The following is a 57671-nucleotide window of genomic DNA, read 5'->3' as shown; positions in this document are numbered from 1 at the left end:
TCCCATGACTGAAAACTTATACACACCTGCCTATGAAGATTCAAGGTGCAGGCCCGGGGCGGGACACGGCGAGCCCACAGCACCCGCGGGGGATCCGCTACCGATCCGTTACGGCGAAGTAAATGACACCGATGGCCAAATAGGTCACACTCGGAGAAACACCACTCTCGGACAACGGCGTTCCGGAGCGGAAAAGGGTCGGGGTGGGCGCCCAGCGGCACCCACCCCGACTCTTCGAACACCGGCTCTTCGCACCCCGGCTTTTCGCACACCACCGCGCAGCGCACCATCCGACGCACGGCGCGTGGTCTGCCACGCAGTCGCGATCAGCTGCGCGTCGCGATCAGCTGCGCAGTACGGCCCCCGTGCGGCGGGCGGCCTCGGCCACGGCCGCGTCGCGGACGTCGTTCGCCTCCCCCGCCGTCAGGGTGCGGTCCGCGGCCCGCAGCCGCAGGCCGAAGGCGAGCGAGCGGCGCCCGGCGCCGACCTGGTCGCCCTCGTACACGTCGAACAGGGACAGCGACTCCAGCAGGTCCCCGGCGCCGGCCCGCAGCGCCTCGGTCACCGCCGCCACGGGGACCTCGGCCCCGGTCACCAGCGCGACATCCCGGTCGGCCGGTGGGAAGGTGGAGATCGCGGGCGCGGCAACCGCCGGCCGTTCAAGCGCCACGGCGGTCAGCGCGTCGAGGTCGAGCTCCAGCGCGCACGACCGCGGCGGCAGCCCGGCGGCGCCGAGCACCCTCGGGTGCAGCTCCCCCGCGTGCCCGACGACCCGGCCGTCCACCGACAGCTCGGCGCAGCGGCCGGGATGCCAGGGCATCGCGTCCCCGGCGGTGACGGCGAGCTCCACCCCGACCGCGGCGGCGACACTGTGCGCGCCGGCCACCGCGTCGCCCCAGTCGGCGGCCCGCCCCGGGCCCCACCAGCCGGCGGGCTCCCACCGGCCGGTCAGGATGGCGGCCACGTGCCGGGGCTGCGCGGGCAGGGCCGCGTCGAGCGCCAGCACCTCCGCCTCGCTGGGCCGCCGGTCGACCGGCGGCGTGACCACGCCGACGGGTCCCCGCGCCGACTCCCGGAAGACCAGGCCGCTCTCGAACAGCGCGAGATCCACCTGGCCACGGCCGATGTTGCGGCGGGCGGCCTCGATCAGGCCGGACAGCAGCGTCGTACGCAGGTAGGAGGCATCCTGGGCGATCGGGTTCGCCACCCGCACGGCCGCCCGGCGCTCGTCCCCCTCGGGCAGGTTCAGCACGTCGCCGGCGTCCTCCGCGACGAACGGCAGCGTGAGGACCTCGACGAACCCGTCGGCGGCCAGTGCCCGCCCGACCGCGCGCCGCATCCGCTGCGCGGCGGTGAGGCCCCGCCCGGCCGGCAGCAGCGGCAGGGTCACCGGGATGGTGTCGTACCCCTCCAGGCGCACGACCTCCTCGACGAGATCCGCGGGCCGGGCGAGGTCGGGCCGCCAGGACGGGACCGTCACCTCGACCGCCGCCGGCACGGCGGAGTCGGCGGAGTCGGCGGAGTCGGCGGGGTCGGTGACCGTGGCCCCGATGTCGGCCAGCCGCCGCCTGATCACGTCCACCGGATACGCACGGCCGGCCAGCCGCTCGGCCTCACCCAGCGGGAACGTGATCGTCACCGGGGCCGGCCGGTGGTCGATGTCGGTGATCCCCGGCTCGGCGACGGCCCGCGCGAACTCACCCAGCAGGTCGACCGCCCGCTGCGCGGCGACCGGCGCGAGCGCCGGGTCCACGCCCCGCTCGAACCGCCGCGAGGCCTCCGAGCCCAGTCGGTGCCGACGGGCGGTCCGGGCGACCGTGACCGGGTCGAAGTGCGCCGACTCCAGCACGATGTCCGTGGTCGAGGCGGAGATCTCCGTCGCCGCCCCGCCCATCACGCCGGCGAGCGCGATCGGGCCCGAGTCGTCGGCGATCACCAGGTCCTCGNGGTCAAGCGCGCGGTCGACCCCGTCGAGGGTGACCAGGCGCTCCCCCGCCCGTGCCCGGCGGACGACGATCGATCCGGACAGTTTCGCCCGGTCGAAGGCGTGCAGCGGCTGGCCGAGCCCCACCATCACGATGTTGGTGACGTCCACCGGGGCCGAGATCGGCCGCATCCCCGCCAGCGACAGGCGCCGAGCCCAGCTGAGCGGGGTGCGGGCGGTGACGTCGACACCGCTGACGGTCCGCGCGACATACCGGTCGCAGGCAGCGGTGTCCTCAACCCGAACCGGGTACCCGGGCACCCCGGCATCACCGGGGAGCGGACCGGTACCGGGGGCGATGCCCGCCCACTCGCCGGGGTCGTCGAAGGGAAGCCCGAACGCCGTCGCCGCCTCCCGGGCGATGCCCCGCACCGACAGGCCGTAGCCCCGGTCCGGTGTCACGGCGATGTCGAGCACCTCGTCGCCGAGGTCAAGGAGTTCCGCCACGTCCGAACCGATCGGCGTTTCCGGCGGCAGCACCAGGATTCCGCTGTGGTCGTCACCGAGCCCCAGCTCCCGGGCCGAGCAGATCATCCCCTCGCTGACGTGCCCGTACGTCTTGCGGGCGCTGATCTCGAAGCCGCCGGGCAGGACGGCGCCGGGCAGCGCCACCGGAACCCGGTCCCCGACCTCGAAGTTGAACGCGCCGCAGACGATGCCGCGCACGCCCGGCGCCGCCGTGGGTTCCGCGGCGCCGGCGCCGTCCGCCGGTGCGAGGACGGTGCCGCCCTGCCCGGCCGGCGCCTCACCGGCCGGGAGCGCGCCCAGCTCGGCGACCCGGACCTGGCACCAGCGGACGTCCTTCTTCTTCGTCTTCACGACCTCGATCGAGACGATCTCGCCGACCACCACGCCGGCCAGGTCGGAGCCGACGGTCTCCAGTCCCTCCACCTCGAACCCGGCACGGATCAGCGCCTCGGCGACAGCCTTCGCCGGCGGCAGCGGGCCGACGGCCGCACGCAGCCACGACATAACGATTCTCATCGGGTCAGCCCTCGATTCCGAACGGCAGGCCGAACCGGACGTCGCCGTCGACGAAGTCCCGGATCTCCCGGACGTCATGCCTGGTCATCGCGGCCCGCTCGAGGCCCATCCCGAAGGCGAAGCCGCTGTAGCGGGCCGGGTCGACCCCACAGGCCCGCAGTACGTTCGGGTCGACCATGCCGCAGCCGCCGGCCTCGATCCAGCCCTCGTCGGAGCAGACCCGGCAGGGCTGGCGGCCCGCGTCGCCACGGCAGGCGAAGCACTGCACGTCCAGCTCCGCGGACGGCTCGGTGAACGGGAAGAACGACGGCCGCAGCCGGGTGGACAGNCCCGAACCGAACAGCGCCTGGGCGAACACCTCCAGGGTGCCGCGCAGGTCGGCCATGGTGATGCCCTCGTCCACCGCGAGGCACTCCAGCTGCCCGAAGACCGGGGAGTGCGTCGCGTCGATCGTGTCGTTGCGGTAGGTGCGGCCCGGGCAGACCACGTACACCGGCAGCGGCCGGGACAGCAGCGACCGGATCTGGACCGGCGAAGTGTGCGTGCGCAGCAGCCGGCCGGAGGCGGCGGGCTCGACGTAGAGGGTGTCGTGCTCGCTGCGCGCCGGATGGTCGGGCGCCATGTTGAGCGCCTCGAAGTTGAACCAGTCGTGCTCGACCTCCGGGCCCTCGGCGACCTCGTAGCCCATGGCGACGAAGACGTCGGTGAGCCGGTCGGAGAGCAGGCTCAGTGGATGACGCGCGCCGCGGCGGCGGCGGTCGACGGGCAGGGTCACGTCGACCCGCTCGCCGATCAGGATCTCGGCGTCGCGGCGGGCGGTCAGCTCGGCCAGCCGGGCCTCGTAGGCGGCCCGGACCGCCGCGGTCGCCGTGTTGTGCGCCCGGCCGGCCTGCGCGCGGTACTCGCGCGGCAGGGAGCCGAGCTCACGACGAGCCAACGCGAGCGGTGCGGACTGGCCGTCGAGATGCGCGGTGCGCACGGCTGACAGCGCGTCCAGCCCGTCCGCTCCGGCGATCGCGGCGAGCGCCGCGGTGACGTCGCGGTCCAGCCGGTCGGGGTCCAGGGCTCCGAGATCCACGGGATCGGCGGTCTCGTTGGGGGCGGGCACGATGATCATCCTCATCGGTGGATGGGCGGGCCGGCGCGGCCCGCCGAACGAATGGGTCGGTTCTCCCGGGGCGCCCGCCGGTGGTGCGTCGCGCGGCCTCAGCCGAACACGGGCCCACCAGCGGGCACGGAAAATCGGAACTCCGCCCCGCCGCCCGGCGCCGTGCCGACCGAGATCGTCCCGCCATGCGCGTCGATCAGCGCCTTGGCGATGTAAAGCCCGAGACCGGTGCCGTTACCACGGCTCGCGCCGCGCCAGAACTTGGCGAACACCCGACTGGCGTTGGCCTCCGGCACGCCCTCACCCTCGTCGGCGACAGTCACCTCGACACCGGTCCGCGTTCCGCTGAGCACGACGGTCACAGTACCCGCGCCATGGCGCAAAGCGTTGTCGACGAGATTGTGAAGAACCTGATCGATCTTGTCCGGATCGACCCACATCTCGGGCAGATCGTCGGAGATCCGGACGTCGAACCGCTCCGCCGGGGCGGAGCCGGCGGCGACCTTGCCCGCGATGACCCGCCGGACCGCCGCACGCATGTCGACGATCTGCTTGCGGATCTGCACCNGCCCGGCATCGATGCGGGAGACGTCCAGCAGCTCGGTCAGCANCCGGGTGACCCGGTCGGCGTCGGTGTTGACGGTGTTGAGCATGAGCTTCTTCTGCTCGTCGGTGAACCGGTCCCACCGGGCGAGCAGGGTCGCGGTGAATCCCTTCACGCTCGTCAGCGGCGAGCGCAGCTCGTGCGCGACAGTCGCGATGAGGTCGGCGCGGTTGCGCTCGATCCGTTCCCGGCTGACGGTGTCGCGCAGGCAGAGGGCCACCCGGACGAGAACGCCCTCGGCCCGGGTGAAGCGGGCGGTGACGTTGAAGTCATGGTCGGCGACCGGCCCGGCGTAGGTCAGCCGGCGCTCCGGCTGCCCGGTGACGCGCGGCAGGTCGCGGCTGGCCTGCGAGCACTCCCACCAGTCGTTGCCACGCTCGTCGAGCAGCGGCAGGACCTCGGAGACGTGCCGCCCCACCGCATTGCGCGCGGACAGGCCGGTCACCTTGGACGCGGCGGCGTTGAACAGCTCCACGGTGCCGGTGGCGTCGGTGACGACGACCGGGTCGGGCAGCAGGTCGAGGGTCGCCGGAGAAAGCACGTCCACCGACTCCTCCGCGGTCTCGGGCTCGGACTCGTCGGCCCCGCGCGCCGCGCCGCCATCCTGGACACCATCCGCGGGAAGCCCGCTGATGTCGGTGCCGCCGCCTGAGCCGCCGGGAGCGTCGGTGAGGACGCCGTCCGGGACGACGCCGGCAGAGGCGCCGCCGGTGACATTGTGCCCGGAAAGCCCACCCCCGGGCACACCGGGCCCTGGAGTGGACGCGACGATGCGGGTCACCGCGCCCCACCTCCCCTGGCACCGGACGTAGCGGACCCCACCGCTCTCTGCGCCCGCGCCGACGCATAAAGGCACAGCGCCGACGCAACCGCAAGATTCAGTGACTCGGCCTGACCGTACACCGGGACCCGCACGGCCGTGTCCGCGGACGCCGCCGTCGCGGCGGCCAGACCCCGGGCCTCGTTACCGAAGACCCAGGCCGTCGGACCGGCGAGGGATCCCACCGCGGCGAGGTCGTCGAGGTCCTGGGCCGCGCGGCCGGACGTCGCGAGGATCTGGCATCCGGCCGCGCGCAGCTGGGCCACCACCTCGACGGCCGCCGAGGCCACCACGACCGGCAGGTGGAACAGACTGCCCGCGGACGAGCGGACGCACTTGCCGCCGAAGGGGTCGACGCTGTCACCCGCGAACACGACCGCGTCGGCACCGGCGGCGTCCGCCGAGCGGATCACGGTGCCGGCGTTGCCCGGGTCGCTCGCGCCCTCACAGATCGCGACCAGACGCGGCCGGCCCAGATCCGCCAGCCGGTGCCCGGGGAGCTCGGCCACGCCGACCAGCCCCTGCGGGGTGACGGTCTCCGACAGGGCCGACGCGGCCGCGTCGGTCACCCGGCGGACCGGCACATCCACCCCGGCCACCAGATCACCGTGCCGCGCCAGCGCGGACTCGCCGACGAACAGCTCGACCAGCGCACCGGCACTCAGCGCGGCGGTGACCGCCTGCACGCCCTCGACGAGGAACAGGCCCTCCTCGCGGCGCGCCGCCGCCCGCCGCAGTCGCCGAGCGGCTGCGACCCGGGCGGAACGGACCCCGTCGAGTGGGTCGGCGGCCCGGGCATCGCCGCTCCCCCGCCGGACGGCGGGAGATGTCGGCCGGCCCGGGGAACGGCCCAGCGGGCGGCGAGAGGACACCGGCGGGAGGCGGTGGGCTCTCAGGCCGCCGGGGCCTCGGCCACCGCGGGCAGCGCGGCACGGGCGACCTCGACGAGCGCCGCGAAGGCGGCCGCGTCGTTGACGGCGAGATCCGCGAGGATCTTGCGGTCGACCTCGACACCGGCCAGCCGCAGCCCCTGGATGAAGCGGTTGTAGGTGAGACCGTTCGCCCGGGCCGCGGCGTTGATACGGGTGATCCACAGCTGCCGGAAGTCACCCTTGCGCGCGCGACGGTCCCGGTAGGAGTAGGTCATCGAGTGGAGCATCTGCTCCTTGGCCTTGCGGTAGAGCCGCGACCGCTGGCCCCGGTATCCGCTGGCGGCCTCGAGGACCTCGCGGCGCTTCTTCTGGGCGTTTACCGCCCGCTTCACGCGTGCCATGAGGGCACCTGTCTCCTTCGTTCGTTCGCCTCCGGCCCGCCTGCCGCCCTGGACGGCTGTGGGGCCGGAGCTGTCAGCGAGCCAGCAGGCGCTTGATGCGACGGTCGTCCGCGCTGCTCACCACGACCTCGTCGAAGAGCCGTCNGGTGCGGCGGCTCGACTTGTGCTCAAGCAGGTGGTTGCGGTTGGCGCGCCTGCGCATCACCTTGCCGCTCCCGGTGACGCGGAACCGCTTGCCGGTCCCGGTGTGGCTCTTCATCTTGGGCATGATCGCATCCCTGTGGTGGATTCTCGGATGCGCGCCTGAGCGCGCCTGTGCCAGGTACCGCACGAGTGCGCACCGCTGTCGGCACGCACGTCGTCTCGGCTCCGCCCGGTCGTGACCTACACCTGGGTGGCGGTCTCACGCTGGGGCTTGGCGCTCTTGTGCGGCGCCATGACCATCGTCATGTTCCGCCCGTCCTGCTTGGGCTGGGCCTCGACGTAGCCGAGGTCGGCCACGTCGGTGGACAGCCGCTGCAGCAGGCGGATCCCGAGCTCGGGACGCGACTGCTCACGCCCCCGGAACATGATGGTGATCTTGACCTTGTCGCCGGCCTTGAGGAAACGCACGACGTGACCCTTCTTGGTCTCGTAGTCATGCGGATCGATCTTCGGTCGGAGCTTCATCTCCTTGATGACCGTCTGGACCTGGTTCTTACGAGCCTCGCGACGCTTCTGGTCCGACTCGTACTTGAACTTGCCATAGTCCATCAGCTTGCAGACCGGTGGACGGGCGGTCGGTGCCACCTCGACGAGGTCGAGATCGGCCTCCTGCGCCAGGCGCATGGCCTCCCCGATGGAAACGATGCCGATCTGCTCGCCCTCCGCGCCGACGAGGCGAACCTCCGGGACGCGGATCCGGTCGTTGATACGTGACTCTGTGCTGATGTGCTTTCCTCCGTGGCTCGACGCGCGGGCACGACCTCACCGCAGCGGAGCACCAAGCCCGGGACAACCCAGGCTCCCGGCCGACATGCCGTGGGAACGGCTCGGCCGACCGGCGACCCGGCCACCGCGCCAGCCGGTACGGCTGACGACCGGCCGGATCAGCTCCGACGGCGGCGACGGGTGGAGGGCGAACCCCCGCTTTGACCTGGCGACTGGTCCGGACGGCGTGTCTCCCGCCCGGATACCTCCGGAGCGACAGGCCGCTCCGACGGCACCCATGCACGAGCACGACGTATGGACTCGCCACCAGGTGGTCTGCAGCCCAGCGTAGCAGAGCGCCCCACGGATGCCGATCAACCATCTCCGGTGGATCAACCGCCGCCGACCGGCGAGGGCCGAACCACAGCGGGCCAGCCACCGCCCGCCGACCGGGTACCGGCCCCGCCGTCAGGTCCGGGCGCGCGCGAGCCGGCTGGCGAAACGTCCCGGAGGGCGTACTCCCCGACCGAGATGCGCCCGCACCGCCGGCACTTCGGTGGGGTCGACGACGAGCACCGCGGTCTCCGTCTCGTCGGCCTCCGCGGTACCCGCGGCCGAAGTACCGGTGTCCAGGGCGGTCGCCTCCGCAGCGGCGGCGCCCGCGGTGCTCGGGTCCGCGGTGCTCGGGTCCGCGGTGGTGGCGGCCCGCGACGACGGCGAGTCGATCACCGATCGCAACCGGCGAACGATCTCAGCGGTCATCTCGTCCACCCCGGACCGCGCGGCTCCGCGTCCCGCGCCGGCCTGGCCGCCCAGGGCGACAGCGAGGACCGGGCGCGCCGGCCGTCCCCGTTCCATCGGCTGCGCGAGCTCCGCCGGCCACACCTCCGTACCCGCCGGCAGGCCCGCCAGCACCGCGCGGATCCTGCGCCGCCCCCGGGCTCCCAGCGGCACTGGCCGCGGCCGGAGCAGACCCCCGACATCGTCGGTGACGATCACTTCGTCGGCACTGTCCCGACCCCGCTCACCCACACCGGGCCCGCCACCTCGCGGGCGGGCCGGCTCGGCCACCGGCGCCCCGGAGGAGATCCACATGGCCTCGCCGCCCTCGAACGGCCGCGGACCCCGCCACGCGTCGCCGGTCGAACCGCCGCCGGCCGCGGGGCGCACATCCAGCGTGACCGGCGCCGGGCCGCCCAGATCGATCACCACCGCGGCCAGACCCATGCGGACCGCCTCGGCACATGCGTCCGGCAGCGTCACCGGCACCGGCCGCACGGACGGCCGCCAGGATGCCATGACATCCACCGCGCTGAAGACCGGCAGCGCACCGGAGCCGGACGGGGTGCGGAGCGTGACCAGCACCATGTCGCTCTGTTTGTCCGCGCCGGTCACCGCGTCCGTTGCCAGTGCCCGGGCCTCCACACCGACGAACACCCTGGCCCCGGGCAACACGGCCGCCAGCGCCGCCCTGTCACCGGAACGCAGAGCAGCCAGCAACCCGGCGTCGGCGCGCCCGTCATCACCCTGGCCGGGTGGCGTCAGCAGGTCAGTTGACACCACACCGACTGTAGTGCCTGGTGGCACGGCCCCGGCCGGGCGGCTGCCACCCATCGGCGGGCCGGACGTCATCTCCCGGCGGGGGCCACCGCTGCCGCCAGTTCCTCGAAGGCAGCCCGGGTTCGCCGGCGCAGACGCTCCCAGGCGACGGGCCGGCAGTCGGTGAGCGCCGGGTCGAACGGGACCGTCACCGTGCGGCGGACCCGCCCGGTCAGCTCGTCAAGCCGCTGGCGGGCGGGACGGGTGAGCCGAGTCGGATAGGTCTCCACCACCGCCAGCAGGGCCGACGGCTGCAGATCCGCTCGCCCGGCCGCGGCCAGGGTGGTGAGGGCGTCATCGGCGGCCGCCAGCTCGGCGTCGCCGGCACGGCACACGACGATCAGCTGGTCACTGTGGGCCAACAGCGTCGCGGGCACCGGCTGGCTCCAGCCCGCCGGCCCATCCGCGATCACCACCGGGAACCAGTGGGCGAGCAGGTCGAGGGCCGCGGCGACCTCCTCTTCGGCCAGACCGGGCGCCGTCAGGTCATGCACGCCCGGGAGCACCTCGAGCCCGCCCGGGCCGTCAACGCTCAGGTAGCGCCGCAGCTCCGTGAGCGACTCCACCGGCGGCCAGGCGCTGACCAGCTCCCGCACACCGGTCCGCCCCGGCCGCAGACCCGCCCGGCGGGCGAGCATGCCGTGCTGGTCCGGGCAGGCGTCGACGGCGACGATCCGAGCGCCGCCGCGGGCGGCGAGGGCCATCCCGAGCCCGGTCGCCACCGTTGTCCGGCCGACACCGCCGCCGAAGCCACCGACCAGGATCCGGCGCGCCCGGCTGGCGGGATGCCGAGGGGAGGCGGAAACAACCGCCGCCGAAGGCACTGGCGCCCGCACGGCCGCCAGCTGGTGCGAGGGCGCCGGAGCCACCTCGCCCCCCACCGGCAGCGCAGCCGCGGCGGGCGCGGCGGGCGCGGCGGGAACCTCGGGCCTCACCGGGAACGCGGGCGGGGGCACAGCCGGGGGCGCGGGCCCAGCCGCGTACGCCGGGTCGGGCCACGCCCCCGGACCCGCGGGTGTCACCGGGACCGAATACGCCGCCGGGCCTGCGTACGCCGCCGGAGCTCCGGGTGCTGCCGGAGGTGCGGGAGCCGCCGGGGGTGCGGACGGCACCCGCCCCGTGGCCGCCGAGGGCAGTGTGGGCAGTGAGCCGAAGGAACCGCCTGGCTCCAGCGGGCGGGCCGGCGCCGCGGCACCGGCCGCCGAGGGCGGTGGCGGTGGCAGCGGTGGTGGCGTGACCTGGGGAACCCAGCCGCCCTCGGCGGCCGACTCCTCAACGTCCCTGGTCTCCGGCCGGATCGGCGAGTCCGCCGAATCGGGAGTGGTGGGCGGCAACGGTCCGGAGTCAGGCCGGACCGCCGGTGGAGGCACCGTGGGGGCGGGCGGGCGCACCGGAGGTGCGGGTGACAGCGCGGGCGGTGCGGGCGGGCCGCCACCCACCGGTCCTCGCCGCTCCGGCTCGGGCCTCGGCGGTCGGGAGCGGCGGCCCTGCCGGCGGCCGACGGTGGCCAGGCCCGGCTGCGACTCCTGCACCATCCGCATGCCCAGCAGGGAGACCGGGCGGGCATCGCCCTCGGCGTCACCCGCCTCGGCGGGGTCGCCTCCCTCATCCGGCGCCAGCTGGCCGGGCTGGGGATCGACGCCGCGATGATCCCAGGCCGCCTCACCGGGCCCGGACGAACCGGAACCGGAACCGGAGCCGGAACCGCGCGGGGGCGTCTCGCCGCCTCCGTCACGTGCCGATCCGTGGCCCGTCACCTGCATGCACCCACCCCATGTGTGTCGACCGTCCGAGAGATCGGCACCGGTGGTGGATCCCCCCGTCCACCACCGGGCCGGCCTGTCGCAACCGGAACCCGCATGAGGTGACGCGTGCGCGGCGGGCCCCCCTCGAACCAGCCACCGCGACCACCTGCGGTCACGGTACGCCCCGGCGGCAGCCCTTCCGCACCGGACCCGGGACCCGCGCGGTCACCGATACGGTTCGAAACCACACTCTCGCGGAAAGTACGACGTCACAAGCCTGACGGGCCGACGCGGAGACGACGCGAGAGTCACAATCGGCAACCGGCCCACCACCGGCCCACATCCGGGCCGCCGAACCCCGGTCAGGCGAGAGCGGCGAGACCTCGCAGGACGACGGCCGTGTCCAGCGCGGCCAGGGTTGCCTCGCGGCCCTTGTCCTCCGCGGAACCGGGCAGCCCCGCACGATCCCTGGCCTGCTCCACGGTGTCGCAGGTCAGCAGGCCGAAGCCGACCGGAACCCCGGAGTCGAGAGTGACCCGGGCGAGACCGTCCGTCACGAACCTGCAGACGTAGTCGAAATGCGGGGTACCGCCGCGGATCACCGCGCCCAGCGCCACCACCGCGTCATGCCGGGCGGCCAGTGCCGCGGCCACCACCGGCAGCTCGACCGCCCCGGACACCCGGACAACGGTGGGGCTGACCGTCACCCCGGTGTCCTTGGCGGCCCGCAGCGCGCCGCCGAGCAGCGCGTCCGTGATCTCCGCGTGCCATCTGGTGGCGACGATCGCCAGCCGCACTCCGCTGCCGTCGGGCAGTTCCTCCGCCGGCGCACCCGCTCCGCTCATCGGGCCTCCTCACAGGCTCGGTCCGCCCAGTCAACGCCCGGCCCGGACCCCGTTACCGACCAGTGGTGCGCCTCGTGTGCCGGACGCACAGCCTCATCCCCGCCGACGGCCAGCGGCAGACCGGGCAGATCGTGGCCCATCCGGTCCCGCTTCGTCGTCAGGTACCGCAGGTTCTCCGGCGTGTGGACGACCGGCAGCCCGATCAGCTCCACGACGCGCAGTCCGTGTAGTTCCAGGCCGACCCGCTTGGTCGGGTTGTTCGACAGCAGCCGCAGCCCCCGCACGCCCAGGTCCAGCAGCATCTGCGCCCCGGTGCCGTACTCCCTGGCATCGGCGGGCAGGCCCAGCGCGAGGTTGGCGTCGACGGTGTCGTGACCGGCGTCCTGGAGCTGGTAGGCCCGCAGCTTGTGCAGCAGGCCGATGCCGCGCCCCTCGTGCCCCCGCACGTACAGCACCACCCCGCGGCCTTCCGCCGCGACCGCCTGCAGAGCGGCGTCGAGCTGGTTGCCGCAGTCGCAGCGCCGGGAGCCGAAGACATCCCCGGTCAGGCACTCACTGTGCACCCTGACCAGGACGTCCTCCCCGTCGCCGATCTCGCCGAGGACCAGGGCGATGTGCTCGACCCCGTCCAGGATGTCCCGATAGCCCACCGCGCGGAAGGCGCCGTAGCGGGTCGGGATCTGGGCTTCNGCCATCCGCTCGACCTGCATCTCCGTCCGGCGGCGGTAGGTGATGAGGTCCGCGATCGAGATGAGCGCCAGGTTGTGCTCACGGGCGAAGACGACCAGCTCCGGCAGGCGGGCCATGGTGCCGTCGTCGTTGACGATCTCGCAGATGGTGCCCGCCGGGCGCAGGCCGGCCAGCCGGGCGAGGTCGACGGCGGCCTCGGTGTGGCCGGGGCGGCGCAGCACTCCGCCCTCCCGTGCGCGCAGCGGGAAGATGTGCCCGGGCCGGGTGAGGTCGCCGGGTGAGGTCGCCGGGTCCGCGAGCAGCCGGATGGTCCGGGCGCGGTCGGCGGCGGAGATGCCGGTGCTGACGCCGGTGCGGGCGTCCACCGAGACGGTGAACGCGGTGCGCATCCGGTCGGTGTTCTGCGGCACCATCTGGTCGAGCTCAAGCCGGTCGACCTCGGCCGGGTCGAGGGGGACGCAGACCACCCCGGCGGTATGACGGATCATGAACGCGAGCAGCTCGGGGGTGGCGGCTTCCGCCGCGAAGATCAGGTCACCCTCGTTCTCGCGGTCCTCGTCGTCGACGACGACAACCGGGCGGCCGGCCGCGATCTCGGCGATGGCCGCCTCGATCGTCGCGAAGGGTGACCGCTCCTCGGCCTCGGCCCCAGCCTCCGGTCGGGCGACGGCATCCCGCGGTCCACTGGCCCGCGGCGCGGGAGCGGCCGGCGTGCCGGGGCCCGCGCCCGTGCCGGTACCTGTGCCCGCCGGGCGGGAGCCGGCCGGTTGAGGGGTGGCCGCGGAGTCGCCGGCCAGGTATGTGGTCATCAATGTGATCCGTTCAGATCCGGGTGAAGCTTCTCGACGTACTTGGCCAGGACGTCGACTTCGATGTTGACCTTGGCCCCTACCCCGCNGGCACCGAGTGTGGTGAGGGCGAGGGTGGTNGGGATGAGGCTGACGGTGAAGCTCGCGGGTTCGCCGTCGGTGGCCGGACGGACGTCCACCACGGTCAGGCTGACCCCGTCGACGGTCACCGAGCCCTTCTCGACGAGGTAACGGTCCAGCCGCGGCGGCAGCGCGATGCGGACGATCTCCCAGTGCTCGGCGGGAGTCCGTTCCAGCACGACACCGACCCCGTCGACGTGGCCCTGCACGAGGTGGCCACCGAGCCGGTCGGAGAGACGGACGGGGCGCTCGAGGTTCACCCGGTCACCCACGGACAACTCGCCGAGCGACGATCTGTTGAGCGTCTCCAGCATCACGTCGGCGGTGAAGGCACCCGCCGGCCCGTCCGGCGGGCGGGCGTAGGAGGTCACCGTCAGGCAGACGCCGTTGACGGCGACGGAAGCGCCGTGCGCCACATCGTCGAGAACATCCCGACACCCGACGGTCAACGACGCGGCGTCCTGCCGCGAGTCGATCGCGGTCACCACGCCGAGTTCTTCGACGATGCCGGTGAACATCCGATCCCGCACCTTCCGGTCCCGGCACCACGTCCAGGACACAGAGGGATCACGCGGGTCAGGGCCGGCGCGGCGGCGCCAACCCACGCCGCGACGACCACGCAACACGCAGTCGGCACGGCGGTGCCCCGCGCGCGTCCTCCCATCCGGACTTTCACCGTCGGTCCTGGAATTCCACCAGGTCAACCGGCCATCACAGGATGGACGGGTCGCGGACTATCACCGCCGGCTCGGATTTCCACCGACCCCGGAGCGCGCGTGCTGTTGTCAGTACGCGGTTAAGTCTGACATACGGACGTGCCGGACGCTCGGGCCGGCGAACGTAATCCCCGTCATCTCACACCCGCCGACAGGCGGGTCAGGGAGCGGTGAGTCGCGGGGCCGCCGCCAGCGCGAGCGACCGCAGCGACTCGATCGCGGCCGCGGGGTCGTCCAGGCCGAACACGGCCGTGCCCGCGACGAAGACGTCCACACCGGCCTCGGCGGACCGTTCGATGGTCTCCCGGTTGACCCCGCCGTCGATCTGGAGCCAGAGGTCCAGGCCCCGCTCGTCGATCAGCCGGCGGGCAGCGGCGATCTTCGGCAGCACCTCGTCCATGAACTTCTGGCCGCCGAAGCCCGGCTCGATGGTCATCAGCAGCAGCAGGTCGAACCGGTGCAGGTCGTCGAGGTAGTGCTCCACCGGGGTCGCCGGCTTGACCGCCAGCCCGGTGCGGGCTCCGGCGGCCCGGATCGCGTCGGTGGTGCGGGCGATGTCGTTCACCGCCTCGGCGTGGATGGTCACGTTCGACGCGCCCCGCTCGGCAAACCCGGGTGCCCAGCGGTCCGGGTCGTCGATCATCAGGTGACAGTCCAGTGGAGTGTCCGTCACCTTGCGCAGGGCTTCCACCGTGTCCGGCGAGAAGGCCAGGTTGGGGACGAAGTGGTAGTCCATGACATCGACGTGCAGCCAGTCCGCGTGCCCGGCCACGGCGAGCGCCGAGTCGGCGATCCGCCCGAAGTCGGCGGCGAGCATGCTGGGATAGATCTGCGCGAGTGCCACGCCCGCGAGCGTATCGAGCGGTTCCGGCAGTCGTGCCGGCGCTGTGAGGAGCACCCCGTTCCACCGTCCGCCGCGTGCACCGCCGGCGTCCGCCGCGTGCGCCCGCCGGCCGGCCCCGGTCAGTCGCCCCCGCGCCGCAGCAACGCGAGGAACATCGCGTCGGTGCCGTGCAGGTGCGGCCAGAGCTGGACGAACGGGCCCGCCCCGAGGCCGTCGGCGGCGCCGAGGCCCTCAGCGCCGAGAGTCCCGGCGCCGAGGTCGGCGAGCGCCGGGGAACGGCGCGCGTCCAGGACGGAGATGTCCGCGCGCTGCCTCGCGACGGCGTTGACCACCTCGGAGGTCTCCTCCGGGTGCGGCGAGCAGGTCACATAGGCGACCACGCCGCCGGGCCGCACCAGGTCCAGTGCGGCGACCAGCAGCTGCCGCTGCAGCGGCACCAGGGTCGTCACGTCTGCCGGGGTACGCCGCCAGCGCGCCTCGGGGCGCCGGCGCAGGGCACCGAGACCTGAGCAGGGGACGTCCACCAGGACCCGGTCGGCCGCTCCCGGCCGCAGCGGTGGGAACCGGCCGTCCGCGCGAACGGTGCCGGCGGCCCGAAAGCCCGCCAGTGACGCGGCCACCAGGCCGGCGCGGGCCGCCCGAGGCTCCATGGCGAGCAGCCTGCCCACGGCCGGGCGCTGTTCACCGGCCGGCCGGCCGCCAGGCCCCCCGCCGCCGCCCGGCACCGGTTCGGTGGCCAGCAGCGCGGCGAGCAGGGCGGCCTTCCCGCCGGGGCCGGCGCACAGGTCCACCGTCAGTCCGCTGTCCCGCCCGGACGTCGGGACGGCCGCCAGCGCGAGGGTGACGAGCTGGCTGCCCTCGTCCTGCACGGCGGCGTCGCCCGAGATGACCGCGGGCAGGATCCCCGGGTCACCGCCATCCAGGTGGACGGCGTGCGGTGACCAGGGCCCGCGGTGTGCTCGCAGGCCCACCTCGGCGGCCTGCGCGACCAGTTCGTCAGCGCTGATCCGCCCCGGCCGGGCGACCAGGTGGACGCCTGGCCGGGTGTCGTTGGCGGCCAGCGCCGCCCGGGCACCCGCCACGTCGCCGCCGAGCGCCTCCAGCACGACCTCCACGATCCAACGCGGGTGCGCGGAGACCGCCGCGAGATGCCCGGCCGGGTCGAGGTCGACGTCCGGGGCGGACAGGAGCAGCGCGAGGTCACCGGCGGTCTCCTCGATCCGCGCGGCGACCCGCCGCAGCACCGCGTTCGCGAACCGCACGGGGCGCTCCCCGCAGGTGGCCCGGACCAGGTCGACCGTGGACGCCACCGCCGCGCGGGCGGGCACCCTCGTCGACAGCAGCTGGTAGGCGCCGAGGCGCAGCGCGTCTCGCACCGGCGGGTCCACCGTGTCCACGGGACGGCTCGTGACGGTGCCGAGCACCCCGTCCAGCATGCCCTGGGCCCGCAGCGAACCGTAGGTCAGTTCGGTGGCCAGCCCTCGGTCACGGGAGGAGAGCCGGCGCCCGGCCATCAGTGCCGGCAACATGAGGTTCGCGTAGGCGCCCCGCTCGTCGACCGCGCGCAGCACCTCCCAGGCGAGCAGGCGCGCCGGGTCCGCGCCGCGCCGTGGCGCCGACGTGCTCACGCGAACGCCTCGCCCGCACCCGGGCGCAGGCCACGGATCCAGTCGGCGGCCGGCATGGCGCCCCGGCCCTCGGGCCGGACCTCGCCGAGAACGACCGGCACGGTTCCCGTACCGACAAGCACGCTTCCGGGCTCGGGCACCGCGATTCGGCCAGGCGGCAGCGGGTCGGCCGGGGAGGCCGATCCGAGCCGCACCGGGCCGAGCTTCACCCGCCGGCCGCGCAGGGTCGTCCAGGCGCCCGGAGCCGGGGTGGCCGCCCGCACGAGCCGGTCGACCGCCGGCGCGGGCACCGACCAGTCGACGCGAACGTCGTCGACCGTGAGCTTCGGGGCGAACGAGACGCCGTCGGCCGGCTGCGGACGGGCCTCGACCGTGCCGTCCTCGATGCCGTCCAGCACCGCCACGAGCAGCCGGGCCCCGGCGGTCGCCAGCCGGTCGAGCAGGTCACCGGAGGTGTCGGTGGGACGGATGCGCTCGGTGAGCACGCCGTATACCGGGCCGGAGTCCATCGCCAGCTCGATCTGGAACACACTGGCACCGGTGACGTCGTCCCCGGCGAGGACCGACCGCTGCACGGGCGCTGCCCCCCGGTAGGCGGGCAGCAGCGAGAAGTGCAGGTTGACCCAGCCATGCTTGGGGATGTCCAGCGCGGGCGCGGGCAGCAGCGCACCGAAGGCGACGACCGGGCAGCAGTCCGGGGCGATCTCGGCCAGCCGCTCCAGGAAGTCGGGATCACCCGCCCTGACCGGCGTCAGCACCTCGATGCCATGCCCGCCCGCCAGTTCCCGCACCGGCGACGGGCGAACCTGCCGGCCCCGGCCGGCGGGTCGGTCGGGCCGGGTCACCACGCCCACCACCTCGTGCCGCGGTGAGTCCAGAAGCGCGCGCAGGCTTGGCAGCGCGACCTCCGGAGTACCGGCGAAGACAAGACGCATGACCGCAACAGCTCCTCAGCGCCGGTCCCGGGCCGGATCCGCGGCCGCCGATCCGATCGTCCCGACTATCATCACGATCATCGATGTCGCCGCGGACCCGATCGTGGTACCCACCGCGGTGCCGACCACCGAGCCGCCCGCCATCGCGCCGACGACGGCCACGACGACGATCTTTCCTCGCAGGCTCAGCGCCCTCGGCCGAACAGCGGGTGCGGCGAGACCTTCACCGTGGGTTTCGGCTCGTTGGCCCACTCCGCCTCGCGGATCGCCTTCATCGCCGCACGCTTCGTCTCCTTGTCGAGGCGGTCGATGAAGAGGATCCCGTCCAGGTGATCGGTCTCGTGTTGCAGGCACCGGGACAGGATGCCACTGCCNTCGATCGTCACCGGGTCACCGTGGACGTTCTGCCCCACCGCCAGGACGCGCTCGGGACGGCGCAGGTCGAACGCCAACCCGGGAAGGGACAGACATCCCTCCTCGCCGTCCATCATCTCCTCGCTGAACGGCCCGAGCACCGGATTGATCAGGTGACCGACCTCGTCGGAGTCGTCCAGATAGGTGAAGACACGCAGGGAAACCCCGAGCTGGGGGGCGGCGAGCCCGACGCCGCCGGCCTCGCGCATCGTGTCGGCGAGGTCGTCGACCAGACGGCGCAGCTCCCGGTCGAAGGTCGCGACCGGGTCCGCGACCGTGCGCAGCACCGGATCCCCCAACAGGCGGATGTCACGGACGGACACAGCCACTCCAAGAAATGTCGTCACCCGACCGGCAGCGGTCCGATGAGCTAAGCCTCTGGCCCATGCTACGGGGTCACCCGGATAGCTATCCGCTCAGCCGATCATCAGCGGATCAAGCTGGACACGCACCCGGCCGGCGCGGCGGGCGTCGAGCGTGCCGCGGGCGGCCCGCAGCGCACGCGCCAGATCGGCGCCCTGCTCCCGCCGAACCCGGATGATCAGCCGTTCGGGTTCCTCTCCCAGCTCGTGCTCCCCGCCCACGGCGGGTTCCTCGGGTGCCGCCCGGGCGCCGCCGCCCGACCGCCGTGCCCCGCCGCCGGCGGCCCGGCCCGTCACCGGTGCCGGTACCGGGCCGAGCACCTCGGACCCTGCCGGCAGGCTGGCGGCGGCCAACAGGTCGTTCAGCGCTCCCGGGGTGCCGTCGACGGCAGCGATCCGGCTCGCCGGCGGGAAGCCGAGCGCGGCGCGCTCCTCCGCCTCGCGCCCGACGAAGAGCGCCGGGTCCCAGCGCACGAGGGCCTGGACGGGACCGAGGCCGAGGTCGGCCGCCACCACCACGAGCCCGCCGGCCGCCGCCGGCCGGGCGAGCGCGGCCGCCGCCAGCCACCTACGCAGGGTCTCCTCCCCCGCCCGCAGATCGGGCCGGCCGAGCAGCGCCCAGCCGTCCAGCAGGAGCACCGCGCCGTAGCCGCCGGACGCGACCGGCTCGGCGCCCGGTGTCGCGATGACGAGAGCCGGCTCGGCCGGAACCGTCGCCAGCACCGCGTCCCGCCCCGACGTGCGCACGGGCACGCCGGGAAAGGCCCGCCCCAGCTCCTCCGCCGTCCGACGGTCGCCGGTCACCGCGGCCCTCAGCTCGCCACCGCCGCAGTTGCGGCACCGCCAGCCACTCCCGGGACGTCCCCCGGGACGTCCCGGGGCGGCCCCGGGTCCGTCCGGACGCGGGACCGGCCGGCCGCACCACCGGCATGCCAGCGCCGCCGTCGCGGAGACCCGCCCGAGCGGGCCGGAGCAGCTCCGGCACCGCGCTGGACGGCGGCACCGCGCGCAGGAGATCGACGGGTGGTAGCCGCGCCGGGGCACCTGGACGAGAACCGGGCTGCCGGCGCCGAGGGCGGCCCGCGCGGACCGCACCGCGAGCGAGGGCAGCCGGGCGGCCCGGGCCGCGGGGTCGATCGACGCCTCGAAGTCCGAGCCGACCGGCTCGACCCGTGGTGCCAGCCGGCGCACGGCCTCGCGGGTGGCGGCGAGCCGGCCGGCCCAGCCGACCCGGACCAGCGCCTCGGCCTCCACCGACGGGGAGTGACCACCGATCAGTACCGCGCAGCGCTCCTGCTGAGCCCGCAACACCGCGACGTCCCGGGTGTGCGGGTAGGGGGCACGCGGCTCGGCGTGCAGGTCGTCACCGTCGTCCCACACCACCAGCAGCCCGAGGTCCGCGACGGGCGCGAAGACCGCCGCCCGGGTGCCCACCACCACCCTGGCCTCGCCGCGCCGCACGGCGAGGAAACGCCGGTACCGCTCCTGCGGCCCGAGATCGGCGCGCAGTACCAGCGGTACCGGCGCCACCGGCGCCACCGGCTCCTGCTGCGGCTGCGGAGGCAGCGGCGCGGACGATCCGGAGGGCATTCCGGGCATTCCGGGCGCCGCGGGCACCACGGCCTCCAGCGCCGCGGCGACTCGGTCGGCATCCCGGTGGTCGGGAACGACGACGAGTGCCCCGCGGCCCGCGGCGACCGTCGCCGCGACCGCCGAGGCGATCATCCCAGGCCAGGCGGGTCCGGGGGGTGCCCACCAGATCGCCCGCGGCGACGCGCCACCCGCGAGCGCGGCCAGGAAGGCCGGACCATCCGCGCAGGTCGACCAGGTGTCGTCGCCCGGGATCGGTTCACCCGGGCCGCCGGAGCCGGGAGCCGTGGTCACGGCCGGCTGCACCGGCGCCTTCTCCGCGCGGGCATGCCGGGGCGGGATCGCCAGCCGCAGCACGTCGGCCATGGTGCCCGCATAGCGATCGGCGACGGCCCGGGCCAGCCGGGCGATCGCCGGCGAGAGCACCGGCTCCGGGGAGACCGACCTGGCCAGCGGGGCGAGCCGCCCCTCATGGTCGGACCGCGCGCACCGCTCCAGCACGATTCCGTCCACGAGGCGCCCCGCGAAGCGGACCCGCACCCGCGAGCCCGCGACGACGTCGGCCGCCAGGGCGGCCGGGACGAGGTAGTCGAACGGGCGGTCGAGATGGACGAGCGGCGTGTCGACCACGACCCGGGCCACGGGCAGCTCGTCGGCGGCCACCACCGCACCCGGATCCCGCGCGGCCGCCGGGCGTGCGCGGCGGGCCCCGGCCGGGCCCGCGGGCCTCCCGCGGGACCCCGGGCCGGCGGCGGACCTGGCCGCCTGGCGGGGCCGGACCCGCGACGGCCGGGGTGAGCCGCCCGCGCCGTCGCCACCGTCGCCATCGCCGACACCATCGCCGCCGTCGAGGCCCGGGATCACCGCGCTCGGGTCGTCCATGCCGCATTCGTACCAGCCGAGTGGGCGCGGATCGGACCGCGGGCGGCTCTGGCCCGGTGGCGGATCACCGGACGGTCACGGAACATCAGACAGCACGGAACATCAGACAGCGCGGAACCATCAGACAGCGCGGAACCATCAGACAGCGCGGAACATCGGACGTCCGGCGGACGGCGGACGTCCGACCCGCGGCCGGAAACGGCGACAGCCGCGGCGCCGGGCGGGAGGCAGCTCGTGCTGCGTCCCAGCCGATGCCGCGGCTGTCCGCGGATGGCTGCCCAGGGGGGCTCAGCAGGCCTGCCTGCCCGTCCTGGAGGCATCCGGAGTCAGAACCCCCTCGGATCAGCCCTTGACCGCGGCCGCGAGGGCCTCGGCGCGGGAGGTGGACTCCCAGGTGAAGTCGAGCTCGGGGCGGCCGAAGTGGCCGTAGGCAGCCGTCTGCGCGTAGATCGGGCGCAGCAGGTCGAGGTCGCGGACGATGGCGGCCGGCCGCAGGTCGAAGACCTCGGTGACCGCGTCCTGGATCTGGGCGTCCGGCACGGTGCCCGTCCCGAAGGTCTCGACGAACAGGCCGACCGGGTGAGCCTTGCCGATCGCGTAGGCGACCTGCACCTCGCAGCGGCTGGCCAGGCCGGCGGCCACCACGTTCTTGGCGACCCAGCGCATCGCGTAGGCGGCCGACCGGTCGACCTTGGACGGGTCCTTGCCCGAGAAGGCGCCACCGCCGTGGCGGGCGTAGCCACCGTAGGTGTCGACAATGATCTTGCGGCCGGTGAGGCCGGCGTCGCCCATCGGGCCGCCGATCTCGAAACGCCCGGTCGGGTTCACCAGCAGGCGGCGACCCTCGGTGGCGATCTCCAGCAGCGCCAGCTCGGGCTCGACCACGTACTCGGCGATGTCGGGCGCGAGCAGGGTGTCGAGGTCGATGTCGGCAGCGTGCTGCGAGGAGACGACCACCGTGTCGAGCCGGACGGGCTTGCCGTCCTCGTACTCGATGGTCACCTGGGTCTTGCCGTCCGGCCGCAGGTAGCCCACCTGGCCGTCCTTGCGGACCGCGGAGAGCCGACGGGCGAGGCGGTGGGCCAGCGCGATCGGCAGCGGCATCAGCTCGGGGGTCTCGTCGCAGGCGAAGCCGAACATCAGGCCCTGGTCGCCGGCGCCCTGACGGTCGAGGTCGTCCTCGGTGCCCTCGACCCGTGCCTCGTGCGCCGTGTCGACGCCCTGGGCGATGTCCGGCGACTGCGCGCCGATGGACACGCTCACACCGCAGGACGCGCCGTCGAAGCCCTTCTTGGAGGAGTCGTAGCCGATCTCCAGGATCCGCTCACGGACCACCGAGGCGATGTCAACGTAGGTCTTGGTGGTCACCTCACCGGCGACGTGCACCTGGCCGGTCGTGATCAGTGTTTCCACCGCGACCCGGGACTTCGGGTCGTCCTTGAGCATCGCATCGAGAATAGAGTCGCTGATCTGGTCAGCGATCTTGTCCGGGTGCCCTTCCGTGACGGACTCGGACGTGAAAAGGCGCGTCGCCACTGGACTACCCCCTGGGGAGATCAGGACTGATACCAGCGCAGTTTACCGAGCCTCGCTCAGCGATACCCGCACTGCCCGGATCGCACTCATCCGAGCAGAGCGGTCACCCGATCAAGTATGCGGTGGGCGAGCAGGTCCTTGCTCATCAGCGGGATCTCGACGGCCCCGCCGGCCTGGTCGAGCAGCACAGCGCTGTTCTGCTCCACCTCGAACCCGAGCCCGGCCCCCACCTGGTTCACCACCAGCAGGTCCACCGGCTTGCGGGCCAGCTTCGCCCGGGCGAGGTCCAGCACCCCCGCGTCTGGGGCTCCCGTCTCGGCCGCGAAGCCGACCAGCACCTGCCCGGGGCGCCGGTCGCCGACGAGCTCCGCGAGCACGTCGGGATTACGGGCCAGGGCGATGCTCTCGGGCGCCCCGGCCTCCTTCTTGATCTTGTACTGATGCTCCGTCGCGGGCCGGAAGTCGGCGACGGCGGCGGCCATGATGACCACCTCGGCCGCCGCGGCGTGCCCGTGCACGGCGGCCCGGAGCTCGGCGGCCGACCCCACCCGCAGGGTGGTCGCCCCGGCGACGTCCGGCAGCGCGACGTTGGCCGCGACCATGGTGACCGCGGCGCCCCGAGCCACCGCGGCGCGGGCCAGCGCGTAGCCCTGCCGGCCGCTGGAGGCGTTCCCGAGGAACCGCACCGGGTCGAGGTACTCCCGGGTGCCACCGGCGGTGACGAGCAGGTGCCGGCCGGCCAGGTCCGGCCGCAGCGCGGCCCCGCGGGCAAGCACAGCCCTGGCGACCGCGGCGATCTCGACCGGGTCCGGCAGCCGGCCGGGACCCGAGTCGGCACCGGTCAGCCGGCCGACGGCCGGTTCCAGGACGACGGCACCGCGCTCCCGCAGGAGTGCCACGTTCGCCCGGGTCGCCGCGTGCTGCCACATCTCGGTGTGCATCGCCGGCGCGAAGACCACCGGGCAGGTGGCGGTGAGCAGGGTGCCGGTGAGCAGGTCGTCCGCCCGCCCGGCGGCGGCCCGCGCCATCAGGTCCGCGGTGGCCGGCACGACCAGCACGAGGTCGGCCGCGCGCCCCACCCGGACGTNGGCGACATCCTCGGCGTCGGAGAACAGGTCGGTGGAGACCGGCTGGCCGGACAGCGCCGCCCAGGTGACCTCGCCGACGAACCGCAGCGCCGCGGCCGTCGGCACGACCCGCACCTCGTGCCCGGTCTCGGTCAGCTGGCGCAGGACCTCGACCGCCTTGTACGAGGCGATGCCGCCGGACACCCCGAGGACCACCCTGGGCCGCCTGCCGGCCTCGGCCGGCGCCGGTGGCGGCGTGGATGCTGCGGCGAGGTCACCCACGGCCCACCGCCAGACCGCGCGCGTGGGCCCGTGTCACCCGGGACACCCGAGAGCCAACCGGCTCAGGAGACGGGGGGCAGCGGGTCGGTGATCGTCTCGTGGGTCAGCAGGCCCGAGTTGATCTCGCGGAGCGCGATCGACAACGGCTTCTCCTGGGCGCTGGTCGTCTCGACCAGCGGGCCGACGTACTCCAGGAGGCCCTCACCGAGCTGGGAGTAGTAGGCGTTGATCTGCCGGGCACGCTTCGCCGCGTAGATGACGAGGCTGTACTTGGAGTCGGTAGCCTCGAGCAGCTCGTCGATCGGCGGGTTGGTGATGCCCTCAGGCTGGGCGACGGTACCGGACACGGTGTCCTTCCGGTTGGGCGGTGGGGCGGCGCGAGGCCGCGCCGTGGATGGCGCGTGCCCGGCCCTTCTGCCGGCCTCACCGGAGTGAGGAGGCTGCCGGTCACACTTCCGCGGTCACACTAGTGTGACGAGCTGGTCATCAACCTTACCAACCGCTCCGCGGCGGTCGTGACCTCGTCGTTGACGATGACCTCGTCGAACTCGGTCTCGGCGGCCAGTTCGATGCGGGCCCGGTCGAGGCGCCGCCTGATCACGTCGCCGTCCTCGGTCCCCCGCCCGGTGAGACGCCGCACCAGCTCGTCCCAGGTGGGCGGGGCGAGGAAGACGAATCGCGCGTCCGGCAGCGCGGACCGCACCTGCCGGGCGCCCTGGAGCTCGATCTCCAGCAGGCAGGGCGCGCCGGCCGCGATCCGCTCCTCCAGGGGCCTCCGGGGCGTGCCGTAGGCGTGCCCGGCGAACATCGCGTGCTCGACGAACTCGCCGACCTTGACCATGTGAGCGAACTCCTCGGCGTCGACGAAATGGTATTCGACGCCATCGGTCTCACCGGGGCGCGGCGCCCGCGTCGTCACACTGACGGACACCCAGATCTCAGGGTGCAGCCGGCGGACGGCGGCGACGATCGTGCCCTTGCCCACTCCGGACGGCCCCGACAGCACGGTCAGTCCCATTCCGACACCTTAGAGCGCGGCGGCTGGGAGGCGCAGGTCCGGCTGCGGCACGTGAGCCGCCGGCCGCGGCCGGTCCTGAGCACTCCGGCATCAGCACGGCGTCCTGCCGCCAGCCGACGTCCAGCCAACGTCAGCCAACGGAGGATCGTCAGCAACATGCCATCAAAGTATGGGTTCCCGCACTCACCTCGGTGGTATGCGGGAGCCCATTGGAACCCGGCCGGGTAGTCGGACGGATGACACCCGACCGGCGCGCCAATCAGACGCGGTTCGTGCTGTCACCGCGCCTGGGACGACAGCTGCTCCCAGGCTTTCGACGAGAACACACCCCGCCTCCAGCCGGCGATTGAGCGACCCAGCGATTTCGCGACGCAATGAACGACCACCGCGCCGGAACGTGTCGAGCCACCTGACCTCAACACCTTCGGGCGATGCCCGTCACGGGCCGTTACCACTCATCGATGGGAACGGCGTCACGTCACGTCACGCTCATCGCTCACGCGCCGGCGCCGAACTCCTCCAGGAGTGCGGCACGCTGCTTGGCCCCGAGCCCGCGCAGTCTGCGGGTCGGGCTGATACCGAGTCGCTCCCGGATCTTCTGGGCCCGAACTCGGCCCACTCCCGGAAGCGACTCCAGAACCGCGGAAACCTTCATCTTGCCGACGACCTCATCGCCATCCGCCAGCTCCAGAACGGCGGCAAGACTGATCTCCCCCTTCTTCAACCGCTCCTTGAGTTCGGCGCGCTGCTTACGAGCCAGCGCGGCTTTCTCGAGGGCGGCGGCCCTCTGCTCGGGCGTCAGGGGCGGCAGGGTCACGGGTACGCCTCCTCAATGTGGTGATCGCGCCGCGCAAACTAGCGAGGAAGAGGCTCCTCGGTCCAGCCGAGCTGCATCACGCCAGTCACTTGGCATTGTCCCAACATGACAGCGCCTTTGACCGGGGGAATGACCTGCATCGCCTGCGCCGGACGCATTCGGTCCTTGGCGGCCCCACCGTACCGGCCGCTGGACACAGGGCGTGCCCCGGACCTGCACCTAGGGACGTTTCCGCAGGTCAACGGCCTACCGAAGAGGAGTAACCCTGGCAGCGAGAGTGGCGGCGGCCACAGCACGATCGGCCGCGGAGGNGATCGGACGGCCGATGACCAGAAGGNCCGAACCGTCGGAGAGCGCCCGTTCCGGGGTGGCCACCCGGGCCTGGTCTGCCCGTTCTGCACCCTCTGGGCGGACTCCAGGTGTGACGAGAGTCACAGTTTCGCCGACCTCCGCGCGGACCAAGGAGACCTCTTTCGGGCTGCAGACAAGCGCCCTCGCCCCGGCCTCCACAGCCAGCGCCGCGAGCCTGCGAACGGCGTCCGAAGGCGGCCCTGACAGCCCGATGGCGGCGAGCGCCCCGTGGTCCAGAGAGGTCAGAACCGTGACCGCGGTTACGTGGACCTCGGGGGCCGCCTCGACCGCGGCGCGCACCATGGCCGACCCGCCGGCCGCGTGCACCGTCAGGAAACGGGGTGCCAGGACGGCCAGCGAACGCACCCCGCCGGCCACCGTGGCCGGAATGTCGTGGAGCTTCAGATCGAGGAAGAGCTCCGGCGCGGCGTCGGCCGCGCCGCCGAATCGATCATCTTCCGCCACGGATCCCGCCATCCCGCCCGCTCCGGCGGGGCCACCCGAACCCGCCGGAGCCAGCAGACCCTCGTCACGCAGCGCAGTCACCACCGCGGCGCCGGCCCGGAAGAACAGTTCCATGCCGACCTTCAGCACCGCGACGTGCGGGGCGACCTCGCGCGCCCACCGCAGCGCGGTGGCACCGTCGGGGGCGTCCAGCGCGAGGGCGATCGGCGGCCGGCCCCCCGGCGGCGCCCACCGGTGGGCCGGCCGCCCGGGCGGTGGCGCGCTCATCAGGGCGTCGACCCCCACGCCGACCGCAGCGTGGTGTGGTACTCCTGCAGCGACCGCACCCCGAGTTCACCCCGAACGAGGGACTCGATACCCTGCACGCACGCGGCGGCAGCCTGAATCGTGGTGATGCAGGGAACCCCGACGCTGACGCAGGCGGTCCGGATCTCGTATCCATCCAGCCGCGGCCCGACACCCCATGGCGTGTTGATGACCAGATCGATCTGACCNGACGTGATCATTTCAACGCAGTCGACGAGGTTCTCGCTGGGAGCCCGATGCTTGCCCAGGACCACGGCCTTGACCCCGTTGCGCCGGAGCACGTCCGCCGTCCCGGATGTTGCGTAGACGACGAAACCGAGGTCCGCCAGGCGCTTGATGGGAAAGATCATCGCCCGCTTGTCCCGGTTGGCCACCGAGACGAAGACCCGTCCGAACGTCGGCAGCGACGCGTAGGCGGCGGCCTGCGACTTCGCGTACGCGATGCCGAAACCGTCGTCGATGCCCATCACCTCACCGGTGGAACGCATCTCCGGCCCGAGCACCGTGTCCACCCCGTGGCCTCCCGCGTCCCGGAAGCGACCGAAGGGCAGCACCGCCTCCTTGACCGAGATGTGCGAGTCGAGCGGCAGGGTGGCGCCGTCGCCGTACGCCGGCAGCAGGCCCTCGGCCCGCAGTTCGGGCACGGTGGCGCCGAGCATCACCCGGGCCGCGGCCTTGGCCAGCGGCACCGCGGTGGCCTTGGAGACGAACGGCACGGTGCGCGACGCCCGCGGGTTGGCCTCCAGGACGTACAGAATGTCCGACTGAAGCGCGTACTGGACGTTGAGCAGCCCGCGCACCCCCACGCCCTCGGCGATCAGGCGGGTGGACTCCCGGATGCGGTCCAGCTCGGACCGCCCGAGCGTGATCGGCGGCAACGCGCAGGCGGAGTCGCCCGAATGCACGCCCGCCTCCTCGATGTGCTCCATCACCCCGGCGAGGTAGAGGTCCGAGCCGTCGTAGAGCGCGTCCACGTCGATCTCGACCGCGTCGTCGAGGAAGCGGTCGACCAGCACCGGGTGCTCGGGCGAGATCTGGGTCGCGCGCTCGATGTAGTCGCGCAGCATGGCGTCGTCGTAGACGATCTCCATCCCGCGTCCACCGAGCACGTACGACGGCCGCACCAGCACCGGGTAGCCGATCCGGTCGGCGACCGTCCGCGCCTCGGCGTAGGAGGTGGCCACGCCGTGCGGTGGCGAGGGGAGGTTCGCAGCCTCCAGCACCTGCCCGAACTGGCCGCGGTCCTCAGCGAGGTGGATGGCCTTCGGCGGCGTGCCGACGACCGGCACTCCCGCATCGGCCAGCGCGGCGGCGATGCCCAGCGGGGTCTGGCCGCCCAGCGACACGATCACCCCGGCCAGGGGCCCCGCCTGCGATTCCGCGTGCACGACCTCGAGGACGTCCTCGACGGTCAGCGGCTCGACGTAGAGGCGGTCGGCGGTGTCGTAGTCGGTGGAGACCGTCTCCGGGTTGCAGTTGACCATCACCGCCTCGTAGCCGGCGGCGGACAGCGCCATCACCGCGTGGCAACAGGCGTAGTCGAACTCGATGCCCTGGCCGATGCGGTTCGGGCCGCTGCCGAGCACGATCACCCGCGGCCGGTCGCTGGCCGCGACCTCCGTCTCGGAGTCGTACGACGAGTAGTGGTACGGGGTCTCGGAGGCGAACTCGGCGGCGCAGGTGTCGACCGTCTTGTACACGGGGCGGATGCCCGCCCGGTGCCGGAAGGAGCGGACCACCTCCTCCCGGGTGCCCAGCAGGCCCGCGAGCTGGGCGTCGGAGAACCCGGCCCGCTTCGCGCGGCGGATCCCCTCCGGGGTGCGGGTCAGCGACGCGGCGATCTCGTTGAGGTAGACGATCTGGTCGACGAACCAGGGATCGATGCCCGTCTGCGCCGTCACCTCGGCGGGGTCTGCGCCGGCGAGCAGCGCCTGCTGCACGGTGCGCAGCCGCCCGTCGTGCGGAACCCGGGCAGCCGTGAGAAGTTCCTCGGCGGTCGCCTCCGGGGCGGTGAAGGNGAACGACAGCCCGGGCTGCTCCATCGACCGCAGCGCCTTCTGCAGCGCCTCGGCGAAGCTGCGGCCGACGCCCATCGCCTCGCCGACGGACTTCATCGTGGTGGTCAGCGTCGTGTCCGCGCCGGGGAACTTCTCGAACGCGAACCTCGGCACCTTCACGACCACGTAGTCGAGGGTCGGCTCGAAGGCGGCGGGAGTGGTGCGGGTGATGTCGTTGGGGATCTCGTCGAGGGTGTAGCCGAGCGCCAGCTTCGCCGAGATCTTGGCGATCGGGAACCCCGTCGCCTTCGAGGCCAGCGCGGAGGAGCGGGAGACCCGCGGGTTCATCTCGATCACGACGAGACGCCCGGTGGCCGGGTCGACCGCGAACTGGATGTTGCAGCCGCCCGCGTCCACCCCGACCGCGCGCATGACGGCGATCGACATGTCCCGCATGCGCTGGTACTCGCGGTCGGTGAGGGTCATCGCCGGGGCGACGGTCACCGAGTCGCCGGTGTGCACACCCATCGGGTCGATGTTCTCGATCGAGCAGACCACGACCACGTTGTCGGCGCGGTCACGCATGAGCTCAAGCTCGAACTCCTTCCAGCCGAGCACCGACTCCTCGACGAGCACCTCGGTGGACGGGCTGGCGGTCAGACCGTCCGCGGCCATCCGGCGCAGCTCGTCGATGTCGTGCGCGAAGCCGCTGCCGGCCCCGCCGAGCGTGTAGCTCGGCCGTACCACCACCGGGTAGGAGAACTCCTCCGCCGCGGCGAGGCACTCCTCGACGGTGGTGCAGATCGCGCTGCGGGCGGTCTCCCCGTCCACCGAGGCGACGATGTCCTTGAACGCCTGCCGGTCCTCGCCCGCGCGGATCGCGTCGATGTTGGCCCCGATGAGGCGCACCCCGAAGCGCTCCAGCACCCCGGCGTCATGCAGGGCGACGGCCGTGTTCAGGGCGGTCTGGCCGCCCATCGTGGCCAGGATCGCGTCCGGCCGCTCCCGCTCGATGATCTTCGTGACGATCTCCGGCGTGATCGGCTCGACGTAGGTCGCGTCGGCGATCTCCGGGTCGGTCATGATCGTCGCCGGATTGCTGTTGACCAGGATCACCCGCAGGCCCTCGCCGCGCAGCACGCGGCAGGCCTGGGTCCCGGAGTAGTCGAACTCGCACGCCTGGCCGATGACGATCGGCCCCGAACCGATCACCAGCACGGACCGCAGGTCCTCGCGCCTGGGCATCAGCCTTCTCCCCGCTTCCGCCGGTTCGACGCCATCAGGTCGCAGAACCGGTCGAACAGTCCTTGGGCGTCGTGCGGGCCAGCCGCCGCCTCCGGATGGAACTGGACGCTGAACGCCGGCACGTCCAGACAGGTCAGGCCCTCGACCACGTCGTCGTTGAGGGCGACATGGCTCACCTCGACCCGGCCGAAGGGTGTGTCGGTGGTCCCGGTCAGCGGGGCACGCACCGCGAAGCCGTGGTTGTGGCTGGTCACCGCGATCCGACCGGTCCGGGTGTCGGCGACCGGCTGGTTGAGGCCCCGGTGCCCGTAGGTCAGCTTGTAGGTGTCGAATCCCAGCGTGCGGGCGAGCACCTGGTTGCCGAAACAGATCCCGAAGACCGGGACACCCGCTTCGAGGACGCCGGCGAGCGTTTCGACCGCGTAGTCGGCGCTGGCCGGATCGCCGGGCCCGTTGGAGAGGAAGACTCCGTCGGGCGACCGGGCCAGCAGGTCCTCGGTGGTACTGCGGGCCGGCAGCACGTGCACCTCGCAGCCGAGTTCCGCCATCGACAGCGGCGTGTTCCGCTTGATGCCCAGGTCCAGCGCCGCGACCCGGAAGAGCGGCCGGCCGGTCCGCGCCTCGACGACGTAGGGCTCGACCGTGCTGACCGCCGGCGCGAGGTCGGCGCCGACCATGCCGGGCGAGGCCTGCACGCGCTCCAGCAGCGAGTCGAGATCCGTGTCGGTACTGCTGACGGCGCACCGCATCGCGCCCCGCTCACGCAGGTGACGGGTCAGCGCACGGGTGTCGACCCCGCTGATCCCGACCACGCCGGCGTTCTCCAGCTCCTCGTCGAGGGTGCGCTGAGCCNGCCAGTTCGACGCCAGCCGGCTCGGGTCACGCACGACGAAACCCGCGACCTGAATGCGTGCCGACTCGTAGTCGGTGTCGTTCNCCCCGGTGTTGCCGATGTGTGGCGCCGTCATGATGACGATCTGCCGGTGGTACGACGGGTCGGTGATCGTCTCCTGGTAGCCGGTCATCCCAGTGGAGAAGACCGCCTCTCCGAACGCCTCACCCACTGATCCGAACGCCTCACCGGCGAAACTTCTGCCGTCCTCCAGCATGAGCACCGCCCGCCGGACCGCTCCCGGCCCCGGCCGCTCGCGCTCCAGCGGAGCAGGCTGACTGTCGAGGCCGCTCACCGGCTCACCCCTGCCCTGTTCCGCGCCGCCTGGCCGTCCGCCAGGTCCCAGCCATCTCCGACCATCTGCCAGATCCCCACCCGCCGCCGCGCCGACCCGCCCGGGGCCGGCGCGGGCTGTGGTCCCGTGCCCGCCCGACCGGCCCCGGCCGGGTCGTCTCGGGCGGTCATGACCGCTCCTCCCAGTTGGGCACCCGCTCGCCCGGCTCGGCGAACGCGTCCCGCTCCGGAGGGCGGGCCCAGCCCGGGGCGGGGACACCCGGCCAACCCGCCTGTTCCCCGATCCCCGGTGCGGGCTGCCCGGGCTCGGGCCGTCCCGGGTGGGCACCCCGCCCGGGAAGGGCGGCGACATCGTAGGCACCGGTGCCGTATCCCGGCGCGCCCTGCGGCGCGGCACTCCGGCCGCCCGCGTGGTGCGCACCCGTGCCGTACGCGCCGGTGCCGTACGCGCCGGTGTCGTGTGCTCCCGTGCCGTAGGTGCCGGTGCCGTACACGCCGGTGTCATAGGCGCCGGTGTCATAGGCACCCGTGTCGTAGGCACCCGTGTCGTAGGCACCCGTGTCGTAGGCCCCCGTCTCGTGCGCACCCGCCTCGTACCGGGCAGCACCCGCGCCGTAGGCACCGGAGGTCGGGGTACCCGCCACCTGCGCGCCGGCCACAGAGGCTCCCGTCACGAATGCTCCGGTCGGATGAGCACCCGACACCTGGGCGTCGCTGACATAGCCGCCGGTGTCGTAAGCACCTGTTACGTATGCACCGGTGTCGTCACCGCCGGTGTTGTACGCACCGGTGTTGTACGCACCGGTGTCATGCGCTCCCGGCCCGGCGGCGGCGCCACCGGGACCACGGGCGTCGTGGCCGGCGGCACCATAAGGGCCGGTGCGGAACTCGCCCGGGTCGGGCGCCCTCCCGTCCTGGGCCCCCGTGCCGTGCTGACCCGGGCCGCGTGCGTCTGCCTGGTGGCCGCCCACGGGGAAGGCACCGGTCCGCCGGATGCCGGTGGTCTGTGCTTCCTCGTGGTAGCCCCCGCCGGCCTGCGGCGGGGTGCCGGCCTGCGGCCTCGGCTCCGCGCGGCGTGAGCGCGACTGGCGGCCGGCCACCGGTATCGGCATCGTCGCCGGCCCGCCCGGGGCCCCGCCGCGCCCTGCCGCGGCCGGGTGCGGCGGTGCGGGCACCCGCGGCCGGAGCCGGGCGCGTACCCGTGGCACGGCATGCGGCGAGGTGATGTCACCGGGCAGGGGCGCGGTGGGCATCGGGCCGATGAGGTCGTGGACGGAACGCACGACCTTCGGCTGGCGGGCCCGGTCCTCGCCGCGGAAGCCGGTCTCCAGCTCCCGGCCCTCGAATGACCAGGCCACCACGATCAACCGGCTCGGCGCGGCGACCTTCCCGGTGTGCCCGCGCTCCAGGCGGGCTCCCCGCACCGCCTCGCGGGGGATCCAGAAGGCCTCGCCGTCCCGGTCGACCCGGACCCCCTGCTCGAAGACCGCGATGTAGTCGCCGTCATGCCCGGCGAGCCCGCGCGCGGCGATCCACTCCCGCCAGTGGCCCGCGTCGACCGTGCCCAGGTACCTCCCGCGCAGGGGTGCCGCCAGGACGTTCCCGGTCTGCTCGGGAGGCTCGGGCAGGTCCGGCAGATCCTCTTCGGGCTGCTGCGTCCGTGCGCGCCAGGCTCGTCGCATCGCGCCGGCGACCGCCACCACCAGCAGCAACAATCCGAAGGCGAGCAGCAGGTGCAGAGCCGCGCCACCGGGCCGGCCGGCGGCGACGACCGGCCCGGCCAGGACGAGCGGGGCGGTCCCCGGCAGGGCGGCGGACCGGGATGCGCTGGTCATACGATCTTCCCGTCGAGCACAGTGGGCCGGCCCCGCAGAAACGTCGCACGGACGGTTCCGGGGAGGCTGCGGCCACCGTACGGAGTGTTGGTGCTCCGGCTGGCGAAGGAACGCGGGTCGATCACCCGGCGGGCCTGCGGGTCGAACAGCGTCAGCGTCGCGGGCGCTCCCGGCCGCGCGAACCCCGCGGCGTCGGCGGGTACGTCGGTGACGCCGCCGATCCGGGCGGGTGCGAACGCCATCCGGTCGGCGACGCCGGCCCAGTCGAGACGGCCGGTCGCGACCATGGTCTCGATCACGACGGACAGCGCCGTCTCAAGTCCGAGCATCCCTGGCCGCGCGGCGGCCCACTCGGTCTCTTTGTCCTGGGGCGCGTGCGGGGCGTGATCGGTGGCCACACAGTCGATCGTGCCGTCCGCCAGGCCGGCGCGCAGTGCCTCTGTGTCGGCTTCCGTCCGCAGCGGCGGGTTGACCTTGAACACCGGATCGTAGGAGGCCACGAGGTCCTCCGTGAGCAGGAGGTGATGGGGGGTCACCTCCGCGGTGACCGGCCACCCCTTCGCCTTGGCCCAGCGGATGATCTCGACCGAGCCCGCCGTGGACACGTGGCAGACGTGCAGCCGGGATTCGACATGGCCCGCCAGCAGGGCGTCCCGGGCGATGATCGCCTCCTCGGCGACCGCCGGCCAGCCGGGAAGGCCNAGGCGCGCCGCCGTCGCACCCTCGTTCATCTGCGCGCCCGCGGTGAGGCGCGGCTCCTCGGCATGCTGCGCGACCACGCCGTCGAACGCCTTGACGTACTCCAGTGCCCGGCGCATGAGCAGCGCGTCGGAGACGCAGTGACCGTCGTCGGAGAACATCCGCACGGCAGCCGCCGAGGAGGCCATCGCGCCCAGCTCGGCGAGCTGGGCGCCGGCGAGCCCCTTGGTCACCGCGCCGACCGGGCGCACGTCGCAATGCCCGGCGTCCTGCCCGAGACGCCACACCTGTTCCACCACTCCGGCGGTGTCGGCGACCGGGTCGGTGTTGGCCATCGCGAACACCGTCGTGTAGCCACCCAGCGCGGCGGCACGGGTACCCGACTCGACGGTCTCGGCGTCCTCCCGCCCCGGCTCGCGCAGGTGGGTGTGCAGGTCGACGAGTCCAGGCAGCGCGATGAGGCCGGTCGCGTCGACGACCAGCGGACCGGCGCGGGTACCGCTGGCCGCGCCCGACTCGGCGTCCGCGACGGCACCGGCGTGCCCGGCCCCGCCGGGCGGGGTGACCGCGGTGACCAGCCCGTCCTCGATCACCAGGTCACAGGGGTCGCCGCCCAACGGCCGGACACCGCGCAACACGATCACCGATGTCATGAGGTCTCCCGTTCGGTGCCACTGCCACCCAGCAGCAGGTAGAGGACGGCCATCCGGACGCTCACGCCGTTGGCCACCTGCTCGACCACCGTCGATCGAGGCGAGTCCGCCACGGAGGAGGCGATCTCCATTCCCCGGACCATCGGCCCGGGGNGCATCACCAGCGCGTGCTCGGGCATCAGCGCGGCCCGGTCCGCGTCCAGGCCGTAACGGCGGCTGTATTCCCGCTCGGTCGGGAAGAACGCCGCGGACATCCGCTCCCGCTGTACCCGCAGCATCATGACCACGTCGCTTTTGGGCAGGACCGCGTCAAGATCGTAGGAGACCTCGACCGGCCAGCCCGAGATGCCCAGCGGGAGCAGCGTGGGCGGCGCCACCACGGTTACATGGGCCCCGAGGGTCGTCAGCAGCCAGACATTGGACCTGGCGACCCGCGAGTGCAGGACATCGCCGACGATCGTGACGGCGAGCCCGTCGACCCGGCCGAGCCGGCGGCGGATCGTGAAGGCGTCCAGCAGTGCCTGCGTCGGGTGCTCATGCGTGCCGTCCCCGGCATTGACGACACTTCCGCGGACCCAGGTGGCGAGGCGGTGCGGCGCGCCACTGGCCGAATGGCGGCAGACGACCGCATCCGCACCCATTGCCTCCAGGGTCTGCGCCGTGTCCTTCAGGCTCTCGCCCTTCGACACGCTTGACCCTCGGGCCGAAAAATTGATCACATCGGCCGACAGTCTCTTGGCGGCGACCTCGAAGGACGTACGGGTGCGGGTGGAGTCCTCGAAGAACAGGTTGACGACGGTGCGCCCACGCAGCGTCGGCAGCTTGCGGACCGGCGCGTCGGCGACCCGGGCCATCCGGTCCGCGGTGTCGAGCACGAGCAGGGCTTCGTCCAGCCCGAGATCGGCGGTGGAAAGCAGGTGGCGCATCACGTCCACATCCCTGATCCCGGTTGTGGGCGCACCGGCGCCGTCACGGGGCTTCCGGCGCGACGATGAGAACAGCGTCCGCGCCGTCGACCTCACGCAGGCGGACGGCGACCGACTCGCGACGCGAGGTGGGCATGTTCTTCCCCACGTAGTCAGCACGGATGGGAAGTTCGCGATGACCACGGTCGACCAGCACCGCCAGCTGGACCGCCCGCGGGCGACCATAGGCGGAAAGCGCGTCGAGCGCGGCCCGGACCGTTCGCCCCGAGTACAGGACGTCATCGACGAGAATGACGACCATTCCGTCCACGCCGCACTCGGGTATCTCGGTGACCTCAAGCGGGCGCACTCCGCGCAGCCGCAGGTCGTCCCGGTACATCGTCGGGTCCAGCGATCCCACCGGCAGGTTCACGCCCTCGACGGCGGCGACCCGCCGGGCCAGTCGCTGGGCGAGGGGCACGCCCCGGGTGGGGATTCCCAGCAGGAGCACACCGTCACCACCGGAGGTCTTCTCCAGCACCTGGTGCGCCATCCGGCTCACGACCCGGTTCATGTCGGCGGCGGAGAGCACCGTGCGGGTGACACCGGCCTGATCGGCGCGGACCCGGGGAGCGGACGCCGCGTTCTCGTCCTCCGCGGGGGGTGTCGTGCCCACCGCAGCGTCACGAAGCTCGTCACCCGGACGGTCGGTGGGTCCCGTCACGTTCCCGGTTGTGACCCGGGCAGGATCGCCCTGCGCGGCAGCAGCCACGAGGTGTCCCTCCTTCCCCGCCTCACTGGACGGTCCTTAAAGGAGCGGTCCAAGGGACGGTACCAGCCTGGTCAGGACACGCGAGGCGGGTCAGGGNGGCATGGGGGCCGACGGCCCGCAAGCCGTTGTCCGCACACGGAGGGGCTTGGCTCGCCAGCTCGGCCGCCGGGCCGGGCCGTCGCGGAGAGTGACGTGGATCACGATGATCCGTACACCGACGACTTCCGCTGTCGCTAACCGTCACGATGAGCGGACGGCCCGCACGCGTCTTCTTCGCAGCCAGGAAGTGTCGACAGCCCTTATGCCAGCCGCAACCGGAAGGCTACAGAAAGTGGTACAAAGAAAGAGGCGACACGNCCCCCCGGGTGTCGAGTGCCAACCTGGCGGGCACTACTATCGGTAACCGCCGGCGGCAAGAGCCCCGGTTCCAACTGATCGACCACGACAGGAGTGGNCACTTCGATGTCCGACTATGCGAAGGCGCTCGGTGCTCGGCTGCGCGCGATACGCACCCAGCAGGGGCTCTCGCTCCATGGCGTCGAGGAGAAGTCGCACGGTCGGTGGAAGGCCGTCGTGGTGGGCTCCTACGAGCGGGGGGACCGCGCGGTAACCGTCCAGCGTCTCTCCGAACTGGCCGAGTTCTACGGTGTCCCGGTGGGTGAGCTCCTTCCCGAGGGCTCCACCGTGGCGCCTCTCGAGCAGTCGCCGCGCATTGTCCTCGACCTGGAGCGGCTCGCTCAGGTCCCCAAGGAGCAGGGCGGCCCGCTCGCCCGGTATGCGGCCACGATCCAGAGCCAGCGCGGCGACTACAACGGGCGGGTGCTCTCGATCCGCTACGAGGACCTGCGCTCCCTCGCGGTCATCTACGACACCTCGCCGAGCAAGCTCACCGAGCAGCTCGTGTCCTGGGGTGTGCTTTCGCCCGAGCAGGGCAGCGAGCCGGCCGCGTCAGACGCCTAGCCCACACATCTCCTGCCGCGATGCCCCGGTAGGCCACGACCGTGGCCTACCGGGGCATCATGGTTTTCCAGGCATCATGGTTTTCCAGCCGGTGGCTCAACGAAGCCGCGGCCGACCGACCAGCCTTCGGCCGGGGCGGAGTGGCCGGGGCGTCACGACCAGCACCCGGCATCAGGACCTGGGCATCGCCCACCAGCCGCCCGCCCGCAGGGCAGGTCACCGGCAACCCGCCCGGAATCAGCCTTCGACGGCTTCCGCTCCGACAGTGTCCTCATCGGGGCCGGCCGAGGCGGCCGACACCGGCTCCGCCGGTGATGACCCCCCGGGCTTCTCCTGCAGCAGGCTGCCCAGCAGACCGTTCACGAACGCCGGCGACCGCTCGGTGGAGATGGTCTTCGCCAGCCGCACCGCTTCGTCGATCACGACACTGTCCGGCACATCGCTACGCCAGAACAGTTCCAGCACCGCGATCCGCAGGATGTTCCGGTCGACCGGAGGCATCCGGTCGACCGACCAGCCCTGGGCGTAGCGGGCTATATGGCCGTCAATTTCGCTCAGATGGGCCGTGACGCCCTCAACCAGGTCCGATGTGTAGTCGGGCACCGGAGGGTCGGACTGTGCCCGGCGGGCTGCCAGAGTCTCCATGGCCCGCACCGAACGCATGTCCGCCTCGTACAGAATGTCGAGCGCACGCTTTCGCGCCTTGGACCTGGCGCTCAGCTCGTCACCCGACCGAGGTACCGGCCATCGCGGGTGTCGACTTTGACCTTCTCACCCGTGGTGATGAACAGCGGAACCTGGATGTTCGCCCCGGTCTCCAGCGTCGCGGGCTTGGTCCCCCCGGTGGACCTGTCCCCCTGGACGCCCGGGTCGGTCGCCGAGATCGTCAGCTCGACGCTGGCCGGGAGCTCCACGTAGAGCGGCGCGCCGTCATGCAGCGCCACTGTCGCGGTCGTGTTCTCAAGCATGTAGTCGGCGACGCCGCCCACCACCGCCGGCGGCACCGGGATCTGGTCGTACGACTCGCTGTCCATGAAGACGAAGTCAGCGCCATCCCGGTACAGATAGGTCATCTCGCGGCGGTCGACGGTCGCCACATCGACCTTGATCCCCGCGTTGAAGGTCCGGTCGACGACCTTGCCGGTCAGCACGTTCTTCAGCGTCGTCCGGACGAACGCCCCGCCCTTGCCCGGCTTGACGTGCTGGAATCCGACGACGTTCCACAGCACCCCGTCGATGTCGAGCGTCATGCCGTTCTTCAGGTCGTTCGTTGTCGCCACTGCGCGTGTCTCTCCGTTCCGGTCGCCGCGGGACCGATCGATCTGTGCCGATCGCCAGCCCGCCGCTTGTCACCGTTCCTGGCCGCGGCAAAGTCTACAGATCCAGACCACCGACGCCCGACAGCCCATGGCGACCTGGCTCCCGGAGCACACCGAGTCGCCGGTGAACGTCAGCCGCCGGTGAACGTCAGCCGGTGGTGAACGTCAGCCGGTGGTGGAGGTCACGGCACCCGCGGCAACGGCGCCGTAGGCGGCCGCCAGGTGCTCGGCCTCCGGGTCCTCGAAAGCCCGCGCGCGCCCAAGCGCCTCAAGGACCACGAAGCGCAGCCGACGCCCCCGGGTCTTCTTGTCCACCCGCATCGCGTCGAGCAACCCCGGCCAGCGGTCGCCGCGGTACTCCACCGGTAGCCCGATCGCTCGCAACAGCTCCCCGTGGCGGGCCGCGGTGGTGTCGTCGAGCCCGGCCACCCGCCGGGAGAGCTCGGCCGCGAACACCATGCCGACCGACACGGCGGCCCCGTGCCGCCAGGTGAAGTTCTCGACCTTCTCGATCGCGTGCGCGAGCGTGTGGCCGTAGTTGAGGATCTCCCGGCGCCCGGACTCACGGGGATCACCGGAGACCACCTCCGCCTTGACCCGGATCGACCGCTCGATGAGCTCGGGCAGGTGGGCCGCGCCGGTGGGATCCGACTCCAGCAGCTCAAGGATGCGCGGGTCGGCGATGAACCCGGCCTTGACGACCTCGGCGAGCCCGGCTCGGGCCTCCGCCTCGGGCAGGGTCGTGAGCGTCGCGAGGTCGCAGAGAACAGCCAGCGGCTGGTGGAAGGCCCCGACCAGGTTCTTGCCGGCGTCGATGTCGATGCCGGTCTTTCCGCCCACCGCGGCGTCGACCATCCCGAGCACCGTGGTCGGCACCTGGACGACATCGACGCCCCGCAGCCAGCCGGCGGCGACGTAGCCGGCCAGATCCGTGGTCGCGCCGCCGCCCAGGCCGACGAGGAGGTCGTCCCGGGTGAACCCGAGACGGCCGAGCGTGTCCCAGCAGGAGCCGGCGATCCGGAGCTGCTTGGCCTCCTCGCCGTCCGGAACCTGGACCGCGTGCGCCTCCAGGCCGACCTCCGAGCGCAGCTCGGCGACGATGCCGGTGGCGGTGGACCGCAGGACCGGAGGATGGATGACCGCGACCCTCGTCCGCCCCGCCGCCAGGGGGACCAGCTCCCCGAGCACCCCCTCGCCGAGCACGACCTCGTATGCCCGGTCACCAGCCGGCGCGACCTCGATCCGGACCACGTCGGAGACGTTCGTCGCCGGCATCAGCGGCTCACCCTCCCCGCGTGTTCGATCAGGATCGAGGCGACGACGTCCTCGATGCCCAGCGCGCCGGTGTCGACGGTGACGGCCGCGACCTGCTCGTAGAGCGGACGGCGGGCCTTGAGCAGCGCGGCCAGCCGGGTGCGCGGGCCCTCCACGAGCAGAGGCCGGTCACGCGCCAGCCCCACCCGCCGCGCCGCGTCGGACGAGCTGACGTTCAGGTAGACAACCCAGTGCCGGACGAGCTCGGCCCGGACGTCGGGGTCGAGCACGGCGCCCCCGCCGAGCGCCAGCACGCCGGGATGGTCGGCGAGCGCGGCCAGCACCGCGGCCCGCTCGGCCGCCCGGAAGTGGTCCTCGCCGTGCTCAAGGAAGATGTCGGAGACGCTCATGCCGAGCGCGGACTCCACGTCCGCGTCGGTGTCCCGGAACGGGACGGCCAGCCGCTGCGCGAGAGCCATCCCGACGGTGCTCTTCCCCGCCCCGGGGGCGCCGACCAGCACCACCAGCGGCCCGCCCTCGACACCACGCTCCCGGCCGCTGTCGGGATCGCCCGCCACGCCCACCTCACCCGCCGTGCTCCGGGGATCCTGTTCGGTCCGCACGATCAGTGCACCGCCAGCGACTTCAGGTAGCTCTCGCAGTTGCGCCGGGTCTCCTCCACGGAGTCACCGCCGAACTTCTCCAGCGCCGCGTCGGCCAGCACGAGCGCGACCATCGCCTCCGCGACCACCCCGGCCGCGGGCACGGCGCACACATCCGACCGCTGGGCGATGGCCACCGCCGGATCGCCCGTGGCCACGTCGACGGTGGCCAGCGGCCTGGACAGGGTCGAGATCGGCTTCATGGCCGCGCGGACGCGCAACGGCTCGCCGGTCGTCATGCCGCCCTCGACTCCGCCGGCGCGATCGCTGGACCGCCGCACCCGCAGGCCGGGCCCCTCGACCGCCTCGATCTCGTCGTGCGCGACCGACCCCCGCCGCCGCGCGGTGCGGAAACCGTCGCCGAACTCGACACCTTTGATCGCCTGGATGCCCATGAGCTCGGCGGCGAGGCGCGCGTCCAGCCGGCGGTCGCCGTGGACATAGCTCCCGAGCCCCGGCGGGCAGCCGTAGGCCAGCACCTCGACGATGCCGCCGAGGGTGTCCGCGTCGCGGTGCGCGGCGTCGATCTCGGCGACCATGCGCTCACTGGTGGCCGGGTCGGCACAGCGCACCGGATCGGCGTCCACCGCGGCCAGCGAGGTGGGCGGCGGCGTGCCCGGGGGCACCTCCACCGCGCCGATCGCGACGACGTGCGAGACCAGCTCGATCCCGTACGCCTGCCGGAGCAGCGCCTTGGCGACCGTGCCCAGCGCGACCCGGGCAGCCGTCTCCCGGGCGCTGGCCCGCTCCAGCACCGGCCGTGCGTCGTCGAAGCCGTACTTCTGCATGCCGGCGAGGTCCGCGTGGCCTGGCCGGGGGCGGGTGAGCGGCGCGTTTCGGCCCTGACCCGCCAGCTCCGCGGGGTCGACCGGGTCGGGTGACATCACCCGCTCCCACTTGGGCCACTCGGTGTTGCGAACGACGACGCTGACCGGGCCGCCGATGCTTACCCCGTGGCGGAGGCCACCGAGCAGCTCGACCTCGTCCCGCTCGAACTTCATCCGCGCGCCGCGGCCGTGGCCGAGCCGGCGCCGGGCGAGTTCGTCGCCGATCTCCACACTGGACACCCGGATACCCGCGGGCAGCCCTTCGACCGTCGCGACCAGAGCGGGACCATGTGACTCCCCCGCCGTCAACCAGCGCACCATGCCGCCCAGTCTTTCACGGCGCACAGCCGGCGCACGACCACCGGATATGCGTACCAACCGGATCAACGGGGCAGGTCACTCAGACCGGACCGCCGCGGCCGACATCAACCGGACGGTGCGTGACCAGCGCACAACACGGCGACCAACGCCCCCGTGAGCAGGAACGGCCCGTAGGCGATCGGATCACGCCGGGACACCCGGCGCAGGATCAGCAGAACGAGCACCCAGAAACCGGCGAGCACCGTCGCCGCCACCAGCCAGACCGCCACCTCCGACCACCCCAGCCAGCCCAGTGCCAGGCCGAGCAGACCGGCCAGTTTCACATCGCCCCGCCCGAGCCCGGCGCCGGGCAGCAGGTGCAGCGCGCCGTAGAGCAGCCACACCACGAACCCGGCGGCCAGCGCCCGCGGCCAGCGGCCGGCGGCGCCCTCGCCCACCGTGGGAAGAACGAGCAGGACGGCCAACACCCCGTACGACGGCAGCACGATCAGATCTGGCAGCCGGTGCACCCGCAGGTCGATGGTGGCGAGCGTGACACCTACGACGGTCAGGTACAGATAGGCCGGCAGCCGGGCTGTGTGCGGGTACATCGCGGCGGCGACCGCCACGAGCGAGACCAGCGTGGCCGAGCCCAACGCGAGCCGCCCGGGCACCGCCAGCCGCGGCGCAACCCCGTCCACCGGCGGGAACGCCCCGACGAGCCGAGGCAGTACCGGTACCGGCAGCGCCGCGCAGACAACAGCCACGGCGGTCACCGTGGCCGTCACCGTGCTCATCCGGCGGGAACCGTGGTCATCCGGCGGGCCCCGCGGCCACCCGATCGGCGGTCGGGCCGCCGGCCGTCAGGTCGTCGCCCCCGCGCGCCCCGCTGTGCGCATGCGGGCGCCCGCCCGCACCCGTTCCGCCGTTCTCCGCGTGGCCACCGTCCTCGGCGCGCACTGCCTGCCCCGCCTGCGCTGCCTGCCCCGCCTGCCCCGCCTGCGCCGCCTGCGCCGCCTGCCCCGCGCCGCGCGCCGTCAGCACGGCGAGACCCGCCGCGAGCAGGACGCCTTCGTCCACCGCGCGGCCGGTGAAATGGCAGACCTGCCCGACGGCCTGGCCGGCCAGGACCTCCAGGCCGCCGACGACCCGGGCGCCGGAGCGGTACGCGCACGCCGCCAGCGCCGTCGGCCAGGGATGGTAGAGCAGCTCCAGCAGCGGGCAGGTCACCGGCCACGGGTGCCTGGCCAGATCGTCGGTCGCACCCGCCGGCGTCGTGGAGATCACCAGGTCGGGCCCGGCCGGCATGCCGCCGGAGAGGATCGCCCAGGGCAGGGCCGTGACCGAGACACCGAGCCGGGCACCGATGCCGACCAGATCCGCGACCGCGCCGGGGCGGCGGGCCGCGACCGCGACCCGCGGTGTCCCCGCCCGCGCCAGCGCGGCGACGACGGCCCGGGCGGTGCCACCCGCGCCGAGCACCAGCGGCTGCACCGGAACCACCCCGCCCAGCAGGCGCCGCAACGCGTACCCGACACCATCGACGTCGGTGTTGAACCCGGTCAGCCGCCCGTCCGGCCGCACGACCACCGTGTTGACCGCCCCGAGCAGCGCCGCGGTGGGATCGACCTCGTCGAGCAGGCCGATCACCGCGGTCTTCAGCGGCATGGTCAGGGAGACCCCGGCCCAGTCGGGCTCGGTACGCAGCCGGCCGAGCATGGCCGGCAGCCGGGCCTCGTCACACTCGATCGCGGTGTAACTCCAGTCCAGGCCGAGACGCGCGTACGCGGCCGTGTGCAGTGTGGGGGAGAGCGAATGCCCGACCGGCGCGCCGAGCACGGCCGCGCGGCGGACGACCGGCCGCTGTGCCCCNGGCGTGGTGTCGTCGCCTGAGCTGATCGCCACGGCCTACTCCGTTCCTCCCTGGCGGCGGTACTCCGCCCTCGCCTCGTCGAACTCCGCCCTGGTCGCGGCGAAGACAGTCTCCTTGGTCTGGGGCATGGAGACGAAGTAGAACCAGGGACCGTCCGCCGGCTTCAGCGCGGACTCCAGTGCCCAGGGACTCGGGTTGGAGATCGCTCCCGGCGGGAGGCCCTGCACCGCGCGGGTGTTGTACGGGTTCTGCTCGTTCAGCTGTTGCTGGGTGAGGCTGCCCTCGTACTCGTCATGCGCGTAACGGGTGGTGGAGTCCATGTCGNGCCGGCGGAAGCCCCCGGTGGTGTCCGCCAGCCGGTTGTAGATGACCCGGGCGACCTTGGGACCCTCGTCCTGGTTCGCGACCTCCTTCTCGATGATGGAGGCGATGATGACGATCTCGCCCGGGCTCATGTCCACGGCCTTGGCCGCGTTGACGAGATCGATCTTCTCCGCGTGGGCCCGGAAGCGGGCGACGGCCTCCTTGAGCACGGAGACCGGGTCGGTGCCCGGCGCCACGTCGTAGGTGGACGGGAACAGGTAGCCCTCCAGTATCCCGCCCGCGTAGTCGGGCAGGCCGAGGGAGCTTGGGTCCCGGGCGAGCTTCTCAAGATCTTCCATGGTGGCGCCGGTGCGCGCGGAAAGTTCCTGGAGGACCTTCCGGACGGTGTCACCAGGGTTGATCGTGTAACGGAAGAGCGCTGAGGACGCGTTGTCGAGCAGTGCCTCCAGCGCCGCGCCGGCGCTCATCTTCTGGCGCAGCCGGTAGGTGCCCGGCTGGATCGAGAGCGCCCGGCTGTCGGCGGTGGCGATGTTCACGAAGGCCTGACTGCTCGCGACGACGTCCGCCCGGGCGAGCGTGCGGGCGATCTCCGACGAGGTGGCGCCCGCGGGGATCTGGACGATGACGAGGCCCTCCCCCACCCCGGAGTAGTCCGCGGCGGGCTCCCCACCGATGCGGCCGACAACCTTGCCCACGCCGAAAATTCCCGCGGCCAGCAGCACGGCGACCACGGCGAGGACACCGATCAGCTTCGGCAGGGCGCTGCCCGGCCGCCGATCCCCCGGCGGGCCTGATCCACCCCTGCCGCGGCGCCGGCCGGGCGGGTCCCCGTCGTCGTCGGGAGGGCCAGCTCCGTCATACCCGTCGGCGTCGTAGTCGTAGTCGCCGGCGTAGTCCGCGCCGTCATAGCCGGCCTCGCCATGACCGGCCGCGTCATGGCCGGGTTCGTCATAGCCGGCTTCGGCGTAACCGGTGTCCTCGTAGCCGGTGTCCTCGTAGCCGGCGTCCGGGTAGCCGGCTTCGGCGTAACCGGTCACGTCGGGATCGGCCTCGCCGTAACCGGGGGGACCGGCACCTGATCGCCGCCGCCCGGGACCGGAGGTCGCGCTGGCGCGGCGGCGCGCCCCGCCAGGCTGGCGGCCCTGGTCGTCATAGCCGGCGGCGTCGAACAGGTCGTCGAATCCGTCCCTGTTCCGACTCACGCCGAATCCTGGGGCCCTGGCATGCCGCCCGGCGCGGTACCGCCCCCCCGTGCCCGGCGGACGTCCAGGTGGTGCTGGAGGATCTGCACTGCTGCCTCCTGATCCACGAGCTCACGACGCGCCCGCGACCGCAGCCCGCGCTCAGCCATTCTGCGATGAGCCACGACTGTGGTGAGCCTCTCGTCGACGAGTCGGACCGGCACCGGCGCGATGTGCTTCGCCAGCGTCTCCGCATACTGACGCGCGCGCCGGACCGCATCACCCTCCCTGCCGGAGAGGTGACGCGGCAGGCCGACGACAACCTCGACAGCGTGCCTCTCCCGGACGATGTCGGCAAGCTCGTCGACGTCCGAGTGACGGGAACCGGATCCACCCCGACGCAGCGTGGTCACCGGGACGGCCAACAACCCGTCCGGGTCACTCACCGCTATCCCGACCCGCACGGAACCGACATCCACCCCGATCCGCACGCCCCGACCGGTGCCAGCCAGAGGATCGGTGCCAGCCAGAGGATCGGTGCCGGCCAGAGGATCGGTCCCGGCCAGAGGATCGGTCCCGGCCACCGCGGCGGGGCCCGGGACGGGTGCCGCCCCGGGCCCGCCGGAGTCGGGGGCGGGCACCCCGGTGTCGCTCACGCGCCCTGGTCGGCGACCAGCTCGCGGATTCGGGCGAACACCTTCGGGATCATGGAGGCATCGCCCCGGCCGCCCTGGGCGACGTCGGGCTTCCCGCCGCCCTTGCCACCGAGGGCCGCCCACGACTGGCGGACGAGGTCACCCGCGCGCAGCCCGTGGCCGCGAGCCGCGTCGTCGGTCGCCACCACGATGGACGCACCGGTCGCCTCGACGATCACGACCACCGCGGGGCGGCCAGCCAGCCGGCCCCGCACATCGAGCGCCAGCAGACGCAGGTCGTCGGCCGGGGTGCCCGCCGGGACCTGGGCCGTCACCAGCGCGACCGGGCCGACGGCCTCCGCACCGGCGGCCAGGGCGCCGGCACCGGCGAGCACCGCCTGGGCGCGCAGCCGCTCCAGTTCCTTCTCCGCGTCGCGCAGCCGGCCCACGATGTCGGCGACGCGGTCGGTGAGCTCGTCCGGCCGGGCCTTCAACGCGGTCGACAGCTGCGAGACGAGCACGTGCTCGCGAGCCAGGAAGCGGAAGGCGTCGATGCCCACCAGCGCCTCGACCCGGCGGGTCCCGGCCGAGATGGACGACTCGGACAGCAGCTTGATCGCGCCGAGCTGGGCGGAACTGGCCACATGGGTGCCACCGCACAGCTCGCGGGCGTAGTCCCCGACATCCACGACCCGGACCTGGTCGCCGTACTTCTCACCGAACAGCGCCATCGCGCCCAGCCGGCGCGCCTCCGCCTGGGAGGTGACGTACCAGCGGACCTCCAGGTCGCGCAGGGCGACTTCGTTGACCTCGTCCTCGACGTCAGCCAGGACGGAGTCGGGCACGGCGCCGAGCGCGTGGAAGTCGAACCGCAGCCGGCCCGGCGAGTTCAGCGAGCCCGCCTGCGTCGCCGACTCGCCNAGCGCCCGGCGGAACGCCGTGTGGACCAGGTGGGTGGCGGTGTGCGAGCGGGACACGGCCCGCCGCCGCTCGACGTCGACCTCGGCGGCAACCTCGGCCCCGACCCGCAGCTCCCCGCGCAGCACCTTCACCCGGTGCATCACCAGGTCGGGCACCGGGCGCTGGACGTCGAGGACCTCGCACTCGCCGCCGTCGAACCGCAGGCGGCCGAGGTCCGCCTCCTGGCCACCGCCCTCGGCGTAGAAGGGCGTCGTGTCCAGGACGATGCCCACCTCGTCGCCCTCACCGACGGTGGTCAGGCTCCGGCCGTCACCGATGCCGACGATACCGACGACGCCGGACTCGCGGGTGAGCTCCGCGTAGCCGGTGAAGGCCGTGGGGCCGGCGGCGGCGAGGATCGGCCGGAACGCCGACAGGTCGAGGTTGCCGATGCGGCGGGCCGCCCGGTCCGCCTTCGCCGCGGCCCGCTGGCGTTCCATGAGCCGCCGGAAGCCGGCCTCGTCGACGGTGAGCCCCGCGTCGGCGGCCATGTCGATGGTCAGGTCGATGGGGAACCCGTAGGTGTCGTGCAGCCGGAAGGCGGCGTCGCCGCTGAGCTGGGCCGAGCCGCTGGCCCGGGCCTGGGAGGCCGCGGTGTCGAACAGGGTGGTCCCCGTCCGCAGCGTCTCCAGGAAGGCCGCCTCCTCCGCCACGGCGACCGCCGTGATCGCCTCGGCCTGGTCGACGAGCTCCGGGTAGATCGGGCCCATCGCCTGGCGGGCCTCGGCGAACAGCTCCGCCATCACCGGTTCGCGGGCACCGAGCAGTCGCGCGTCGCGGACCGCCCGGCGCAGCATCCGCCGCAGGACGTAGCCGCGCCCCTCGTTGGACGGGGACACCCCGTCCGAGATCAGCATCGCCGCGGTGCGCGTGTGGTCCGCGACGACGCGCAGGCGGACGTCGGCGGCCGGGTCGGCGCCGTAGCGGGTGCCGGTGAGCCGTCCGGCGGCGTCCAGGACGGGGCGGGAGATGTCGATCTCGTACAGGTTCTCGACACCCTGCAGGATCGTCGCCATGCGCTCCAGGCCCATGCCGGTGTCGATGTTGCGCGCCGGCAGGTCCCCGACGATCTCGTAGCCGTACTCGCTGCCCTCACCGCGGGCGTACTGCATGAAGACGAGGTTCCAGATCTCCAGGTAGCGGTCCTCGTCCGCTTCCGGGCCACCCTCACGGCCGTACTCGGGCCCGCGGTCGAAGTAGATCTCGCTGCACGGGCCGCAGGGACCGGGCACCCCCATCGACCAGAAGTTGTCCTTCTTGCCGCGCCGCTGGATGCGCTCGGCGGGCAGCAGGGTGCGCCAGATCGCCTCGGCCTCGTCGTCGTCCAGGTAGACGGTGGCCCACAGGTCGTCGGGACGGAACCCGTACCCCTCGGTGACCAGCTCGAAGGCGAACGGGATCGCCTCGGCCTTGAAGTAGTCACCGAAGGAGAAGTTCCCGCACATCTGGAAGAAGGAGGCGTGCCGGGCGGTGCGGCCGACGTTGTCGATGTCCACGGTCCGCACGCATTTCTGCACGCTGGTGGCGCGCCTCCACGGCGCCTTCAGGTCCCCGAGGAAGTAGGGCTTGAACGGCACCATGCCGGCGTTCACCAGCAGCAGGGTCGGGTCCTGCGCCACCAGGGACGCACTCGGGACCACGGTGTGACCCCGCTCGGAGAAGTGGTTCAGAAAGCGGCGGCGGATCTCGGCCGTGTCCATCGGTTCACGTCGTCCAGGGTTGTCGGGATAAGTCTGTCCGCCGGCAGCCCGGCCGGCGCCGGATCCGGCCGTAACCGACCGTAACCGGCGGGGCGGCCGGGGCCGGGGGCCGTCAGGGCCTGCGTGCCCCCGGTACCAGGCGCATCGTCTGCTCCGGGTCGAACGCCACCGCCCCCGCGGCGACGGAGGGCCGGTCGCCGCCCGTGGCCTCGCCGAGGGCGAGGTCGTCCTCGGATTCGGAACCGTCCGCCTCGTCAAGACCGAGCGCGGAGCGGATCTCCTCCTCCCGTTCGGCCATGGCCTCGGCCACGTCGGCGGCGAACTCCCGCACCGACTGTACGAGAGATCCAGCGACGCTCGTCGGCGTCAGCGCCGACACGGCCCGGGCCACCTGGCGCACCACGAGCACGCCGGTCGCCGCGCCGAGCGCGACGTAGAAGACCCGGTTCACCATCAGCGGCCACCGCCCCGGCCCTCAGCGCCGACGGCCCCGACCGGTGTCGCCCCGGCTGCCCGCCGGGCGGCCCGGCGCTGCGCCTTCTCCGCCTTCATCTGCTCCGAGACCCGCGCCGTGACGTCCGCCTTCGTCCGCTTGGTGACCGCCTGGCGCACGCCGTAGCTGAAGGCGGCGACGCGCACGATCGGACCGCCCAGCGTGGCGGCGAACAGCGAGGTCAGGGACGAGACATTGGTGGTCACCGTCTGCACGCTGGCGGTGATCGCGTCGATCCGGTCCAGTTCCTTGTTCACATGGGCCAGCGCGATGTTCACCTCGTCGACGGTCGCGCCCGCCTGCCGGACCCGCGCGGTGCCCTCGTCGATGGCGACGCCGGTCTGGCGCACCCGGGCAGCCGCCTCATCGAAGATCTTTCCGAGCTTGAACAGGACATAACAGGCGAAGAGCACGAGCACCGCGAACGCCCCCGAGGCGATCAGGCCCGCGACCGCACCACCGGACATGTGCTTCGCCTCCATCGTTCTTTCGGTAATGCCTGGGCCAGACGACACCTGTCCCCTGGCTAACGCCGGCCGTGCCTGCTCCGGATCACGCCGAGTGCGGGCTGGGGCCCCGCGCCGCGGCACCGCCGAGGCCGTTCCACCGTGACTCCACCGCCACTCCACCGCGACCATGACGCCCCGGTGACGGCGCTGTGGTCATGGCGCCATGGTCACCGGCCTCTGGTGATGCCGGACTGGTACCTGTCGGCCCGCCCACGGACCCGTCCGCACGACATGCCGATGCTGCTCGCCAGTGACCTTACCGACCAGTGCGCGCAGACCTCCGGTAACCCCCGGGCCGTCCGTGTCCGTCCCGCGCCGGGCGGCGGCGTCCGCGCCGATTCAGTCCGCGTTGTCCGCCGGGGGTTCGGGAGGCTGTCCGCGCAGGACGCCGCGCAGGTGCTGGAGCCGCTCGGTGGCCCGCCGCTCGAACCCGTGGCCGGTCGGGTGGTAGTAGTCCGACCGGGCGATGACGTCTGGCGCGTACTGCTGACGGACCACCCCGTCCGGGTGGTCGTGCGGGTACTGGTAACCAGCGCCATGGCCCAGTCGCCCGGCCCCCCGGTAATGGGCGTCACGCAGATGGGACGGCACCGGCCCGAGCCGGCCGGCCCGAACGTCCGCGGCGGCGGCGTCGATGGCCTTGATCACCGCGTTCGACTTCGGCGCCAGCGTCAGATGGATCACCGCCTGGGCGAGCGCGAGCCGGGCCTCGGGCAGGCCGACGAGCTCCAGTGCCTGCGCGGCGGACACCGCCACCGCGAGCGCCCCCGGATCGGCCATACCGACATCCTCACTGGCAAGGATGATCATCCGGCGGGCGACGAACCGCGGGTCCTCCCCTGCCTCGAGCATCCTGGCCAGGTAGTGCAGGGCCGCGTCGACATCGCCGCCGCGCATCGACTTGATGAAGGCGCTCACCACGTCGTAGTGCTGGTCGCCCTCGCGGTCGTACCGGACCGCGGCTCGGTTGACCGCCCGCTCCAGCAGATCCAGCCCGAGCGGGACGGCACCGGGCACCTCCGGGGCGGTGCCACCGGAGATCGGGGGGCCACCGGAGATCGGGGGGCCACCGGAGATCGGGGGGCTGCCGGAGATCGGGGGGCTGCCGGCAGCCGCGGCCAGGGCGGCCTCCGCACCCGCCTCCAGGGCGGTCAGCGCGCGCCGGGCGTCACCGCCGGCGATCTGCACCAGGTGCTCCCGGGCCTCCGCCGTCAGCGTCAGCCGGCCGCCGTACCCGCGCGGATCGGCCACCGCCCGCTCGACCAGATCGGCGATGTCGGCATCGGTCAGCGGTTCCAGCGTGAGCAGCAGCGACCTGGAGAGCAGCGGCGCGACGACGCAGAAGAAGGGGTTCTCCGTCGTCGCGGCGACCAGCGTCACCCAGCCCTTCTCCACCGAGGGCAGAAGGGCGTCCTGCTGCGTCCGGGTGAAGCGATGCACCTCGTCGATGAACAGGACGGTCCGTACCCCCGACATGGACAGGGTGTTCCGGGCCTCGTCCACGACGGCGCGGACGTCCTTCACTCCCGCCGTGACCGCCGACAGCTCCCGGAAGCGGCGGCGGCCGGCCCGGGAGACGATGTGGGCCAGCGTGGTCTTGCCCGTGCCGGGCGGGCCCCACAACACGACCGACGTCGTGCCACCGCCCTCGACCAGCCGGCGCAGCGGGCTGCCCTCGGCGAGCAGATGACGCTGACCGACGAGCTCGTCCAGGCCGCGCGGGCGCAGTCGCGCCGCGAGCGGGCCCGAGACGGCCAGTGTGTCGGCCGCGTCAGCGTCGAAGAGGCTCACCCGCCCACGGTACGGCCGTGCTGCCCGCGGGATCGGCGCCGACCCCCGGCGATGATCAGGACCGCCGCGGCGGCGCCCCTGTCTCGTCGGACCAAGCCGACTCCTCCCCGTAGGCGTCCGCCGGTGTGCGCTGCACCGGCCACTCACCCGACCCCGGCCACTCCTCGTCCCGCCCGGAGCCCGGCTGCCCCGGCGGCACGGCGGCCTGCCCGGCGCTACCGGCGCCACCGGACTGCCAGGCGGTCATGGGGCGCCCCGCTGTCATGGCCTGCCCGGCCTGCCGCCCGGCGAAGATGGTGTTCTCCCGGTCGGCGTGACTCGCGCCGGCCGGCGGTTGCGGCGGGGCGGACCTGCGGTGGCGGTTCTCCCGCACCTGCGAGAAGGCGTCGTCGTAGGTGACTCCGCCAAGCGCCGCGAAGATCACGACCGCGAGCACCGAGAAAGCGAGCACACAGACGAGCAGCGCCAGCGTGATCGGATCCGCCCCGGAAGTCGGTTGGGGAGTGGCGGTCGCCGCCACCTGCGTTGCCGCCATGGCCGTGTAGTGCATTCCACATACCGCGACCGCCATCACGACCGAGGCAAGTGCCACGTGCCACCCGGTCACCACCCGGAAGGCGATCCACAACGCGGCGAGCGCGGCGCCGATCGCGATGAGGACGGACACCACCACCAACCGACGCTCATAGGTGATATCGCTTCCGACGTGCATTGCGGCCATGCCGGTGTAGTGCATCGCGGCCACCCCGAGACCTGCGACCACACCCGCGGCAACAAGCCGGACCAGGCTGCCGGGCCGCCGCGCGACCAGCGAGAGCCCCACCGCGGACACACCGACCGCGATCAGCAACGACACCCCGGTGAGCGGCAGGTCGTATCGCAGGTCACGATCATCGACCCGGTAGCCGATCATGCCGATGAAGTGCATGGACCACACCGCGCCGCCGCCGAGAGAGACGGCGCCGAGCAGCGTCCAGGTGAGCCGCGCCCGGCCCGCCGAGAAAGGTATCCGCATCGAACAGATCAGCGCCGCGAACGATCCGAGCACCGCGAGCAGCACGGAGACGGCGACAAAGAGAAGATCCTGACTCGCGTGTTGATGAACAACCTGCGCCGTGATCAATGTGCCCCCAGAGCAAGCGAAAAGACGCCCATTCCTAACACAGCCCCCCGGAAGCGACAATGCGTCCACTGATATACACGTTCGGAAGTCGGCTCGCCGCGCTACGTGACATCGGGCCCTGGACGGCCGGGACTTCAGTCCCGACATCCGAGCACTAGGGACTCTTGCTTTGGCGCGAACCTGGTGGAACGACGCCACCGACAGTAACTCCTGGTAACGGCTCCGTCCTGGAAACTCCTTCACGGGACTGCCGGTCTGACGCCCTTCACCACACCGTGACGACTATTCCCGTTGTCTTCGGAGTTCCGGCGGGAGAGAATCAGTCAGCACTCTGTGGACGGTCCGCCGAATGGCCGGTGAATGACGGGTCAACTCTCCGCGACCAGTCCGCCCGGAAGGCTGGCCGGTGGCCCACCGCAATCCGCCGGGAGGGCTGGCCGGGGCAGCCGCGTATCAGCGGCCCGGGAACCACCNGGATTTGCGACACGAAGCGACATGCGGGATGCGCCTGGCCCAGAAGTGCCACTTCGGTGGCAGGTCGGGGATGGGATGCGACACACGTGCCGGATGGGTCGCGCGGAACCGGGCAACCGTGCGCCACGTGTCGAAGCGAACCACCGGTGGGCAGGGAGATGGTGCTCCGTCGTGGAAACGGCCGGAGCGAGCGCATTCCCCGCTGCAGGTGCATCGTCCGATGACGCTTCTGGGCCACGATGCCGCCGGCCGCCGGACCTGCGCGGATGCCAAACCGTCGCCTGCTGTGCCCACCTGGGTAGCTGCAATCGGTTGACTGGAGCCCCTTATCTGGAACACGCTTCCGGGGCCGAGGGGGGGCAAACGCCAGTGCCGTCAACCGGGAACTCTCCGGAGGCGGTGCGGGACACATCCGGAAAGGAAACTCACCACACTGCGGGTGTCGCCTCCGTCGTCCGCGACGGGGACCCGGCGCGAGGATGGCAACCCGCCGTAGGAGCAGTCACGGCCGCGTTGGAAAGACCGGCGGAGGCCAACGAGTACATCCGGAGGAAGTGCAGTGTCTGACGGACTACCCCCAACCGGCCGTAATGCAGTACCCGGCGCCCTCCACGGTCCGGTGCGCAGTGCTGCCCGCAGCGCCGCGCCGGCGGCCGGCACCGCCTTTGGCGGACCCGCCGCCGGTCGCGCCGCCGCCAGGCGACCCCGCACGGGCCATCTCAACGGCGGTCACCTCAACAACAGCCACCTCGACAACAGCCACCTCGACGGCGGTGCGGTGAGCCTCGCCGTCGGCCCGCCCCAGGAGTTCACCTCCAGGCTCGGGCAGCGGACGCTGGCCTCCAGACTGGCGCGGACCATCGAGCTGGAGATCATCCGGCGCGGCTGGCCGGTCGGCGAGGGCCTCGGCTCGGAAGCCCAGCTCATGGAGCGCTACCAGGTCGGCAGGTCCGTGCTCCGGGAGGCGGTCCGGCTGCTGGAGAGCCGCTGGGTCGCCCGGCCGCGGCCAGGCCCCGGCGGCGGGCTCGTGGTGACCGCGCCGGACCACGACGGCGTCCGGGACGTCGCGCGGGTCTACCTGGACTTCGCCCGGGCCAGGCCGGAGCACCTCTGCGAGACCTGGTCGGCGCTGGAGGCGGTCGCCGTCCGCCGGCTCTCCGAGCAGATCGACACCGCGGGCCTCGCCCGGCTGCGCGGCGCGCTGGAGCCGACGGCACCGGGCGCCCGGGCCGCCGGGACGCGGGCCAGGACGAGGGCGGCCGGATCCCGCACCGGGCCGATCTCCGCGACCTCGGCCGGTGAGGCGTCCGTTCTGCTTCATTTGGAGATTGCCCGGCTGGCCGGTAATCCGGCGGCGGAGCTGTTCATTCGGGTGCTCGCGGACCTCGCGCAACCGCATGAGGAAGGCGACCGGCTCGGTCAGTGGTGGCAGCACCCGCTGCATGCCGAGATCGTCGACGCGATCACTCGCGGAGAGGGTGCCCTGGCCGAGCATCTCGCCCGCTCCTGCATCCGGCGGCATGTCGAGGAAGCGACGACGCACCGGCACTGACAAGAACCGGCGCTGATCCGGCGACCGGCGCACACGCACCGACCGCTGAGAGGAATGCCGGTCGGAATGCGTGGCGGCCCCCGCGGCCGGCACCCGGAACGCATCCGGCGTCGCAACCCGGGCCGGGATCCGAACCGGTATCCGGGCACGGGCACCCTAACCGCGGGGGCACCGGCACCGTGGGGTGGGCCGAGCGCCCGGCCCACCCCTGGTCGCCGCCTGTCGGCCCGCTTTCCGGAATCGTCTGTCGGTCTCGGTCCGCCGGTATCAGCCGGCCGTATCCGGCGGACGCCGTCGTCATCGGGCGGTGGGAATCCCCGGGCGGCGCGGCGGAATTCCACTGGCCGCGCGCGGCCCGGCGCTCGCGCGTGGCCCGGGACTATCCAGCCGTTGTATGCAGGCGCACCAGATCGGCCAACTCCGGGGAGACAGCGGCGAGCAGTTCCCGCACCCGAGCCACCGCCGGGACGGCGAGACCGTCGTAGATCTCGGCGAATACCGTCCGCGCCTCGCGCCGCGGCCACCCACCGGGAAGGAGGTCGATGGGCAGATCGGGATCGAGGCTGGGAAAGCGGGCCCAGGATTCCATCACCGCGGTGCGCGCGGCCAGCGCCTCGGCACCCTGGACGTCGCCTCCGCGCACCCGCTCCAGCAGTGGTGCGTAGGCGCCGATAAAAGCTTCGTAGGTACGCGCCAGCTCGCTGAGGTCCCAGGCCGCCATCGGCGGGCGCGGATCGGTGCGACGGGCCTCCGAGGTCGTTATCAGGACCGTCGAGGCCGTGACGCCCAGTTCACCGAAGACCCGGCGGGCCGCCTCACCGACGAGGCGAGGCGTAACCCACATCCCGTCGTAGAGCGGGGCGAAGCCCAGCCAGCGCAGGCGGGCCCGCACCGCATGCCGCACGTCCCGCTGGTCCTCGGGGATGGAGAAGGACGCCACCGTCCACCGCCCGTCCCACGGATCGCGGCGGAGGCCGAAGGTGAGGGTCCGGTTCATGGACTCGCGGATCGCCGCGCAGGCCTGCCCGGTGAGCCCGTAGTAGGTGTTGCGCCCGATGCGGGAGGACTCCAGCAGGCCGCGGCGGGAGAGCCGACTCAGCGCGGCGCGCGCGCCGACGGTGCTGACGCCGAAGTCCGCGAGCAGGCCGACGAGAACAACCGACGGGATGTGCTCCCGACTGCCGGCCCAGTAGTCGCCGAGCAGTGTTGTCAGCAGGTGCTGGGGCTGGGCGCCGACCTGAACCCGGGGAAGGTCCACGACCTCCCCCGGCAGCACAGGCGGGGCGATCACACCCGATTCCGGTAGCCGGGGACCCCGGACAGTGGTGCGACGGCCACGACCGGGATCACGGTCGTGGCCGGCCAGCCGAGCGGGCGCGGTCACGCCATCTGATTTTACGAGCCCTTGGCGACGTTCCACGCCAATGGTCCGGATCTCCTGGTGTCCCGGTGACGTCGGTCGGCACCCGCACGGGCGACCTGTACGCTCGGCGACCATGAGCTCTGGACGGGTGCGCGTGCGATTCGCGCCGTCGCCGACCGGAATGTTCCACGTTGGCGGCGCGCGGTCGGCGCTGTTCAACTGGCTGGTGGCCCGGGGCGCCGGCGGCGACTTCGTGCTCCGGATCGAGGACACCGACGCCTCCCGCAACCGGCCNGAGTGGACCAGCGGCATCATCAGCGCCCTGGACTGGCTGGGTATCAGCCCGGGCGGCTACGAAGGCCCGCTGTTCCAGTCGGAGCGGGCGCAGCGGCACCGGGAGGCCGCCGCCGAGCTGTTCGCCGCCGGGCGCGCCTACTACTGCGACTGCACCCGCGATCAGCTGGCCGAGCGCACCGGGAACGCCCAGCACGGCTACGACGGCTTCTGCCGCGAGCGCGGGCTCGGGCCCGGGCCCGGGCGGGCACTGCGGTTCCGCACGCCCGACGANGGCACCACCGTGGTCGTCGATGTGATCCGCGGCACGCCGGAGTTCCCGAACAACACCATCGAGGACTTCGTCGTCGCCCGCGCCGACGGCTCCGCGGTGTTCCTGCTCGCCAATGTGGTCGATGACCTCGACATGGGCATCACGCACGTCATCCGCGGCGAGGAGCACCTGCCCAACACCCCGAAGCAGCAGCTCCTGTGGGCCGCGCTCGGTGCGGCTCCCCCGGTGTGGGCGCATGTCCCGGTCATCGTCAACGAGAAGCGGCAGAAGCTCTCCAAGCGGCGGGACAAGGTGGCGCTCGAGTCCTACCGCGCCGAGGGCTACCTCCCCGCGGCGATGCGGAACTACCTGATGCTGCTCGGCTGGGCCCCGCCCGGCGACGAGGAGATCGTTCCCTTCTCGACGATCGAGGCGTCGTTCCGGCTGGAGGACGTGAAGCCCTCGCCGGCGTTCTTCGACGAGAAGAAGCTGCGGGCCTTCAACGGCGAGTACATCAGGGCACTGAGCGTCGACGAGTTCACGGCCGCCTGTGAGCCCTGGCTGGCGCCGGCGACCGAGGCCCCGTCGGAGCAGGCGGCGCAGGGGCAGGGGCAGGGCGGTGACGACTGGGGCGTCCCGGCCGCGCCGTGGCCGGCCGAGCGCTTCTCCCCGGAGGTCTTCGCCGCGCTCGCGCCCCTGGCGCAGACCAGGCTGTCGGTGCTGTCCGAGATCGTGCCGATGGTCGACTTCGCGTTCCTGCCCGAAGCGCCGATCGACGAGGCCTCCTGGGCCAAGGCGATGAAGGGCCCGGCCCGGGAACTCCTGGCCGAGGTGGCCGAGGCCTACACCCATGTCGACTGGGACGAGGACTCCCTGCGCGAGGCCCTCGTCAAGATCGGCGAGGGGCATGGGCTGAAGCTCGGCAAGGCACAGGCACCCGTCCGGGTGGCCGTCACCGGCCGGAGCGTGGGCCTGCCCCTGTTCGAGTCGCTGACCGTCCTCGGTCGCGAGGCCACACTGACCCGGCTGCGCCGGGCAGTCGCTCGGCTCGACGCCGCCCACAGCACCGCCTGAGGCCGGGACCTGACCCGAGAGGCCACGCCCCTCGGGTGGACATCACGTGCCCCCGAGGACCACGGGTAGCCACCCGACACGGCCCCCTGGCGGTGCGGCCTGGCCAGCTGCCGGGTACCTGACTCGGTGGGTACCCGAGTCGGTGGGTGCCGGAGTCGGTGGGCGGCCTCGCGGGCCGCGACCGGGTCGTGGCCCGGGCCGTGGCTGGGACGGACCACGGCCCGGGCCGGAACCCGCCGGAGGGTGGGGGGATGCCTCCACCGGGCTGCCGGGGATCGCTCACACCGGCAGCCCGAGGACATCACCGCAGCCCTAAACCAGCCTTAAGAACGATTCAAAAGACCCTTGGATCCGCACGATGCTCACTCCCGGTCCCTCTTGCGGGTGAGCAGCGTGACGGAGGCGACCTTTCGCCCGGGCGACATCAACCTTTAATGGAGTCGATGTCTACTGACCGCTACATCGAGCGTGTTACGTCCCGGGAAGCCGCGGTGCGGCGGCCCGCCACGATCCGCGAGGTCGCGGCCCTCGCCGGCGTCAGCGTCTCCACGGTCAGCAACGCCCTGGCGGGCCGGCGGTCGGTCAGTGGGGAGTCCAGCGCGCGGGTCCGCGCCGCGGTCCATCGCCTCGGCTACCGGCCCGACGGCGCGGCCCGCGCGGCCCGCGCCCAGACACGCCAGGCGATCGGCCTTGTCGTCCCCGACTCGCGGAACCCCTTCTTCGCCGAGGTCGCGCACGGGGTCGAGGCGGTGGCG

General features: G+C 72.9%; 50 protein-coding genes, 20 pseudogenes and 1 riboswitch (2 of these 71 running past the window's edge). Of the genes and pseudogenes, 6 read left to right on the top strand and 64 right to left on the bottom strand.

Going from position 1 to position 57671, the window contains the following annotated elements; genetic code table 11:
* The 47 genes and pseudogenes from UG55_RS35715 to pyrR all read right to left on the bottom strand — a co-directional run.
* Window positions 1–6, bottom strand: a pseudogene (locus UG55_RS35715) (N-acetyl-gamma-glutamyl-phosphate reductase) (its annotated part extends 633 nt beyond the left edge of the window); the annotation flags it as partial.
* Between the two features lie 337 nt (window positions 7–343).
* Window positions 344–1946, bottom strand: a pseudogene (locus tag UG55_RS35710) (phenylalanine--tRNA ligase subunit beta); the annotation flags it as partial.
* Between the two features lies 1 nt (window position 1947).
* A partial coding sequence (locus UG55_RS35705) for a phenylalanine--tRNA ligase subunit beta (protein ID WP_242424182.1) occupies window positions 1948–2968 on the bottom strand: 1021 nt, incomplete at its 3' end.
* Between the two features lie 4 nt (window positions 2969–2972).
* Window positions 2973–3296: pseudogene (locus tag UG55_RS35700) on the bottom strand (phenylalanine--tRNA ligase subunit alpha); the annotation flags it as partial.
* A gap of 1 nt (window position 3297) precedes the next feature.
* The coding region (locus UG55_RS11725; RefSeq protein ID WP_304440406.1) for a phenylalanine--tRNA ligase subunit alpha at window positions 3298–4085 on the bottom strand (788 nt) is incomplete at its 3' end.
* A gap of 89 nt (window positions 4086–4174) precedes the next feature.
* Window positions 4175–4643: pseudogene (locus UG55_RS35695) on the bottom strand (sensor histidine kinase); the annotation flags it as partial.
* Window positions 4644–4687: 44 nt separating this feature from the next.
* Window positions 4688–5461: histidine kinase dimerization/phospho-acceptor domain-containing protein (locus UG55_RS35690; protein WP_396230872.1), on the bottom strand; the 774-nt coding region annotated here is incomplete at its 3' end.
* Window positions 5458–6372, bottom strand: coding sequence for an RNA methyltransferase (locus UG55_RS11715; protein ID WP_066066941.1), 915 nt, complete (start codon window positions 6370–6372; stop codon window positions 5458–5460). The genes UG55_RS11715 and UG55_RS35690, both read right to left, overlap by 4 nt.
* 20 nt (window positions 6373–6392) lie before the next feature.
* Window positions 6393–6773 (bottom strand): 50S ribosomal protein L20, encoded by a 381-nt coding sequence (gene rplT, locus UG55_RS11710; protein WP_066066939.1) that lies wholly within the window; start codon window positions 6771–6773, stop codon window positions 6393–6395.
* A gap of 73 nt (window positions 6774–6846) precedes the next feature.
* A pseudogene (locus tag UG55_RS35685) lies at window positions 6847–6917 on the bottom strand (50S ribosomal protein L35); the annotation flags it as partial.
* Between the two features lies 1 nt (window position 6918).
* Window positions 6919–7041, bottom strand: a 123-nt coding sequence (gene rpmI, locus UG55_RS35680) for a 50S ribosomal protein L35 (protein WP_242424197.1), incomplete at its 3' end; no start/stop codon positions are given.
* Window positions 7042–7157: 116 nt separating this feature from the next.
* Window positions 7158–7673 carry a translation initiation factor IF-3 gene (gene infC / locus UG55_RS11700; protein ID WP_313954605.1) on the bottom strand — a complete coding sequence of 172 codons (516 nt, stop codon included), beginning with the start codon at window positions 7671–7673 and terminating at the stop codon, window positions 7158–7160.
* Window positions 7674–8150: 477 nt separating this feature from the next.
* Entirely contained in the window at window positions 8151–9242 is a 1092-nt protein-coding gene (locus UG55_RS11695; RefSeq protein ID WP_066067014.1) for an SseB family protein, read from the bottom strand.
* A 68-nt stretch (window positions 9243–9310) separates the two neighbouring features.
* Window positions 9311–11044 carry a cellulose synthase operon protein YhjQ/BcsQ gene (locus UG55_RS28445; protein WP_066066936.1) on the bottom strand — a complete coding sequence of 578 codons (1734 nt, stop codon included), beginning with the start codon at window positions 11042–11044 and terminating at the stop codon, window positions 9311–9313.
* Window positions 11045–11388: 344 nt separating this feature from the next.
* A complete protein-coding gene (ribH, locus tag UG55_RS11685) occupies window positions 11389–11871 on the bottom strand; it encodes a 6,7-dimethyl-8-ribityllumazine synthase (RefSeq protein ID WP_066066935.1) in 483 nt (160 codons plus the stop codon).
* Window positions 11868–12560, bottom strand: a pseudogene (gene ribA, locus UG55_RS35675) (GTP cyclohydrolase II); the annotation flags it as partial. The pseudogene ribA and the gene ribH, both read right to left, overlap by 4 nt.
* A 1-nt stretch (window position 12561) precedes the next feature.
* Window positions 12562–13370, bottom strand: an 809-nt coding sequence (gene ribB, locus UG55_RS35670) for a 3,4-dihydroxy-2-butanone-4-phosphate synthase (RefSeq protein WP_242424181.1), incomplete at its 3' end; no start/stop codon positions are given.
* Window positions 13370–13458 (bottom strand): annotated as a pseudogene (locus UG55_RS35665) (riboflavin synthase); the annotation flags it as partial. The gene ribB and the pseudogene UG55_RS35665, both read right to left, overlap by 1 nt.
* Window positions 13459–13490: 32 nt before the next feature.
* The coding region (locus UG55_RS11675; protein WP_242424180.1) for a riboflavin synthase at window positions 13491–14008 on the bottom strand (518 nt) is incomplete at its 3' end.
* Between the two features lie 130 nt (window positions 14009–14138).
* A riboswitch (FMN riboswitch) is annotated at window positions 14139–14268 on the bottom strand.
* A gap of 98 nt (window positions 14269–14366) precedes the next feature.
* Window positions 14367–15050 (bottom strand): ribulose-phosphate 3-epimerase, encoded by a 684-nt coding sequence (gene rpe, locus UG55_RS11670; protein WP_066067012.1) that lies wholly within the window; start codon window positions 15048–15050, stop codon window positions 14367–14369.
* Between the two features lie 119 nt (window positions 15051–15169).
* The gene (locus UG55_RS11665) at window positions 15170–16678 is read right to left on the bottom strand and encodes an RsmB/NOP family class I SAM-dependent RNA methyltransferase (protein ID WP_066066928.1); all 1509 of its coding nucleotides are present in this window, start codon (window positions 16676–16678) and stop codon (window positions 15170–15172) included.
* The gene (fmt, locus tag UG55_RS11660) at window positions 16675–17613 is read right to left on the bottom strand and encodes a methionyl-tRNA formyltransferase (protein WP_066066926.1); all 939 of its coding nucleotides are present in this window, start codon (window positions 17611–17613) and stop codon (window positions 16675–16677) included. The genes UG55_RS11665 and fmt overlap by 4 nt, the downstream gene beginning before the upstream one ends.
* Before the next feature lie 15 nt (window positions 17614–17628).
* Window positions 17629–17775 (bottom strand): hypothetical protein, encoded by a 147-nt coding sequence (locus UG55_RS29105; RefSeq protein WP_157901506.1) that lies wholly within the window; start codon window positions 17773–17775, stop codon window positions 17629–17631.
* Window positions 17776–17798: 23 nt separating this feature from the next.
* Window positions 17799–17987, bottom strand: a pseudogene (locus tag UG55_RS35655) (peptide deformylase); the annotation flags it as partial.
* A gap of 1 nt (window position 17988) precedes the next feature.
* Window positions 17989–18350 (bottom strand): peptide deformylase (locus UG55_RS35650; protein ID WP_396230876.1); only part of this gene is annotated, 362 nt, incomplete at its 3' end.
* A gap of 93 nt (window positions 18351–18443) precedes the next feature.
* The gene (locus tag UG55_RS11650) at window positions 18444–20861 is read right to left on the bottom strand and encodes a primosomal protein N' (RefSeq protein ID WP_066066924.1); all 2418 of its coding nucleotides are present in this window, start codon (window positions 20859–20861) and stop codon (window positions 18444–18446) included.
* A 342-nt stretch (window positions 20862–21203) separates the two neighbouring features.
* A complete protein-coding gene (metK, locus tag UG55_RS11645; RefSeq protein WP_066066921.1) occupies window positions 21204–22397 on the bottom strand; it encodes a methionine adenosyltransferase in 1194 nt (397 codons plus the stop codon).
* A gap of 86 nt (window positions 22398–22483) precedes the next feature.
* Window positions 22484–23484, bottom strand: a pseudogene (gene coaBC, locus UG55_RS11640) (bifunctional phosphopantothenoylcysteine decarboxylase/phosphopantothenate--cysteine ligase CoaBC); the annotation flags it as partial.
* A gap of 1 nt (window position 23485) precedes the next feature.
* The coding region (locus UG55_RS35645) for a flavoprotein (protein WP_304440404.1) at window positions 23486–23746 on the bottom strand (261 nt) is incomplete at its 3' end.
* A 62-nt stretch (window positions 23747–23808) separates the two neighbouring features.
* Window positions 23809–24093: a DNA-directed RNA polymerase subunit omega gene (rpoZ, locus tag UG55_RS11635; protein ID WP_018503033.1), complete on the bottom strand. Its 285-nt coding sequence runs from the start codon at window positions 24091–24093 to the stop codon at window positions 23809–23811.
* Between the two features lie 119 nt (window positions 24094–24212).
* Entirely contained in the window at window positions 24213–24764 is a 552-nt protein-coding gene (gmk, locus tag UG55_RS11630; protein WP_066066916.1) for a guanylate kinase, read from the bottom strand.
* A gap of 496 nt (window positions 24765–25260) precedes the next feature.
* Window positions 25261–25581, bottom strand: coding sequence for an integration host factor, actinobacterial type (gene mihF, locus UG55_RS11625; RefSeq protein ID WP_006540116.1), 321 nt, complete (start codon window positions 25579–25581; stop codon window positions 25261–25263).
* A 246-nt stretch (window positions 25582–25827) separates the two neighbouring features.
* A pseudogene (locus UG55_RS45295) lies at window positions 25828–25892 on the bottom strand (hypothetical protein); the annotation flags it as partial.
* Window positions 25893–25919: 27 nt separating this feature from the next.
* A partial coding sequence (locus UG55_RS11620) for an orotidine 5'-phosphate decarboxylase / HUMPS family protein (protein WP_242424195.1) occupies window positions 25920–26664 on the bottom strand: 745 nt, incomplete at its 3' end.
* A pseudogene (locus UG55_RS35640) lies at window positions 26664–26891 on the bottom strand (hypothetical protein); the annotation flags it as partial. The gene UG55_RS11620 and the pseudogene UG55_RS35640, both read right to left, overlap by 1 nt.
* Window position 26892: 1 nt before the next feature.
* A pseudogene (carB, locus tag UG55_RS35635) lies at window positions 26893–28720 on the bottom strand (carbamoyl-phosphate synthase large subunit); the annotation flags it as partial.
* Window position 28721: 1 nt separating this feature from the next.
* A partial coding sequence (gene carB, locus UG55_RS35630; RefSeq protein WP_242424179.1) for a carbamoyl-phosphate synthase large subunit occupies window positions 28722–29945 on the bottom strand: 1224 nt, incomplete at its 3' end.
* Window positions 29945–30797, bottom strand: a pseudogene (locus UG55_RS11610) (carbamoyl phosphate synthase small subunit); the annotation flags it as partial. The gene carB (UG55_RS35630) and the pseudogene UG55_RS11610, both read right to left, overlap by 1 nt.
* Before the next feature lies 1 nt (window position 30798).
* Window positions 30799–30881: pseudogene (locus UG55_RS35625) on the bottom strand (hypothetical protein); the annotation flags it as partial.
* Between the two features lies 1 nt (window position 30882).
* On the bottom strand, window positions 30883–31054 hold a 172-nt coding region (locus UG55_RS35620; RefSeq protein WP_304440405.1), incomplete at its 3' end, for a carbamoyl-phosphate synthase domain-containing protein.
* A gap of 74 nt (window positions 31055–31128) precedes the next feature.
* Entirely contained in the window at window positions 31129–31302 is a 174-nt protein-coding gene (locus UG55_RS29100; protein ID WP_157901505.1) for a hypothetical protein, read from the bottom strand.
* On the bottom strand, window positions 31299–32966 hold the full coding sequence (locus UG55_RS11605; protein WP_066066911.1) for a hypothetical protein: 1668 nt from the start codon (window positions 32964–32966) through the stop codon (window positions 31299–31301). Before UG55_RS11605 ends, UG55_RS29100 begins: the two co-directional genes overlap by 4 nt.
* Window positions 32963–33667: pseudogene (locus tag UG55_RS35615) on the bottom strand (dihydroorotase); the annotation flags it as partial. The gene UG55_RS11605 and the pseudogene UG55_RS35615, both read right to left, overlap by 4 nt.
* Window position 33668: 1 nt before the next feature.
* The coding region (locus UG55_RS35610; RefSeq protein ID WP_242424178.1) for an amidohydrolase family protein at window positions 33669–34318 on the bottom strand (650 nt) is incomplete at its 3' end.
* Window positions 34315–34471, bottom strand: a pseudogene (locus tag UG55_RS35605) (aspartate carbamoyltransferase); the annotation flags it as partial. The pseudogene UG55_RS35605 and the gene UG55_RS35610, both read right to left, overlap by 4 nt.
* A gap of 1 nt (window position 34472) precedes the next feature.
* Window positions 34473–35244 (bottom strand): aspartate carbamoyltransferase catalytic subunit (locus tag UG55_RS11595; RefSeq protein ID WP_242424194.1); only part of this gene is annotated, 772 nt, incomplete at its 3' end.
* Between the two features lie 43 nt (window positions 35245–35287).
* Window positions 35288–35815 carry a bifunctional pyr operon transcriptional regulator/uracil phosphoribosyltransferase PyrR gene (pyrR, locus tag UG55_RS11590; protein WP_396230875.1) on the bottom strand — a complete coding sequence of 176 codons (528 nt, stop codon included), beginning with the start codon at window positions 35813–35815 and terminating at the stop codon, window positions 35288–35290.
* A gap of 642 nt (window positions 35816–36457) precedes the next feature.
* On the opposite strand from pyrR, the gene UG55_RS11585 reads away from it, so the two are divergent.
* On the top strand, window positions 36458–36955 hold the full coding sequence (locus UG55_RS11585; protein ID WP_006540108.1) for a transcriptional regulator: 498 nt from the start codon (window positions 36458–36460) through the stop codon (window positions 36953–36955).
* Between the two features lie 237 nt (window positions 36956–37192).
* Here the strand turns inward: UG55_RS11585 and nusB are convergent, their stop codons facing one another.
* From nusB to UG55_RS11515, 16 genes and pseudogenes are all read right to left on the bottom strand, one after another.
* A complete protein-coding gene (gene nusB, locus UG55_RS11580) occupies window positions 37193–37675 on the bottom strand; it encodes a transcription antitermination factor NusB (protein ID WP_255360466.1) in 483 nt (160 codons plus the stop codon).
* A complete protein-coding gene (gene efp / locus UG55_RS11575) occupies window positions 37672–38235 on the bottom strand; it encodes an elongation factor P (RefSeq protein WP_066066906.1) in 564 nt (187 codons plus the stop codon). The genes nusB and efp overlap by 4 nt, the downstream gene beginning before the upstream one ends.
* 204 nt (window positions 38236–38439) lie before the next feature.
* Window positions 38440–39549, bottom strand: a complete 1110-nt coding sequence (gene aroB, locus UG55_RS11570) for a 3-dehydroquinate synthase (protein ID WP_066066904.1) — start codon at window positions 39547–39549, stop codon at window positions 38440–38442.
* Window positions 39549–40007, bottom strand: a complete 459-nt coding sequence (locus tag UG55_RS11565) for a shikimate kinase (protein ID WP_128422948.1) — start codon at window positions 40005–40007, stop codon at window positions 39549–39551. Before UG55_RS11565 ends, aroB begins: the two co-directional genes overlap by 1 nt.
* Window positions 40008–40153: 146 nt before the next feature.
* Window positions 40154–41338: a chorismate synthase gene (aroC, locus tag UG55_RS11560; RefSeq protein ID WP_066066903.1), complete on the bottom strand. Its 1185-nt coding sequence runs from the start codon at window positions 41336–41338 to the stop codon at window positions 40154–40156.
* A gap of 104 nt (window positions 41339–41442) precedes the next feature.
* On the bottom strand, window positions 41443–42114 hold the full coding sequence (locus tag UG55_RS11555) for an A24 family peptidase (RefSeq protein WP_066066901.1): 672 nt from the start codon (window positions 42112–42114) through the stop codon (window positions 41443–41445).
* A gap of 16 nt (window positions 42115–42130) precedes the next feature.
* Complete coding sequence (locus UG55_RS11550; protein ID WP_396230874.1) at window positions 42131–43156, bottom strand: shikimate dehydrogenase; 1026 nt, start codon at window positions 43154–43156, stop codon at window positions 42131–42133.
* 69 nt (window positions 43157–43225) lie between these two features.
* Window positions 43226–43514 (bottom strand): annotated as a pseudogene (locus UG55_RS35600) (endolytic transglycosylase MltG); the annotation flags it as partial.
* 1 nt (window position 43515) lies between these two features.
* Window positions 43516–44155: endolytic transglycosylase MltG (gene mltG, locus UG55_RS46220; protein ID WP_313954604.1), on the bottom strand; the 640-nt coding region annotated here is incomplete at its 3' end.
* Window positions 44156–44712: 557 nt separating this feature from the next.
* Window positions 44713–45243 carry a Holliday junction resolvase RuvX gene (gene ruvX / locus UG55_RS11540; protein ID WP_242424192.1) on the bottom strand — a complete coding sequence of 177 codons (531 nt, stop codon included), beginning with the start codon at window positions 45241–45243 and terminating at the stop codon, window positions 44713–44715.
* Between the two features lie 104 nt (window positions 45244–45347).
* Window positions 45348–46250: pseudogene (locus UG55_RS35595) on the bottom strand (DHHA1 domain-containing protein); the annotation flags it as partial.
* A 1-nt stretch (window position 46251) separates the two neighbouring features.
* The coding region (gene alaS, locus UG55_RS11535; RefSeq protein WP_242424175.1) for an alanine--tRNA ligase at window positions 46252–47990 on the bottom strand (1739 nt) is incomplete at its 3' end.
* 112 nt (window positions 47991–48102) lie between these two features.
* The gene (locus tag UG55_RS11530; RefSeq protein ID WP_066066894.1) at window positions 48103–48444 is read right to left on the bottom strand and encodes a hypothetical protein; all 342 of its coding nucleotides are present in this window, start codon (window positions 48442–48444) and stop codon (window positions 48103–48105) included.
* On the bottom strand, window positions 48444–48950 hold the full coding sequence (locus tag UG55_RS11525) for a DUF948 domain-containing protein (RefSeq protein ID WP_066067003.1): 507 nt from the start codon (window positions 48948–48950) through the stop codon (window positions 48444–48446). Before UG55_RS11525 ends, UG55_RS11530 begins: the two co-directional genes overlap by 1 nt.
* A 381-nt stretch (window positions 48951–49331) precedes the next feature.
* Window positions 49332–50783 (bottom strand): replication-associated recombination protein A, encoded by a 1452-nt coding sequence (locus UG55_RS11520; RefSeq protein WP_066066892.1) that lies wholly within the window; start codon window positions 50781–50783, stop codon window positions 49332–49334.
* Between the two features lie 55 nt (window positions 50784–50838).
* Window positions 50839–51798 carry an MHYT domain-containing protein gene (locus UG55_RS11515; RefSeq protein ID WP_242424174.1) on the bottom strand — a complete coding sequence of 320 codons (960 nt, stop codon included), beginning with the start codon at window positions 51796–51798 and terminating at the stop codon, window positions 50839–50841.
* A gap of 1201 nt (window positions 51799–52999) precedes the next feature.
* On the opposite strand from UG55_RS11515, the gene UG55_RS11510 reads away from it, so the two are divergent.
* Complete coding sequence (locus tag UG55_RS11510) at window positions 53000–53932, top strand: FadR/GntR family transcriptional regulator (RefSeq protein ID WP_242424173.1); 933 nt, start codon at window positions 53000–53002, stop codon at window positions 53930–53932.
* A gap of 379 nt (window positions 53933–54311) precedes the next feature.
* Here the strand turns inward: UG55_RS11510 and UG55_RS11505 are convergent, their stop codons facing one another.
* Window positions 54312–55223: a PaaX family transcriptional regulator C-terminal domain-containing protein gene (locus UG55_RS11505; protein WP_242424172.1), complete on the bottom strand. Its 912-nt coding sequence runs from the start codon at window positions 55221–55223 to the stop codon at window positions 54312–54314.
* A 205-nt stretch (window positions 55224–55428) separates the two neighbouring features.
* Between UG55_RS11505 and UG55_RS35590 the strand changes: the two are divergent.
* From UG55_RS35590 to UG55_RS11495, 4 genes and pseudogenes are all read left to right on the top strand, one after another.
* Window positions 55429–55589, top strand: a pseudogene (locus tag UG55_RS35590) (glutamate--tRNA ligase family protein); the annotation flags it as partial.
* 1 nt (window position 55590) lies between these two features.
* Window positions 55591–55862 (top strand): annotated as a pseudogene (locus UG55_RS35585) (glutamate--tRNA ligase family protein); the annotation flags it as partial.
* Between the two features lies 1 nt (window position 55863).
* The coding region (locus UG55_RS11500) for a glutamate--tRNA ligase (RefSeq protein WP_242424171.1) at window positions 55864–56916 on the top strand (1053 nt) is incomplete at its 5' end.
* 443 nt (window positions 56917–57359) lie between these two features.
* Window positions 57360–57671 carry the 5' portion of a LacI family DNA-binding transcriptional regulator gene (locus UG55_RS11495; protein ID WP_242424170.1) on the top strand. It continues 747 nt past the right edge of the window, so only the first 312 of its 1059 coding nucleotides appear in the window; the start codon lies at window positions 57360–57362; its stop codon lies beyond the right edge, outside the window.

The organism is Frankia sp. EI5c (assembly GCF_001636565.1).
Classification (GTDB): Bacteria; Actinomycetota; Actinomycetes; order Frankiales; family Frankiaceae; genus Parafrankia.
The sequence above is the reverse complement of the archived record's forward strand: the minus strand, read 5'-3'. Positions and strand labels throughout refer to the sequence as shown.

What these genes read in the sequence shown, in the direction of transcription:
- rplT (WP_066066939.1), bottom strand. Translation starts at nt 6,773, where the DNA reads ATGGCACGCGTGAAGCGGGCGGTAAACGCCCAGAAGAAGCGCCGCGAG.
- UG55_RS28445 (WP_066066936.1), bottom strand. Translation starts at nt 11,044, where the DNA reads ATGCAGGTGACGGGCCACGGATCGGCACGTGACGGAGGCGGCGAGACG.
- ribH (WP_066066935.1), bottom strand. Translation starts at nt 11,871, where the DNA reads ATGAGCGGAGCGGGTGCGCCGGCGGAGGAACTGCCCGACGGCAGCGGA.
- fmt (WP_066066926.1), bottom strand. Translation starts at nt 17,613, where the DNA reads ATGCGTCTTGTCTTCGCCGGTACTCCGGAGGTCGCGCTGCCAAGCCTG.
- UG55_RS11650 (WP_066066924.1), bottom strand. Translation starts at nt 20,861, where the DNA reads ATGGACGACCCGAGCGCGGTGATCCCGGGCCTCGACGGCGGCGATGGT.
- gmk (WP_066066916.1), bottom strand. Translation starts at nt 24,764, where the DNA reads ATGGGACTGACCGTGCTGTCGGGGCCGTCCGGAGTGGGCAAGGGCACG.
- UG55_RS29100 (WP_157901505.1), bottom strand. Translation starts at nt 31,302, where the DNA reads ATGACCGCCCGAGACGACCCGGCCGGGGCCGGTCGGGCGGGCACGGGA.
- UG55_RS11605 (WP_066066911.1), bottom strand. Translation starts at nt 32,966, where the DNA reads ATGACCAGCGCATCCCGGTCCGCCGCCCTGCCGGGGACCGCCCCGCTC.
- UG55_RS11585 (WP_006540108.1), top strand. Translation starts at nt 36,458, where the DNA reads ATGTCCGACTATGCGAAGGCGCTCGGTGCTCGGCTGCGCGCGATACGC.
- aroB (WP_066066904.1), bottom strand. Translation starts at nt 39,549, where the DNA reads ATGCCGGCGACGAACGTCTCCGACGTGGTCCGGATCGAGGTCGCGCCG.
- UG55_RS11565 (WP_128422948.1), bottom strand. Translation starts at nt 40,007, where the DNA reads ATGGCTCTCGCGCAGCGGCTGGCCGTCCCGTTCCGGGACACCGACGCG.
- aroC (WP_066066903.1), bottom strand. Translation starts at nt 41,338, where the DNA reads ATGGTGCGCTGGTTGACGGCGGGGGAGTCACATGGTCCCGCTCTGGTC.
- UG55_RS11555 (WP_066066901.1), bottom strand. Translation starts at nt 42,114, where the DNA reads ATGAGCACGGTGACGGCCACGGTGACCGCCGTGGCTGTTGTCTGCGCG.
- UG55_RS11530 (WP_066066894.1), bottom strand. Translation starts at nt 48,444, where the DNA reads ATGGTGAACCGGGTCTTCTACGTCGCGCTCGGCGCGGCGACCGGCGTG.
- UG55_RS11525 (WP_066067003.1), bottom strand. Translation starts at nt 48,950, where the DNA reads ATGTCCGGTGGTGCGGTCGCGGGCCTGATCGCCTCGGGGGCGTTCGCG.
- UG55_RS11515 (WP_242424174.1), bottom strand. Translation starts at nt 51,798, where the DNA reads ATGCGGATACCTTTCTCGGCGGGCCGGGCGCGGCTCACCTGGACGCTG.